This is a genomic window from Pseudoalteromonas sp. TB51 (assembly GCF_000498055.1).
Classification (GTDB): domain Bacteria; phylum Pseudomonadota; class Gammaproteobacteria; order Enterobacterales; family Alteromonadaceae; genus Pseudoalteromonas; species Pseudoalteromonas atlantica.
In genome coordinates this window covers 1-42,325 of sequence record NZ_AUTO01000049.1, presented here as the reverse complement: position 1 = coordinate 42,325, position 42,325 = coordinate 1, and the positions used below count along the sequence as shown (strand labels likewise).

Annotated in this window: 41 protein-coding genes, 1 tRNA gene and 2 pseudogenes; 38 read left to right on the top strand and 6 right to left on the bottom strand. The window is 41.0% G+C overall.

Annotation, left to right across the window (positions count from 1 at the left end; all coding sequences use genetic code 11):
* Nucleotides 1-400: enoyl-CoA hydratase-related protein (locus L650_RS0101600; protein WP_029771933.1), on the bottom strand; the 400-nt coding region annotated here is incomplete at its 3' end.
* Between the two features lie 249 nt (nucleotides 401-649).
* Between L650_RS0101600 and L650_RS0101590 the strand changes: the two genes are divergently transcribed.
* From L650_RS0101590 to L650_RS0101580, 3 genes are all read left to right on the top strand, one after another.
* The gene (locus L650_RS0101590; RefSeq protein ID WP_029771932.1) at nucleotides 650-979 is read left to right on the top strand and encodes an HI1450 family dsDNA-mimic protein; all 330 of its coding nucleotides are present in this window, start codon (nucleotides 650-652) and stop codon (nucleotides 977-979) included.
* A gap of 66 nt (nucleotides 980-1,045) precedes the next feature.
* Nucleotides 1,046-1,825 (top strand): DUF481 domain-containing protein, encoded by a 780-nt coding sequence (locus tag L650_RS0101585; protein WP_276537847.1) that lies wholly within the window; start codon nucleotides 1,046-1,048, stop codon nucleotides 1,823-1,825.
* A 16-nt stretch (nucleotides 1,826-1,841) separates the two neighbouring features.
* The gene (locus L650_RS0101580) at nucleotides 1,842-2,330 is read left to right on the top strand and encodes a hypothetical protein (RefSeq protein WP_004586216.1); all 489 of its coding nucleotides are present in this window, start codon (nucleotides 1,842-1,844) and stop codon (nucleotides 2,328-2,330) included.
* A 41-nt stretch (nucleotides 2,331-2,371) separates the two neighbouring features.
* On the opposite strand, the gene L650_RS0101575 is transcribed toward L650_RS0101580, so the two are convergent.
* Together L650_RS0101575 and L650_RS0101570 are read right to left on the bottom strand one after the other, a co-directional pair.
* Nucleotides 2,372-2,857, bottom strand: coding sequence for a peptidylprolyl isomerase (locus L650_RS0101575; RefSeq protein ID WP_004586217.1), 486 nt, complete (start codon nucleotides 2,855-2,857; stop codon nucleotides 2,372-2,374).
* Between the two features lie 12 nt (nucleotides 2,858-2,869).
* Entirely contained in the window at nucleotides 2,870-3,781 is a 912-nt protein-coding gene (locus tag L650_RS0101570; protein ID WP_004586218.1) for a YgfZ/GcvT domain-containing protein, read from the bottom strand.
* 162 nt (nucleotides 3,782-3,943) lie between these two features.
* Here L650_RS0101570 and L650_RS0101565 point away from each other — a divergent pair, with 162 nt between their 5' ends.
* Together L650_RS0101565 and L650_RS0101560 are read left to right on the top strand one after the other, a co-directional pair.
* A complete protein-coding gene (locus L650_RS0101565; protein ID WP_004586219.1) occupies nucleotides 3,944-4,195 on the top strand; it encodes a succinate dehydrogenase assembly factor 2 in 252 nt (83 codons plus the stop codon).
* Entirely contained in the window at nucleotides 4,188-4,607 is a 420-nt protein-coding gene (locus L650_RS0101560) for a hypothetical protein (protein ID WP_085065394.1), read from the top strand. Before L650_RS0101565 ends, L650_RS0101560 begins: the two co-directional genes overlap by 8 nt.
* Here L650_RS0101560 and nadB read toward each other — a convergent pair.
* The gene (gene nadB / locus L650_RS0101555; protein ID WP_024033085.1) at nucleotides 4,582-6,192 is read right to left on the bottom strand and encodes an L-aspartate oxidase; all 1,611 of its coding nucleotides are present in this window, start codon (nucleotides 6,190-6,192) and stop codon (nucleotides 4,582-4,584) included. The genes L650_RS0101560 and nadB overlap by 26 nt on opposite strands.
* A 245-nt stretch (nucleotides 6,193-6,437) precedes the next feature.
* Between nadB and rpoE the strand changes: the two genes are divergently transcribed.
* From rpoE to pdxJ, 10 genes and pseudogenes are all read left to right on the top strand, one after another.
* On the top strand, nucleotides 6,438-7,019 hold the full coding sequence (gene rpoE / locus L650_RS0101550) for an RNA polymerase sigma factor RpoE (protein ID WP_004586222.1): 582 nt from the start codon (nucleotides 6,438-6,440) through the stop codon (nucleotides 7,017-7,019).
* Nucleotide 7,020: 1 nt separating this feature from the next.
* A complete protein-coding gene (locus L650_RS0101545; RefSeq protein WP_024033083.1) occupies nucleotides 7,021-7,647 on the top strand; it encodes a sigma-E factor negative regulatory protein in 627 nt (208 codons plus the stop codon).
* A gap of 4 nt (nucleotides 7,648-7,651) precedes the next feature.
* Complete coding sequence (locus L650_RS0101540) at nucleotides 7,652-8,602, top strand: MucB/RseB C-terminal domain-containing protein (protein WP_029771929.1); 951 nt, start codon at nucleotides 7,652-7,654, stop codon at nucleotides 8,600-8,602.
* A 19-nt stretch (nucleotides 8,603-8,621) separates the two neighbouring features.
* Entirely contained in the window at nucleotides 8,622-9,071 is a 450-nt protein-coding gene (locus L650_RS0101535; protein ID WP_004586225.1) for a SoxR reducing system RseC family protein, read from the top strand.
* 188 nt (nucleotides 9,072-9,259) lie between these two features.
* Nucleotides 9,260-11,047, top strand: coding sequence for a translation elongation factor 4 (lepA, locus tag L650_RS0101530; RefSeq protein ID WP_029771928.1), 1,788 nt, complete (start codon nucleotides 9,260-9,262; stop codon nucleotides 11,045-11,047).
* A 16-nt stretch (nucleotides 11,048-11,063) separates the two neighbouring features.
* The gene (lepB, locus tag L650_RS0101525; RefSeq protein WP_004586227.1) at nucleotides 11,064-11,999 is read left to right on the top strand and encodes a signal peptidase I; all 936 of its coding nucleotides are present in this window, start codon (nucleotides 11,064-11,066) and stop codon (nucleotides 11,997-11,999) included.
* 2 nt (nucleotides 12,000-12,001) lie between these two features.
* Nucleotides 12,002-12,679: a ribonuclease III gene (rnc, locus tag L650_RS0101520; protein WP_004586228.1), complete on the top strand. Its 678-nt coding sequence runs from the start codon at nucleotides 12,002-12,004 to the stop codon at nucleotides 12,677-12,679.
* A pseudogene (gene era / locus L650_RS0101515) lies at nucleotides 12,669-13,558 on the top strand (GTPase Era). The gene rnc and the pseudogene era overlap by 11 nt, the downstream one beginning before the upstream one ends.
* Nucleotides 13,559-13,578: 20 nt before the next feature.
* The gene (gene recO / locus L650_RS0101510) at nucleotides 13,579-14,271 is read left to right on the top strand and encodes a DNA repair protein RecO (protein WP_024033080.1); all 693 of its coding nucleotides are present in this window, start codon (nucleotides 13,579-13,581) and stop codon (nucleotides 14,269-14,271) included.
* A 21-nt stretch (nucleotides 14,272-14,292) separates the two neighbouring features.
* The gene (pdxJ, locus tag L650_RS0101505; RefSeq protein ID WP_029771927.1) at nucleotides 14,293-15,024 is read left to right on the top strand and encodes a pyridoxine 5'-phosphate synthase; all 732 of its coding nucleotides are present in this window, start codon (nucleotides 14,293-14,295) and stop codon (nucleotides 15,022-15,024) included.
* 104 nt (nucleotides 15,025-15,128) lie between these two features.
* Here pdxJ and barA read toward each other — a convergent pair whose 3' ends face one another.
* Complete coding sequence (gene barA / locus L650_RS0101500) at nucleotides 15,129-17,903, bottom strand: two-component sensor histidine kinase BarA (RefSeq protein WP_029771926.1); 2,775 nt, start codon at nucleotides 17,901-17,903, stop codon at nucleotides 15,129-15,131.
* A 111-nt stretch (nucleotides 17,904-18,014) separates the two neighbouring features.
* On the opposite strand from barA, the gene rlmD reads away from it, so the two are divergent.
* From rlmD to eno, 5 genes are all read left to right on the top strand, one after another.
* A complete protein-coding gene (gene rlmD / locus L650_RS0101495) occupies nucleotides 18,015-19,340 on the top strand; it encodes a 23S rRNA (uracil(1939)-C(5))-methyltransferase RlmD (protein ID WP_029771925.1) in 1,326 nt (441 codons plus the stop codon).
* Between the two features lie 8 nt (nucleotides 19,341-19,348).
* Entirely contained in the window at nucleotides 19,349-21,505 is a 2,157-nt protein-coding gene (gene relA, locus L650_RS0101490; RefSeq protein WP_029771924.1) for a GTP diphosphokinase, read from the top strand.
* A gap of 1 nt (nucleotide 21,506) precedes the next feature.
* Complete coding sequence (gene mazG, locus L650_RS0101485) at nucleotides 21,507-22,304, top strand: nucleoside triphosphate pyrophosphohydrolase (RefSeq protein WP_029771923.1); 798 nt, start codon at nucleotides 21,507-21,509, stop codon at nucleotides 22,302-22,304.
* Nucleotides 22,305-22,481: 177 nt separating this feature from the next.
* On the top strand, nucleotides 22,482-24,116 hold the full coding sequence (locus tag L650_RS0101480) for a CTP synthase (RefSeq protein ID WP_004586236.1): 1,635 nt from the start codon (nucleotides 22,482-22,484) through the stop codon (nucleotides 24,114-24,116).
* Nucleotides 24,117-24,229: 113 nt separating this feature from the next.
* Nucleotides 24,230-25,528 (top strand): phosphopyruvate hydratase, encoded by a 1,299-nt coding sequence (gene eno / locus L650_RS0101475; RefSeq protein WP_029771921.1) that lies wholly within the window; start codon nucleotides 24,230-24,232, stop codon nucleotides 25,526-25,528.
* Between the two features lie 179 nt (nucleotides 25,529-25,707).
* Here the strand turns inward: eno and mutH are convergent, their stop codons facing one another.
* Nucleotides 25,708-26,379: a DNA mismatch repair endonuclease MutH gene (mutH, locus tag L650_RS0101470; RefSeq protein WP_004586238.1), complete on the bottom strand. Its 672-nt coding sequence runs from the start codon at nucleotides 26,377-26,379 to the stop codon at nucleotides 25,708-25,710.
* 577 nt (nucleotides 26,380-26,956) lie between these two features.
* Between mutH and rppH the strand changes: the two genes are divergently transcribed.
* From rppH to L650_RS0101370, 18 genes and pseudogenes are all read left to right on the top strand, one after another.
* A complete protein-coding gene (rppH, locus tag L650_RS0101460; RefSeq protein ID WP_004586239.1) occupies nucleotides 26,957-27,475 on the top strand; it encodes an RNA pyrophosphohydrolase in 519 nt (172 codons plus the stop codon).
* Between the two features lie 29 nt (nucleotides 27,476-27,504).
* Nucleotides 27,505-29,720, top strand: a pseudogene (gene ptsP, locus L650_RS0101455) (phosphoenolpyruvate--protein phosphotransferase).
* A 72-nt stretch (nucleotides 29,721-29,792) separates the two neighbouring features.
* A complete protein-coding gene (locus L650_RS0101450; protein ID WP_029771920.1) occupies nucleotides 29,793-30,602 on the top strand; it encodes a sulfite exporter TauE/SafE family protein in 810 nt (269 codons plus the stop codon).
* A gap of 10 nt (nucleotides 30,603-30,612) precedes the next feature.
* The gene (gene lgt, locus L650_RS0101445) at nucleotides 30,613-31,416 is read left to right on the top strand and encodes a prolipoprotein diacylglyceryl transferase (RefSeq protein WP_004586242.1); all 804 of its coding nucleotides are present in this window, start codon (nucleotides 30,613-30,615) and stop codon (nucleotides 31,414-31,416) included.
* Between the two features lie 12 nt (nucleotides 31,417-31,428).
* On the top strand, nucleotides 31,429-32,280 hold the full coding sequence (locus L650_RS0101440) for a thymidylate synthase (RefSeq protein ID WP_004586243.1): 852 nt from the start codon (nucleotides 31,429-31,431) through the stop codon (nucleotides 32,278-32,280).
* 19 nt (nucleotides 32,281-32,299) lie between these two features.
* The gene (galU, locus tag L650_RS0101435; protein WP_004586244.1) at nucleotides 32,300-33,178 is read left to right on the top strand and encodes a UTP--glucose-1-phosphate uridylyltransferase GalU; all 879 of its coding nucleotides are present in this window, start codon (nucleotides 32,300-32,302) and stop codon (nucleotides 33,176-33,178) included.
* A gap of 380 nt (nucleotides 33,179-33,558) precedes the next feature.
* Nucleotides 33,559-34,257, top strand: a complete 699-nt coding sequence (locus L650_RS0101430) for an SPOR domain-containing protein (protein WP_029771919.1) — start codon at nucleotides 33,559-33,561, stop codon at nucleotides 34,255-34,257.
* Between the two features lie 209 nt (nucleotides 34,258-34,466).
* Nucleotides 34,467-35,045 (top strand): SPOR domain-containing protein, encoded by a 579-nt coding sequence (locus tag L650_RS23475; protein ID WP_085065393.1) that lies wholly within the window; start codon nucleotides 34,467-34,469, stop codon nucleotides 35,043-35,045.
* Between the two features lie 159 nt (nucleotides 35,046-35,204).
* A complete protein-coding gene (locus L650_RS0101415) occupies nucleotides 35,205-35,798 on the top strand; it encodes a FlgO family outer membrane protein (RefSeq protein ID WP_004586247.1) in 594 nt (197 codons plus the stop codon).
* Between the two features lie 13 nt (nucleotides 35,799-35,811).
* Nucleotides 35,812-36,504 carry a FlgO family outer membrane protein gene (locus tag L650_RS0101410; protein ID WP_029771917.1) on the top strand — a complete coding sequence of 231 codons (693 nt, stop codon included), beginning with the start codon at nucleotides 35,812-35,814 and terminating at the stop codon, nucleotides 36,502-36,504.
* Nucleotides 36,505-36,512: 8 nt separating this feature from the next.
* Nucleotides 36,513-37,190, top strand: a complete 678-nt coding sequence (locus L650_RS0101405) for a FlgO family outer membrane protein (protein ID WP_029771915.1) — start codon at nucleotides 36,513-36,515, stop codon at nucleotides 37,188-37,190.
* Nucleotides 37,191-37,298: 108 nt separating this feature from the next.
* Nucleotides 37,299-37,373 (top strand) — tRNA-Arg (locus L650_RS0101400).
* 259 nt (nucleotides 37,374-37,632) lie between these two features.
* Complete coding sequence (locus L650_RS0101395; RefSeq protein ID WP_029771914.1) at nucleotides 37,633-38,871, top strand: integrase domain-containing protein; 1,239 nt, start codon at nucleotides 37,633-37,635, stop codon at nucleotides 38,869-38,871.
* 13 nt (nucleotides 38,872-38,884) lie between these two features.
* Nucleotides 38,885-39,868, top strand: a complete 984-nt coding sequence (locus L650_RS0101390; RefSeq protein WP_029771913.1) for a DUF6387 family protein — start codon at nucleotides 38,885-38,887, stop codon at nucleotides 39,866-39,868.
* Nucleotides 39,869-39,989: 121 nt separating this feature from the next.
* Nucleotides 39,990-40,190, top strand: a complete 201-nt coding sequence (locus L650_RS0101385) for a helix-turn-helix transcriptional regulator (RefSeq protein WP_029771912.1) — start codon at nucleotides 39,990-39,992, stop codon at nucleotides 40,188-40,190.
* Nucleotides 40,190-40,570 (top strand): hypothetical protein, encoded by a 381-nt coding sequence (locus L650_RS0101380; protein WP_085065392.1) that lies wholly within the window; start codon nucleotides 40,190-40,192, stop codon nucleotides 40,568-40,570. Before L650_RS0101385 ends, L650_RS0101380 begins: the two co-directional genes overlap by 1 nt.
* 8 nt (nucleotides 40,571-40,578) lie before the next feature.
* On the top strand, nucleotides 40,579-41,460 hold the full coding sequence (locus L650_RS0101375) for a hypothetical protein (RefSeq protein WP_029771910.1): 882 nt from the start codon (nucleotides 40,579-40,581) through the stop codon (nucleotides 41,458-41,460).
* 336 nt (nucleotides 41,461-41,796) lie between these two features.
* Nucleotides 41,797-42,325: type I restriction endonuclease (locus tag L650_RS0101370; RefSeq protein ID WP_029771909.1), on the top strand; the 529-nt coding region annotated here is incomplete at its 3' end.

The window sequence follows — 42,325 nt, the reverse complement described above, 5'->3', positions numbered from 1 at the left end:
TGGCTAGTTTTGCGTGGGTATCAACAATTCTATAGTCGGCGCCCAATGCTATTTGTAGCCCACCCCCTAAACAATTTCCGTTTATTTGCGCAATCACAGGTACGCTTAACGATTGCCAGCCCAGTACCACTTTTTGCGCTAGGTTTTGATTGCCAGGTAGCCATTTTAGCAACAGCCTAACAATGTTTAATGGTGAGGCCATCACTGCAGCCACATCAAGCCCTGAGCAAAAATGCTCACCATCACCTTTTATTACTACGGCGCGAACACTTTTATCTTTTTTTATACGTTTAATAGTGCTGTTTAATTGCATGAACATATCAAAGCTAAGTGCATTTTGTTTTTCTGCGCGGCTTAAAATAACGTTAGCAATGCCTTGTTGTATTTCTAGTTTTATCATTGCGCTCTCCTATTATTATATGTTTGAGCTTATGATGTACGCCTTACTAAGTAAAGTAACGGTTTGTTTTATAATAAAAAATAAATTGAATTATTTTTAACTTTTTTAGTCAGAGCACTTTGAATCTTATTTAAGCTTAACCGCGCATGAGCTGGTAACAAAAAAGTCATTATTTTTAGCTGTTTTTTCTCAAAACACAGATGAGTTTTGATATTATGTGCGCACTTAAAATGCATTGAGGTTTTACCCATGTCAGGCCCACGTTTATATAGCGAAGAAGAAGTTACCCATCAAGCGTACGATATTTTTTTAGAGCTGGCGCCAAATAATCTTAGCGAACAAGATGTTGAAGACTTTAACGAATACCGAGAAGAACTTGGGTTTATTGAAGAGGGCGAGCCTGATGAGCAATGGCAAAACTTTGTTGCACTTGAAATAGAGCCGGAGTTATTTGTGCAAGTGCTAGTGGGGTTAGAGTTTGAAAACGAAGATGTGTTATTTGCAAAAATTTTAATTAGCCGTGATAAAGACGCGCCGTTTTGTCATATTTTGTGGAAAGAAACAGAGCACGCTGAGTAAGCAGTTTTGTTTGTATGTGCAAGAGAGTTTACCGTGCATAAGTATTTACTATTCGTGTTTTTAATAATGAGCAGCCGCTGTTGGGCTGTTGATCCATTTGAAGACTTTCATGAATATGGACAACTCTCTGATGAAGAAATTCACGAGCTACATAAAGGCGAAATGCTCTATGGCGATACTGAATTTGGCTTGATTTTAAGTAAGGGTAATACTAACTCTACCAGCTTTAAGTTTAGAGGAAATTTATACCAAGACTTCGAAAATTGGCGTAACCAATTTAAATTAGACACCTTGTATAAACGAGATCAAAACGAAGATACAGGGCAAACCGATGTAACGGCAGACCGTATTTTTGTCTCTGCACAGGGTAACTACAAAGTGGGGGTTAAAAACTCTTCATTTTTTATTTATGGTGACTACGAAGAAGATAAATTTAGCGGCCTAGATTACAAAAGTACAGTGGCTACGGGCTATGGTGCCAGAGTTTACCAAGGTGTAAAAAATAAAGTAGATATTGATATTGGCCCAGGCTTATATCGCTCTGTCGCTGATGATGAATCAGAGGTAAGCGAAGAAGATGAAAACAAAACTGGTTATTTAGTACGTATTGCAATGCAGTGGGAGCGTTTGGTATCAAAGCGCACGCGCTTTAATCAAGATGTGAGTATTGAGCAGTCTTTGTCGGGGTTAAATTCGCGTTTGAAGTCAGAAACCGCTTTGATTAGCCAAGTTATAGGTGCGGTATCGTTAAAGTTTGCCTATATGTATCGTTATAATTCAAAACCTGAAGACGATAACCTTAAATACGACTCAGAATTAAGCGCCACGTTGGTGTACAGTTTTTAATAATAAAGAGAGCGTTATGTATCAGCATAAACAATATGCGGTGTTTATATTTTTTGTTTTAGCATGGATAGGCGGCTTTGTAGCCTTAGCCTGGAACTTAATGGGCGCCGATGTGCCATTAATGGTATTTGCCGGTGTATTGGTTTTAGTCGGTTTTTTGTTTCATGGTTTAACTGTAAAAGTTGACGAGCAAACAATTAGTTGGGCTTTTGGCCCTGGCGTTGCGGGGCAACGTTTAGCACTAGCCGACATAGTAGAGGCTAAAGCGGTGCAAAACTCTTACCGCCATGGTATTGGTATTCGTATTACGCATGATGGGTGGGTGTATTCTGTATCCGGGTTTAGTGCGCTACAGTTAACCTTAAAAGACGGTACTAAGTACCGAGTGGGAACAAACGATCAACAAGGCTTATTACGTGCGCTTGAGGGTAAAATAACACCCAGTGAAACCCCTTTAGAGGAACCGGCGCCAATAAAAACCGCGACCTACAACAATATGTTATAAAAAAAGCGCCTTAGGCGCTTTTTTTATAAACGGCGGTATGATTAGTGATCGTGACCACAACCGCCTTCACCGTGCACGTGGCCGTGCGCAAGCTCTTCTTCGGTTGCTTCGCGCACCTCTAAAATTTCTACATCAAAATTAAGGGTAATACCCGAAAGCGGGTGGTTGCCATCAACTATAACGTCTTCATCTTGAATCTCGATAATCATCACAGATTGATCACCATCATCAGTTGACGCTCTAAATTGCATACCCACTTCAATCTCCATGCCATCAAACATCGACTTAGGCACCGCTTGCATTAGGTTATCGTGACGTTCGCCGTAGCCTTCTTCAGGTTCTACTTTTACATTTAATGTATCACCGGCTTGCTTGCCTTGGAGTGCATTTTCAAGCCCTGGGATTAAGTAGCCTGTGCCAATAATAAAAACCAGTGGCTCGCCATCAAAAGAGTTATCAATGGTATTGCCATCGTTATCCAGTACTGAATAATGCATTTTTACTACTGTGTTTGGTGCAACGATCATAGTCATTCCTATTTATTCATCTTCAAGAGAGTAAGGTAGAGGCAGAATGCTTAGCTCTACCTGAGGGGTGTGCTTTGCACGAAGTACGTGTGTACTTGGTGTATCGTTTGGCAGCACAACAAGGCCAAATAAGGTTTGGCTATTTTCGTTATAGCTTTGGGCAATTAGTTTACCAGCGCGGCGCCAGTTTTCGCCCACTTGGGTTTCAAGCTCAGGCTCTTCAAGTAGGCCATCGCTTTTACCTGTAACAATATACATAGCGCGTTTGTTTTTACCTAGGTACTTCATACGGGCAACCGTTTCTTGGCCGGTGTAACAGCCTTTTTTAAAACTAATGCCGTTAATCGCTTGAAGGTTTACCATTTGTGGTACGTATTCGCCAATGGCGTCACTATTTAATTGTGGCTCGCCCGCTTTTATAGCGGCTTCTTGCCATAGTGCGCAGTTATCTAATGTAGACACATCATCTGGCATACTAAATTGGCTATCAACCATTAGTAAAACGCGATTTGGCGCTAATTTAAGGGCTTTACCACTTGGGAAGTCACAGGCCGTTTGGTCATCAGAAAAACGAATATCAAGTTTTTCTAGTACTGGGGTTAAATCGTCACTGATCAACCCGATTAATCTGTTCGTAGAAACATCAATATCTACTTTGGCAAACACAGCGTATTTTTTTAGCTCACTGAGCGACTTCTCTACCTCAGGCTGTGAACCTGCTAAGTAGTAGCTATCTTGGTGAGAAAATAATTTAAATACACCCCACAACTTGCCTTTGGCACTGCAGTGACCAGCCCATAAATAATTGCTGTTAGATAGTTTATTGAGATCTTGAGTGATTTGTCCGTGAAGATAAGACAATTTATCCGCACCGGTTAGGCTAATAAGTTGGTGAGATAACGGACATGCATAAACGCTCGACATAAAAACCTTCTGTGCAATACAAATGAGTAGACATAATAACGCAGTTATAACCTAGGGTACAGCAACGAAGGCGGGCAGTTTTTTATTATTTGAACACAGATTAATAGCTGCTAATTAGGCGGGTATTTGTTAAACTCGGGACAATTAAGTATGAGGTTTAAAATGACTGAAATTCATAGTAAAGCACGTATACGCTGGGCTTGTCGCCGCGGCATGTTAGAGTTAGATGTTTTGTTTATGCCATTTGTAGAGCAGGCGTATGATTCGTTAAATGCACAGCAACAGGCTGTATTTCAGCGTTTGCTAACCCAAGAAGACCCTGATTTATTTGCATGGTTTATGGGCCATGAAGAGTGTAAAGATGCTGAGCTTAATACCATGGTATCGCTAATTTTAGACCGAGTTCGTGTATAGGTTTACAGTAGTAAATAATAAAGCAGAACAGCGGCCAGTGGTGCTGTTTTTCTGCTTATTAAGTGTGGTATTGGGGCTTTATTTAAGCTCTTTTTTTAGCATTGTTGTTTGTATAACTGTAAATGCAATTGCGCTATGCTGGGTATGGCAAAAAATAGTGGCCATTCACCCTGAAAGTGGCGTTATTATTTTAGAGCCTAAGCAAATACGCTTCGAAAACGAAAGTTTAAAAGTTCAGGGGCAAATAACCCCTAAAACAAAAATATTAAATACCAGTGTGTGGTTACACATTAAAGGTTTTAATAAACGCCAATGGCTTATTATTTCAGCTAATGGCGTAAATAAGCAAAGCTACGCACGTTTAAAGCGCGCAGCATTGATTGCCATTAATGGCGAGGTGGAATCAAAATAGTGGGTGTTGGGTTTTCATTTTGCTCAGGGTAGTCAATTGTATAGTGAAGGCCACGGCTTTCTTTACGCTGCATTGCACTTCTAATTATCAGCTCGGCTACTTGCACTAAATTACGAAGCTCCAATAAGTTATTACTTACTCTAAAGTTTGCGTAATAATCATGTATTTCTTGTTGTAATAACTCAACACGGTGCAGTGCTCGTTCTAGGCGTTTAGTTGAGCGCACAATGCCTACATAATCCCACATAAATAACCGCAGTTCGTGCCAGTTATGGGTAATAACAATTTCTTCATCAGAATTACTGACTCGGCTTTCATCCCAGCTTGGCAGCGCAAGTGGTGCTGGCGCATGCTCAAGTTTACTTAAAATATCTTTAGCGGCAGCGTGAGCAAACACAATGCACTCTAATAATGAATTGCTCGCCATACGGTTAGCGCCGTGCAAACCTGTGTAGGCTACTTCGCCTACAGCGTATAAGTTGTCTAAATCGGTTTTACCGTTAAAGTCGCTCATTACACCGCCACACGTATAATGCGCGGCAGGAACAACCGGGATGGCTTCTTTGGTTATATCAAGCCCTACACTTAAACACTTTGCGTAAATAGTAGGGAAGTGCTCAATAATAAAGTCTTTATCTTTGTGGCTAATATCTAGGTATACACAATTTGCACCTAAACGCTTCATTTCAAAGTCGATAGCACGGGCTACTATGTCGCGCGGTGCCAGCTCTTCTCTATCGTCAAAGTCTTTCATAAAGCGAGTGCCGTCGGGGCGCTTTAAATACGCTCCTTCACCGCGCATAGCTTCGGTAATTAAGAAGTTTTGTAGCTCTGGATGATAAAGGCTAGTGGGGTGAAATTGGTTAAATTCCATATTGGCTACCCTACAGCCTGCACGCCACGCCATGGCAATACCGTCACCGCTAGATACATCAGGGTTTGAAGTGTACAAATACACCTTGCTTGCCCCCCCTGTTGCGAGCGCTACAAATTTAGCGGAAATAGTTTCTACTTTTTTTGCTTTTTTATTCCACACGTACATGCCATGAATATGCGAACCCGGCTTACCTAAGCTTTTATCACTAATCAAGTCGATGGCGTTGTATTGCTCGAGCAAGGTAATGTTTTTATGCGCTTTAACTTGGCTAATTAACGTGGTTTGTACGGCCTTACCAGTGGCATCGGCTGCATGTAAAATACGGCGATGGCTGTGTCCGCCTTCGCGGGTTAAATGAAAGCGCTCTTTTCCTTTGCTATCAAACTCCATGTCAAAAGGAACGCCTTGCTCAATGAGCCATTGTAAACACTGATGCGCATTACTTGCAGTATAATGCACAGCTTCTCGGTCACATAAACCACCGCCGGCATCAAGGGTATCTTCAACATGTGATTCTATGCTGTCGTTTTTTTTATCAAATACTGCGGCAATCCCGCCTTGTGCATACAGTGTAGAGCCTTCGGTGAGGGCACCTTTACTGATCACAGTAACATTACAATAGTTAGCTAAAGACAATGCAAGAGATAAGCCCGCCGCGCCGCTACCGATAATAGCGACATCAGCAATATGATGTTTATTTTGGTTCATGTCAGAGGTACTTTGCGGTTACAATGCTCAAATTAGAGCAATATTTGTTTTTAATAGTGTAGTTGTATCATATTTGTCATATTACTACGTAGTGATTTTAATGGCTTAGCGCCGTTATTTACGACTATTTTATAAAAAAATAATATTAAGCAGAACTTTTTATTCATAAAGAGGTCAGAGTATTTGTGAACAATGGCGACACTATGAATAACCAGCAAGAATCAAACAGAGGAGTACCGGCTCGAATGAGCGAGCAGGAATTAGATTTAGCGCTTGTAAAAAGGGTCCAGCAAGGAGATAAAAACGCCTTCAACCTATTAGTAAAGAAGTATCAGAACAAAATTGCAGGGTTAATTTCACGTTATGTGTCTAACCAAGGCGATATTGCAGATGTAGCACAAGAGGCATTTATTAAGGCCTACCGTGCACTTCCAAACTTTAGAGGTGATAGTGCCTTTTATACGTGGTTATACCGTATTGCCGTTAATTGTGCTAAAAATTATTTAGTAGCTCAGGGCCGTAAACCGCCAGCAAACGATATAGACGCTGAAGATGCCGAGTTTTATGACGGTGCGGATTCGATGCGTTCAAACGCATCGCCTGAAAATTTACTGTTAAGCGACGAAGTACGCGCTGTTATTTTTAATACGATTGATAGTTTGCCTGAAGACCTTAAAACCGCGATTACCCTAAGAGAAATCGAAGGGATGAGCTATGAAGAAATAGCCGTGGTAATGGATTGCCCTGTTGGGACAGTACGTTCGCGTATTTTTAGAGCCCGAGAAGCAATAGATAATAAATTAAACCCATTAATAGGCGAGTCTTAGTATGACAAAAGCACACGTTAACAAGTTGGATAGCGAAACGTTATCAGCATTACTTGACGGCGAACAACACCTTGCAGAGGGTAAAATTTCTGATCAGGATGTTGCTACGTTTGGTCGATATGCGCTAATTGGTGATGCGATGCGTGCTCAAAAAAATAACAACGACATACACATCGATATAAGCGATAACATCGCCTTAGCACTTGAAAGTGAGCCTGTGTATGCCGATTTCACCCAATCGACAGCAAACAAAGCTCCAGATACCGAGCACAGTGAAGCGCAGCAAGACAACAAAGTAGTGGCGTTTAATTGGCGTAAGCCGGTTGCACAACTTGCTATTGCTGCAAGCGTAGCTATGTTTGCCATTGTTGGCGTAAATACCTTGCCGCAAGGTGCGGGCGAGCAAGAAAGCGAAATTCCGCTTTTACAAACTACCCCATTAACAGGTATGGCATCGCCGGTGAGTTATTCATCAGAACCTGCTCTTGAAAACGCTGAGCAAGGTTTACGCGAATTACAGCAACAACGCATTGGCGCGTTAGTTTTAGAGCATCAACGTCAAGCACGTGTTGCACACTCTTTGCAAACAGCGCAAAATAGTGACAAAGCGCAAGAGGAAAAAAACTAATTAAATGAAAGTAATCACTTTTGTTCTGTCGTTGGTATTAAGCTTTAATGTTTTTGCTAACGACACAAATCCCGCCAAAGATTTATTACTAAACATGGCGAATGCAGTGCATACCCGTAATTTTGACGCCTCTTTTGTGGTGGTAAAGGGTAAAGCCATGGAACCTTACCGTTGGGTGCATGCAAAGCAAGGTGAAACAGAGCTTGAGCATTTAAGTTTACTTAATGGCGCGGGCTTAGAAATGGTGAGAATTAACGACCAAGTAACCTACTTTGAACCGCAATCGCAGCCATATTCTATAAATACAGACTCCATTGCTGGGCCAATACCTGAAGTATTATTTAAAGATATTGAAGCATTAAGCAGCCAATATGATTTTGTGCTAGGTGGTAAAGGCCGTATTGCAGGGCGAGCGGCGCAACTGGTGAGAATAGAATCAAAAGATGAATACAAATATAACTATTGGATTTGGCTTGATACAGAGTCATCGCTGTTATTAAAAGCCGCTTATGTTAACCACCAAGGTGAAGCATTAGAGCAGCTACAGTTAACCCATATTAGCGTAACAGAGCAACCAGCACCGATGATTTTAGAAGTGCTCAATCGTAATTTTCCAACGCCATTACCAGGTAACGCACTGAAAGGTGAAAAAAGCAATGCCACAAACTGGCGCATTGGTTGGTTACCTAATGGCTTTAAATTACTAAAGTCAGACCGCCATAAACTTGATTTAAATAACGAACTTACTGACTATTATTTATATTCTGATGGGTTTGTTGAAATTTCAGTTTTTGTACAGCGCCCCTTACCAGGTCGCCGCTTAAGCGGATCATTAACTTCTGGCGCAACGACAATTTATGTGCATAATGGCGGAAACTTTGATGTATCCGTTGTTGGTAATGTGCCAAGCCAAACCGCAAAGGCAATTGCTGAGTCAGTGACTCGCGCATTATAAACAATTCGTAAGGGTTGTTATGATTGAACAAACACTTACAGTGGTTGCCCTAGATGGCACCACTGCCCACTTAGAAGCCCAGCAAAAAAAAGCCTGCGAAGGGTGTAATGGTCGCTGTGGCTCGCAAGTCTTTGCCAAACTCTTTGGTAGCGATAAAAAAACCTTTCCATATCAATTTGATACTCCTGTAGAAGTGGGCCAAAAAGTAACGCTCTCATTAGATGATTCGCATCTAGTCAAACATGCTTTTGCTGTATACATGCTGCCTTTATTTTTAGGATTAACGCTTGCATTTATTAGTGCCGAATTACTACTTTTAGCGCAGGGATGGCAAATATTATTCGCCGCTTTGGGCGGTGTAGGTGGTTACTTTTTAGCCAAAAGCAAAGTAAAAACACTCAGGCATGATGTAAAAGTGATAAAAATTCATCCAATTAGCCTTCCTTTAACGCAAATAGATGGTGATTAAGGCCAATTAAATGTAAAATTGCCGTTTTATACCAGAGTAACTTGGAAATACAGGGTAAAAAGGCAATCAAAATTTGATTATCTAAAGCGCATTTAGCCACTTATATAGCACTTATACCCAATAAGTATTTTCAAGTCACTCAGGTGTTCGTACTTAGCCTATTAAAATAGAAGTTTAGAATCCAGTTTATGAAGCATATCCGTAATTTTTCGATCATCGCCCATATTGACCATGGTAAATCGACCCTTTCAGATCGTTTGATCCAGGTTTGTGGTGGCTTAACAGACCGCGAAATGCAAAAGCAAGTGTTAGATTCAATGGACATCGAGCGTGAGCGCGGTATTACCATTAAAGCGCAAAGTGTAACGCTTAACTACACTGCTAACGATGGCGAAACCTACCAACTTAACTTTATCGATACACCAGGGCACGTTGACTTTACTTATGAAGTTTCTCGCTCTTTAGCGGCATGTGAAGGTGCGCTTTTAGTTGTTGATGCCGGACAAGGTGTTGAAGCACAAACGCTGGCAAACTGTTATACCGCCATTGAAATGGATTTAGAAGTAATCCCTGTTTTAAATAAAATAGATTTACCGCAAGCCGATCCGCTTCGTGTAGCAGAAGAAATTGAAGACATTATTGGTATTGATGCCCTAGATGCTGTGCAATGTAGTGCAAAAACAGGTGTTGGTATTGCTGAAGTACTTGAGATGATTGTAAAGGATATCCCACCACCGGTAGGTGAAAAAGATCAACCTTTACAAGCGCTTATTATTGACTCGTGGTTTGACCCATACCAAGGTGTTGTATCACTAGTGCGTATTAAGCACGGTGAACTACGTGCCGGCGACAAAATAAAAATAATGTCGAACGAGCAAGTACATACAGCTGATCACGTGGGTATTTTTACCCCTAAACAAACCAACACGGGTATTTTACGTACCGGCGAAGTAGGGTTTGTTATTGCCGGTATTAAAGAAATACACGGCGCCCCAGTGGGCGATACGATTACGCATCAAAAAAATGCGGCACCAGTGCGTTTACCAGGCTTTCAAAAAATTAAGCCGCAAGTATATGCAGGTATGTTCCCAATTGCCTCTGATGATTATGAATCGTTCCGCGATGCGCTTAATAAACTAAGCTTAAATGATGCGTCGTTATTTTTTGAACCTGAAAATTCAACAGCACTGGGTTTTGGTTTCCGCTGTGGCTTTTTAGGTATGCTACACATGGAAATTATTCAAGAGCGTTTAGAGCGTGAATACGATATTGATTTAATTACCACGGCACCTACTGTAATCTACGAAGTAGTAACCAAAGAAGGTACGAGTCAAATTGATAACCCGTCTGACTTACCGGCGGTAAATGATATTGTTGAAATACGCGAACCAGTGGTAGAGGCAAACATACTTGTACCGCAAGAGTTTTTAGGTAGCGTTATTACTCTGTGTGTAGAAAAACGTGGTATGCAAACTAAAATGAGTTATCACGGCAAGCAAGTCGCTGTAACTTATGAGCTACCTATGGCTGAAGTGGTTATGGACTTTTTTGATAAATTAAAGTCAACCAGTCGTGGTTTTGCATCGCTTGATTACAACTTTAAGCACTTTCAAACATCAGACATGGTACGTGTTGATATACTTATCAATGGTGAACGTGTTGATGCACTCGCTATAATTGTTCACCGCGACAGTGCACAATCACGCGGCCGCCAACTTGCTGATGCGTTAAAAGAGCTTATTCCACGTCAAATGTTTGATATTGCGATTCAAGCTGCAATAGGACAACATGTTATTGCCCGTACCACGGTTAAGCAATTACGTAAAAATGTAATCGCTAAGTGTTACGGTGGTGACGTGAGTCGTAAGAAAAAGCTACTGCAAAAGCAAAAAGATGGTAAAAAACGAATGAAGCAATTGGGTAACGTAGAAGTACCGCAAGAAGCGTTTCTAGCTATTTTGAAAGTTGGTAAATAAAAACAAAGGATTATAGATGGCTGGTTATTTCTCAGTTTTATTGGTGTTATTAACGTTAGGCTCAGGTTTAATATGGTTAATTGACCACCTAATGTATGCGCCAAAAAGGCAAGAGCGTTTGGCGCTTGCCCAAACATCTGCCGGTGGCCAGCTTGATGAAGAAACAGCGGCGTTAATAGCACCTGAGCCGGCAATTACAGAAACTGCAAAATCGATTTTTCCGATGATTGCAGCTATTACTATTTTTAGGTCGTTTATTTTTGAGCCTTTTCAAATACCGTCAGGTTCAATGATGCCAACTCTGTTGGTAGGCGACTTTATTTTAGTACAAAAGTACTCGTACGGGATTAAAGACCCGGTATGGCGTAGCCAGCTTGTAGATGTAGGCGAGCCTGAACGCGGCGATATTGTTGTTTTTAAATACCCGTTAGATGAGCGAGTAGATTATATAAAACGTGCTATTGGTTTACCGGGCGATAAAATTGTTTATCGTGATAAGCGTTTATATATTCAACCTAATTGTAAAGAAGGCGAGACCCAGCAGGGTGACCTACTTTGTAATGAGTTTAATAAAATTGATTTTAAATTAATTAACGATAATGAGTTTAAACAAGGCCAAATGTCGCTTGCCCGAGTAAATGAAGATTTAACGACACTCAAGCACGACATTTTAATCAACCCACGCGCACCTGAACGTAAAGGGCGTTACTATCAGCAACCAGGGACTCCTTCGGATGAATGGACTGTACCAGCTGATCATTATTTTATGATGGGTGATAACCGCGACAACAGCCAAGATAGTCGCTTTTGGGGCTTTGTACCAAAAGAAAACTTGGTGGGTAAAGCTGTCTTTATATGGATGAGTTTTGAATTTGAGAATGGCCCAGATGATGTTTTACCAGGATGGGTTCCAACTGGTGTTCGTTTTGAACGCCTAGGTAATATTCAGTAACAATGAAAAAAAATGTAACAGAATTATATAAACGAATTGGCTACGAATTTGCTGATCAAGGTTTACTTGAGCAGGCAATGACGCACCGCAGTCATAAAGGTCAACACAACGAACGCTTAGAGTTTTTAGGCGATTCAATTTTGAGCTTTGTTATTGCCAATGCTTTGTACGACAAATTTCCAAAAGCGCGTGAAGGCGATTTAAGCCGTATGCGCTCTACGCTTGTGCGTGGCCAAACACTTGCTGAATTTGGGCTAGAGTTTGGTTTAGGTGACTACTTGCGCCTTGGGCCGGGTGAGTTAAAAAGCGGTGGTTTTCGTCGTGAATCAACATTAGCTGATGCTGTAGAAGCCATTATAGGGGCTGTGTTTTTAGACTCAAACATAGACCGCTGTGGCGAGCTAATTTTAGCGTGGTACGAATCTCGACTTGATGCTATTTCACCAGGGCTTAATCAAAAAGATCCTAAGACCTTGCTGCAAGAGTATCTACAAGCGCGTAAGTTATCTTTACCGGGCTACACCGTTGTTGATACCAAAGGTCAAGCGCACAATCAAACGTTCACGGTTGAATGTATAGTTGAAGGTATGGATAGCATTATTTCTGTTGGTAGCTCGCGCCGTAAAGCCGAACAAAAAGCTGCCGAAAAAGCATTGAAGATACTAAAAAATGAATCTTGATACCTTAATACAGCCTCATGAAGGTGATATTGATACGTTTTGTGGCATGGTTGCCATTGTTGGCCGCCCTAATGTAGGTAAATCAACATTGCTTAATGAAATCATTGAGCAAAAAGTAAGTATTACCTCGCGCAAGCCACAAACAACTCGCCACCGTATTATGGGTATTCATACAGAAGGGCAACACCAAGCTGTTTATATTGATACGCCGGGCTTACACGTTGAAGAAAAGCGCGCTATTAACCGCTTAATGAACCGTGCTGCATCGAGTTCAATTGGTGATGTCGAGCTTATTATTTTTGTTGTTGAGGGCACTCACTGGAATGCCGATGACGAAATGGTACTTAATAAAGTATCGCAAAGTGGTAAGCCTGTTTTACTTGTTATTAATAAAATAGACCAAGTAAAAGACCGCGACTTAGTATTACCGCATATGAAGATGCTTGGCGACAAGTTTGATTTTGTGGGCATTATGCCGGTATCGGCAACGCAAGGTAAAAACGTTGATTTAATTAAAGCCGAAGTAACTAAACGCTTACCACCGTGCGAATTTTACTTTCCTGATGACTATGTCACCGACCGCTCAATGCGTTTTATGGCGGNCTGCCATATTCTGTTACTGTAGAAATTGAGCAGTTTAAATGGCAAGAAAACGGTGTTTGGCATATCAACGGGTTAATTCTTGTTGAGCGTGAAACCCAAAAACGCATGGTAATAGGTAACAAAGGCGAAAAGCTTAAAGTGATTGGCCGTGAAGCCCGTAAAGACCTTGAAGAAATGCTCGATAACAAAGTGTTTTTAGAGCTTTGGGTTAAAGTTAAATCGGGTTGGGCAGATGATGAACGTGCCTTAAGAAGTTTAGGTTATGGCGAAGATTAACCTGCATTTAACCAACTAATATGGATAGCGACTTCTACACAGCGTACCTATTACATCGGCGTCCTTATAGCGACTCCCAAGTAATGCTCGATATGCTGGTAGAAGGCGTAGGCCAGCTTAGAATGCTAGCCAGAGTGAGTGGTCGCCAGGCCACTAAACACAAAGCACAATTACAGCCTTTTCAGGCACTGCTTGTTCATTACAGTGGCAAGTACGATTTAAAATACATAAATAAATTTGAGCTACATGGTAATCCTTTATATTTAACTAAGGATAAGCTTTACTGTGGCTTTTATTTAAATGAGCTGACTAACCGCATTGTGCCGGTAAACGAGCCACTTGAACAAGTGTTTGAGCTTTACAAAACTCACCTAGAGAACTTAAATAGCGATGTCGATTTACAGTCGGTGCTGCGCTCATACGAATTTCAATTATTAGAGCTGTTGGGCTATGGCGTCGACTTTAGCTTTGATGCCAGTGGTGAGCCAATTGATGAAAGACAAACGTATAGTTACTTTCCTGAGTTGGGTTTTTTGATGCAACAAGATACGCGCTCAGGGTTTAGCGGCGCGCAGCTCAAAGCGATTGCTAATCATGATTTTAGCCAAAGCGATGTACTCTATATGGCAAAACAATTAAGCCGTTATTTACTAAAACCTTTACTGGGTAATAAACCATTAAAAAGCCGTGAATTATTTATGGCCTCTCAATAAACATATTTTACAGGTAACAAAATGAAAGACATTCTTTTAGGCGTAAACGTTGATCATATTGCAACGCTTCGCCAAGCGCGTGGTACATCATACCCAGACCCAGCACATGCAGCCAGTGTGGCAGAGCACGCCGGTGCAGATGGTATTACTATTCATTTGCGTGAAGACCGTCGCCATATTCAAGACCGCGATGTATACGTAATGGCTAAAACGATTCAAACGCGTATGAATCTTGAAACAGCAGTTACAGATGAAATGATTAACATTGCCCTTGAAGTAAAGCCTGAGTACGTATGTTTAGTACCTGAAAAACGTGAAGAGCTTACGACCGAAGGCGGCCTAGATGTGGCTGGTAACGTAGATAAAATTAAATCGGCCACTAAAACACTGACTGATGCGGGTATTAAAGTGTCATTATTTATTGATGCCGATAAAGCACAGTTAGATGCAGCTAAGGCGTGTGGTGCACCGTATGTAGAAATTCATACCGGCGCGTATGCAGATGCCACTAATGATGAAGATTTACATAAAGAGCTTGAGCACATACGAGAGGGTGTAAAATACGCGGCGAGCTTAGGCTTAATTGTAAATGCAGGGCATGGCCTTCATTATCATAACGTAAAACCTATTGCTGCAATGCCTGAAATTTATGAGCTTAACATTGGCCACGCTATTATTGCGCGCGCAGCTATTGATGGCCTTGAAAAAGCAGTACGCGACATGAAACGTCTTATGATTGAGGCAAGGTTATAAATTTAACCCCATGGTGGCACCATTTCATAGAAATACTTAATTAAGTAAAATGATATTAAAACCTGTTAAAAGCGCATTTACTGCGCTTTTTTATTACGTGTTTTTTAGCGTTGATGCTCAGTAGCACTTGCATCTGCCATGAGGTTTTCCAGCTCATCCTGAAGCTCAAATAGTTCAGGCTCAACGTTACCTAGCACGCAATCACTTTTAAGTGAGGTTTCTATGGTTTCTGCCAGTGATTTAAGCTTAGGCACACCGGTATAACAGCACGCGCCATGGAATTTGTGGATAACACTTAATACCGTTTGGCAATCGTTTTGCTCAATAGCTTCGTTGAGCTGCGAGAGTGTCTCTGGCACACTTTGTAATAGCATATTGAGCATTTCCAGCGCCAGCTCACCTTTGCCCCCTGCACGTTGTAGCGCAAGCGACCAATCTAAGCAGTTACTTTCAAATGGAGCTGGGCTTTGTGACGTTACACTTTTAATTTTGTCGCGGCTTACGGGCGATTGCGGACTATGATCGCAAATAATTTGGCTCAGCATGTCCTCATCAATAGGCTTAGTTAAATAGCCTTTAAAGCCATCTTTTAATAGCTGCTCTTTTTCGCTGTGCAGTGCATGCGCGGTTACCGCAATAATAGGTGTGTCTTCGTTTAAAGAAGACTCCTTAATAAGTTTACACGCGGTAATGCCATCCATAATCGGCATTTGTATGTCCATAAATATAACATCGTACTTATGGCTTTTACTTAAACTGTAGGCTTGTGAACCATTGTAGGCCGTATCTATAAATTCAACTTGCTCTTTTAACAAGGTGCAAATAAGTTTTAAGTTTGCATCGTTGTCATCTACCACCAGTACTTTTAATGGCAATAATGTTTGATCGCTTGGCTCAATATTTAAGGTTGGATGATCAAGGCGATAAGGCGCAGCCAGTACTTCACATAATTTACGATGATTAAGCGGCTTACTTAAGCACGCATCGGCGCCGCTGCCAATAAACGCTTCGCGCATATTATGCGAAACAGTATTGAGCATAAGGTATAAATAATCGCACGACTCGCGAACCATATTTACATAGCTCTTAAGTCGCTGCATATCATCTACCGATGCCATATCACCAATAATACAAATATCGTACTTGAACATTTTATGTTTGATGGCGTCTAAAAACGCTGCTTCATTAAAACAGGCGGTTACAACCGCTTCCCACTCGTTTAATACAGAAAGCACAGAGTGGTGCGTATGCTCGTGTGGCTCTAGGTATAATATGCGTTTACCAATAAGTGATTTAGAAGGTAAGTCGTTACTAAAGGTATGATCAGGCAACCTAAACACACCATTAAAGGTAAAACAGGTGCCGCTTCCCGGGGCTGAATTTAGCGTTATTCGGCCATTCATAGCCTCTACAATGTGTTTGGTAATAATGAGACCTAAACCAGTGCCGCCAAATTTACGGGTAATGGAGGAATCTGCTTGGCCAAATGCAGTAAATAACGCATCTTGCTTATCCATTGGAATACCCACACCGGTATCGGTTACTGATACTAAAATAGAGGCGCGGTCTTCATCTAATAAGCGGTAGCTTATATCAACTTTTATAGAGCCTTTTTCAGTAAACTTAATGGCATTACTTAACAAGTTAATAAGAACTTGTTTAAGGCGAGTGGGGTCACCGGTTAAATCATCAGGCACTTGTGGGTTGATATAAATAGATAGCTCAAGTTGTTTTTCATGCGCCGAGGGAGCTAATAATGTCATAACCTCGTTTACGCTATCGCGTAGTTGAAACTGGATTGATTCAAGCTCCATTGCGCCTGCTTCAAGTTTAGAAAAATCTAAAATATCGCTAATAATCGTCAATAAACTATTGGCAGAAAGCTCTATGGTATCGAGGTAGTCTTTTTGATGTTTATTTAAAGGTGTTTTATACAATTGGCGCGTAAAGCCAATAACCCCATTAAGCGGGGTGCGTAACTCGTGACTCATTTTAGCTAAAAAGTCGGACTTAACGCGGTTAGCATCTTGCGCCTCTTTTTTGGCCATGGTTAGCTGAATATTTGAGGTTTCGTATTGCTCTAGGGTTTCGCGGTAATCACTCGTGGCCTGATCAATATTTTTCTGCATTTCGTCTTTTTGCATAACCATAGTGTGGGCTATGGTATTAAGCCCTTCACGCAAAAGTTCAAATTCGCCCATCATGGTGTCGTTTAAACCCGTGTCTCTTTTACCTTCAACTAGTTTGTCGGTGGCAAGTACTAACTTATTAAGCGGGTTCATAAACATACGGCTAAGCTTAAGCGCTAAAATAGATGCCAATATTATTGAAAATAAAATAACAATGCCGCTAATTAAAACCGCTCGTTGCTGGCCTATAATCGCTTGGTCTTTATTAAGCTGTAAAATAACGGTGCCAAGCGGGGTTTGAAAATCATTAATATCCCATTTTGATACCGGCGCAGAGTGATTAAAAATTGGAGTATAGAACGTGATTAACTCTTCTGATTTATTAATTTTTGTTGTGTGAAGATTTTCAATTTGTTCTTTTTGAGTTAGTTCATCAAACGAGCGATGATAGTTACTGGTCATAATAAGCTGATTGCTGGTATCAAAAATAGCAATCGATTTAATGGTTGGGGAGTGCTTATTGTGTGTGTAACTAATCAGACGGTTGAGCAGCTTTTTATTTTTTTCAAGTAAAGGCTGCTCTAAAGCAATTGCTAAAGGTTCAGATATTGAGCTGCCTTGTTGATATAAAATTTCATCAAGCTCAATGTAACGATTTATTGTAAAATAGCCGCCAAGTAACAAACCAATGATCACTGTGGGAATCAAGGTTAAGGTTAAAACAGAATCACGTAAGCCTAATTTGGTCATAATGGAAGCGTTATTATCATTATTAGTATGGATCGAGTATATACGGTTCATCGGCTATTCTCAAAGCATCTGATTTGCTTATACGTAATACAAAATTTAAGGTAATGCCGCATGGCGCAAATTTTTAAAGCAAAGAAAAAACCACTTAAACAGCAAACACTCACACTTAATATTACGGCCATGGATCATCAAGGGCGGGGCGTTGCCAAACACAATAATAAAGTGTGCTTTGTAAGCGGCGCTTTAATGAATGAAAAAGTAACGGCAAGCCTAATAGAAGATAAAGCCAAATACAGTAGTGCAAAGCTGGTTAAGGTTATTAATCCAAGCGATGCACGCACGCAGCCTTTTTGTCAGCATTATAATCACTGTGGTGGTTGCCAGTTGCAGCACCTAGAAATAAATCAGCAAGTGGCTGAAAAGCAAAATGCAGTGACGCAACTGTTTCAAAAATTTGCCAAATTAAGCGACTTAAATTGGCAAGCGCCTCTTTTAAGTAAGCCCACTCATTACAGACGCAGTGCGCGTATTGCCGTAATGTATGATAAAGCCGCTAAAAAAATGCGAGTTGGGTATCGTGCGCCTAGCTCTAAAAATGTGATTAGTATTGAGCAATGTGATGTGCTTAGTAAGGCATTTACTAACGTATTTAGTATTTTTGAAAGGCTTATTAATCAATATAAAGCGCTACACAGTATAAGTCATTTACAGTTGTGCCAAAACGAGGCTGGGAACTTTATTGTTATTCGCCATACTAAAGCGATACCAGATGAAGCCAAAAGCTACATACAAGAAGCAGCAAACGCACAGCAGTGGTTAATTACCTGGCAAGACAACAGCGATGTTATAGAGCAGGCTCATTTGCCTACGCCGTATTATTTTTTAGAAAAGTTTAATTTAAAATTCGAATTTGGCCTTGGTAATTTTATTCAAGTAAATGACGAAGTTAACCAAGCTATGTTAGCTCAGTCGGTAAATTGGCTTAACTTGCAAGGAAACGAGCAAGTATTGGATTTATTTTGTGGTATTGGTAACTTTTCATTAGTGCTAGCCCAGCATGCTAAATCGGTTATTGGAGTAGAAGGGATTGCATCGGCGGTTGCAATGGCGACGCAAAATGCGCAAACTAACTCTATCACTAATGCGCACTTTCATTGTTTTGATTTAACGCAAAAAATTGAAACAGCACAATGGTTTAATAAGGCGCTAGACGTATTAGTATTAGACCCTTCTCGCACAGGTGCTATGGCTGTTTTAGAGCAACTACCTTTAAAGCAGTTTAAAACCATTTTATACGTCTCTTGCGATCCTGTTACTTTAGCCCGTGACAGTGCAATTATTTCGCAAGCAGGCTTTGAAGTTACTAAAATTGGGCTAATGAATATGTTTCCACATACAGGACACATAGAAACAATGGCGTTATTTCAACGGAGGTAAAGCGTTTTATGGTCGCTACACGTCAATCACATCAACAGGACGACACAGGTGACTTTGCTACTAGCCTAAAACAGTTAGCGTTATCGCAAGAGAAAATAACGCTACTAAACAAAGCGCAAGCATTGTGTGTTACATGTGACAACCAAGCACGGCAAAACACGGCCATAGAAATGGTCGAGATTTTAGCCGAGCTAAATTTAGATGCAGAATCTCTCGCAACCGCGTATCTCACGCATTACTACTTAAATGACTTAGTAGACCTTGAAACCGTAGAAGCACAACTTGGCAAAAATGTAGCCATGCTTTTAACTGGGGTTGCGCAAATGGCTGCTATTAGTACTTTATCGCACCAAGGTAAAGGCACTATGCAGGTAGATAACATTCGTAAAATGTTACTTACCATGGTTGAAGATGTGCGCGCTGTGGTGATTAAACTTGCTGAGCAAGTGTGCCATTTACGCAATGTAAAAAATGGCGATGAAGAAGAGCGTGTTATTGCCGCTAAAGAAACCGCCGATATTTTTGCCCCGTTAGCAAACAGGTTAGGTATAGGCCAGCTTAAGTGGGAACTAGAAGATTTATCGTTTAGGTATTTACACCCCGACACCTATAAAAGCATTGCTAAACAACTTGATGACAAACGCCTTGCTCGTGAAGCCTATATGGAAGATATGGTTACGCAAGTAAAAGCTCGCCTAAGCGAAGCCGGTATTGAGGCGCAAGTGTATGGCCGCCCTAAGCACATTTACAGCATTTATAAAAAAATGCAGCAAAAAAACTACGAGTTTGATCAGCTGTTTGATATTAGAGCAATGCGAATTGTTGTAGAGCGCCTGCAAGATTGTTACGGCGCGCTAGGTATTGTGCACACTAATTGGCGCCACCTTAATAAAGAGTTTGACGACTACGTTGCTACACCTAAACAAAATGGCTATCAATCAATTCATACCGTGGTATTTGGCCCTGAAGGGAAAACCGTTGAAATACAAATACGCACCAGCGAAATGCACCAAGATGCAGAGCTAGGCGTAGCCGCGCACTGGATGTATAAAGAAGGCGCTTTACCTGGGCGTGGCTCAGGCTATGAGCAAAAAATTAGCTGGTTGCGCAAATTACTACAATGGCAAGAAGAAGTGGTTGATGGGGGCGATTTAGCCGAAGAGCTTAAAAACCAAGTTGTAGAAGACCGCGTTTATATATTTACCCCAAGCGGTGATATTATCGATTTACCTGTTGGTGCTACACCGCTTGATTTTGCTTATTACATTCACTCAAATGTAGGGCACCGCTGTATAGGGGCTAAAGTATTTGGCAAAATAGTGCCGTTTACACATCAGCTATCAACGGGCGATCAGGTAGAAATTCTCACGCAAAAGCAGCCTAATCCAAGCCGCGATTGGTTAAATCCATCGCTTGGTTATATTAAATCGTCGCGTGCAAGGGCTAAAATCCATCATTGGTTTAAACAGCTCGACCGCGATAAAAACTTAAGCGCCGGTAAAGAGATTCTTGATAACGAACTGCAAAAGCTAGATTTAACCTACAAAGATTTAGACCCAGCTATTAAGCGCTTTAATTTTAAAGAACTAGATGACTTAATGGTTGCCATAGGTGCCGGCGATGTTCGCTTAAACCAAATGCTTAACTTTGTCAGTGATCGTACCGAAGAAGAACCCGTAATTCGTTTTAAAGCGCCAAGTAAAGTAACTGGCGATAAAAACGGCATTGTGGTGGATGGCGTGGGCAGCTTAATGAGCCACGTTGCTAAGTGTTGTCGCCCAGTACCTGGCGATAAAATAATTGGCTATATTACACAAGGCCGTGGCATTGGGGTACACCGCGAAGATTGCGATTCATTTAACAACTTAAAAGAGCTGCACCCAGAGCGTGTAATATCGGTTAGTTGGTCAGATGAAATAAACGGCTCTTATGCGCTAAGTATAAAAATAGAAGCCAGCGATCGCTCAGGTTTAATTCGCGATATTAGCTCTGTACTGGCTAACGAAAAAGTAAATGTGATCAACATGAACGTTAATACTGTTGGGGCTGATCAGTTAGCGGTATTTACTATGCAAATAGAAGTGCATGATTTATCGGGCACAAACCGGGTTTTGTCTAAACTGCATCAAATTGAAGGTGTTCACAGTGCCAAGCGAAACCAATAAAATGGCAAACAGTAACGCCCTTGAGCAACTCCTCGATATTATGGCGTTGCTTCGCGATCCTACCGACGGTTGCCCGTGGGATCGCAAGCAAAACTTTAAATCGATTGTACCGCACACACTAGAAGAAGCCTTTGAAGTGGCCGATTGCATAGAGTCGGGTAATTTAAACGAGCTTAAAAATGAGCTGGGTGATTTACTGTTTCAAATCGTTTTTTACGCACAACTTGCCAAAGAGCAGGACATGTTTGATTTTAACGACGTGGTTAGTGAGCTAAATAGTAAACTTACCCGCCGTCACCCTCATGTTTTTAACACTAAGCAAGCATTAACCGACGAGCAATTAGCAAAGCAATGGCAAGCAATTAAAGCACAAGAGCGTGCAGCAAAAGTACAGCCAAGCCAAGCCTCACTTTGGCAAGATATACCCACCAATATGCCAAGCCTAACTAAAGCTAAAAAAATTCAGCAGCGTGTTGCCGCACTTGGTTTTGATTGGCCGAGTTACCACGGGGCACTTGATAAATTAAGTGAAGAAGTACTTGAAGTAAAAGAAGCGCTTGAGCACGACCCTTCATCCGATCATACAGCAGAAGAAATAGGCGACTTATTATTTGCCACAGTAAATGTGGCTCGCCATGTTAAACGCGACCCAGAGCAACTACTCAGACAAGCCAACGATAAGTTCTCGGCGCGCTTTGAAAAAGTGCAAGGTTATTTAATTGCAAAAGGTAAAAGTTTAGAGCGCGCAACGCTTGACGAAATGGAAGAAGCATGGGAAGCCATTAAAAAAGCGAAATAAGATTAGCCCAGCACAACCTAATGTTAATCAACGAACATTTTTTGTGCGCGTAAACGCTATTTTTAGCTGGATTGCTCAACGCTGTTTTGGTACAATTTCGCCCCGTCTTGATGATATACCCAGAGTCTCTTTCTCGGGTGTTATATTCCTTTTAATTCCTGATATTCTAGGGTTCGCATGAGTACAAAATTTATCTTCGTTACTGGCGGGGTTGTTTCTTCGTTGGGTAAAGGTATTGCAGCAGCGTCATTGGCAGCTATTTTAGAGGCCCGCGGTTTAGATGTTACCATTTTAAAGCTGGATCCTTACATAAACGTTGACCCAGGCACAATGAGCCCAATTCAACACGGTGAAGTATACGTTACAGAAGACGGCGCCGAAACGGATCTTGATTTAGGTCACTACGAGCGTTTTATTCGCACCAAAATGACCAGCCGCAACAACTTCACACAAGGGCGAGTGTACGAAGATGTACTACGTCGTGAGCGCCGTGGTGAATACTTAGGTGCAACCATTCAGGTTATTCCACACATCACAAATGACATTAAGCAACGTGTATACGACGGTGCTGAAGGTCATGATATTGCGATTGTAGAAATTGGTGGCACAGTAGGTGATATTGAATCACAACCATTTATTGAAGCAATTCGTCAGTTAGGTACAGAAATTGGCCGCGAACGCGCGCTATTTATTCACCTAACGCTAGTGCCATTCTTAGGCCCTGCAGGCGAAGTGAAAACAAAACCAACACAGCACTCAGTTAAAGAGTTACGCTCTGTAGGTATTCAGCCAGATATTCTTATTTGTCGCTCAGACCGTAAATTGCCTAACAATGAACGTGCAAAAATTGCATTGTTCACAAACGTTGAAGAAAAAGCGGTTATTTCGCTTCCTGACGTAGACAGCATTTACAAAATTCCTGCGCTATTAAAATCACAAGAGCTAGATAACTTTGTGTGTCGTCGTTTCCACCTTGACGCACCAGAAGCTGATTTAGTTGAATGGGAACAAGTACTTTATCAAGAGTCTAACCCGACTGGCGAAGTAACGATTGGTATGGTTGGTAAGTACATTGAACTACCAGATGCATACAAATCAGTTAACGAAGCACTAAAGCATGCAGGTCTTAAAAACCGTTTAACCATTAATATTGAATACGTTGACTCGCAAGACTTAGAAAGCAAAGGGGTAGAACTGCTTTCTCATCTAGACGCTATTTTAGTACCAGGTGGTTTTGGCGGCCGTGGTGTTGAAGGTAAAATTTTAGCAGCTAAGTATGCCCGTGAAAACAAAGTACCTTACCTAGGCATTTGTTTAGGTATGCAAGTAGCACTTATTGAATACGCACGTAATGTTGCAGGTTTAACCGACGCTAACTCAACTGAGTTTAATATTCACTCTAAAGCGCCAGTAGTGGGCTTAATTACAGAGTGGTTAGATGCTGAGGGTAACATTGAGATACGTGATGAAAAATCTGATTTAGGTGGCACCATGCGTTTAGGCGCACAAAAATGTCACTTAACGCCGGGTTCTAAGGTGCACGAAGTGTACGGCAATACAGAAATTATTGAACGTCACCGTCATCGCTACGAAGTAAACAACAACTTTGTAGAGCAATTAGAGCAAGCAGGCTTAAGCTTTACTGGTTTATCAGAAGATAAAAAACTAGTAGAGATCATCGAAAACAAAGATCACCCATGGTTTATTGCCGCGCAATTCCACCCGGAATTTACGTCAACACCACGTGATGGTCACCCGTTATTTGAAGGGTTTGTAGCAGCTGCTCATACTCACCAAAAAACGTCTTCGTAATTAAAAAAAGCCGTGCATATTGCACGGCTTTTTTGTCTAAAGGGCTGACTAAAAGATATAAAACGTAGTAAAGTTAGCTGAACTCACCATTTTGGGAATATAGAGGAATCAAGATGTCAGAAATCGTAAAAGTAATTGGTCGCGAAATTATGGACTCGCGTGGTAACCCTACTGTTGAAGCTGATGTATATTTAGCTGATGGTTCTTGGGGCCGCGCTGCCGCTCCTTCAGGTGCATCAACAGGTACTCGCGAAGCACTAGAGCTACGTGATGGTGACAAAGCCCGTTACTTAGGTAAAGGCGTATTAAACGCAGTTGGTTTTATTAACAACGAAATTGCGGATGCGCTAAAAGGCCAAAATGCATTAGAGCAAAGTGCTGTAGATAAAGTAATGCTAGATTTAGATGGCACCGAAAATAAAGAAAAACTAGGTGCAAATGCTATCTTAGCGGTATCACTAGCAACTGCAAAAGCCGCTGCACAATTTAAAAAAGTTGAGCTTTACGAGCACATCGCAGACCTAAACGGTACACCAGGTGTTTACTCAATGCCGTTACCTATGATGAATATCATCAACGGTGGTGAGCATGCAGATAACTCTGTAGATATTCAAGAATTTATGATCCAACCTGTTGGCGCTGAAAACTTCCGCGAAGGCCTACGTATGGGCGCTGAAGTATTCCACAGCCTTGCTAAAGTATTAAAAGCAGACGGCCACTCTACAGCGGTAGGTGATGAAGGTGGTTTTGCACCAAACCTTGCATCAAACGAAGCGGCACTTGCAGCTATTAAAACAGCTGTAGCAAACGCAGGTTATGAGCTAGGTAAAGATATTACACTGGCTATGGACTGTGCAGCCTCTGAGTTTTACGATAAAGAAGCAAACATTTACGATTTGAAAGGTGAAGGCAAAAAATTCACTTCAGAAGAGTTTAACTACTTCTTAAAAGATTTAACTGAGCAATACCCAATTGTATCTATTGAAGATGGCTTAGATGAGTCAGATTGGGATGGCTTTGCACACCAAACTAAATTAATGGGCGATAAAATCCAATTAGTTGGCGATGATTTATTCGTAACTAACACTAAGATTTTAAAACGCGGTATTGATAACGGTATTGCTAACTCAATCCTAATTAAATTTAACCAAATTGGTTCACTAACTGAAACGTTAGCAGCAATCAAAATGGCTAAAGATGCAGGCTTTACAGTTGTTATTTCACACCGTTCTGGCGAAACAGAAGATGCAACTATTGCTGATTTAGCGGTAGGTACTGCTGCAGGCCAAATTAAAACAGGTTCATTGAGCCGTTCTGATCGTGTTGCTAAGTACAACCAACTTCTTCGCATTGAAGAAGCACTAGGTTCTAAAGCACCTTACAACGGTCTTAAAGAAGTTAAAGGTCAGTAATTCTATTTTATATAGAATCTTATTTTTAATTTTAGATAATAAAATCCTCGCTAATGCGGGGATTTTTTATGCCTGATATTTTTTAAAGAGATGAGAATGCTTTGTAGGCCTTAAGCTTGCTGACGCGCGCACGCAGTGCGAAAAAGGATTTGCTTAACTCATAATATTTTCTGCACAGCTCAGAGCTGAAACTGCTGCTTTAAAATAGCCCCTGTAAAACTGGTTTTTAAATAAAAGCCACGCGGTAAGGTTTTTATTGTTTGCCCATTTGGGCCAATAGCATCGGTAACCACTTTGCTATTAGCGGCTTTTGGCCTAATTTGTATAGCATCCCCTAAATGGCCCGATATTTCATCAACTCGCCCAAGCGCTATTAACTCCATTTGTTCTTCCCAATCACGTTGTAGCAACGCATCTTGCTCAGGCGTAGGCTGCCATAAAAAACCACTGCCTATGGTTCTATCAAAAGGCGCAATATCGCGCTCACTCAATATAGGCAGCCATAAAACATGATTGAGTTTTTTACGCACAGCGCTTGTATGCCACGTCATGCCGGTTACGTTTATAAGGGGGGTAACCGACACAAAAGTGGTTTCTAAGGGTTTTCCTTTATACGAAATAGGCAGTGTTTTTAATTCAATGCCTAAATCTTCAAAGTCGGGGAGGGGTTTTGAGCCTGCAGTAGCGCCTAACACGTATTCAATAAGTTGCCCGGTCCAGCCTTTTTCACGTAATAGGTCGTCAGGGGTTTTAAAGCTGTATTGAGAGGCTAATTGCCCTAATGTTAAACCAGCAATAGCGTTTACGCGTTGCATTAAGTCATTAATTGAATGGGGTTTTGTTGGTCGCATGCTACTCATTTACCTTGAATAATTAACAGCGCCATGATAGCAAAACCCCCGTAAGGTGGATATCTTTGCTTTTGGTTGTTTTTTATACGCACTGTGTTTGGCGTAATTTTGCTCACCCCAAAAAGTCACAGTTTAACTGTAAGTGACTGACTAGCTTTAATATTTTCAATTAACTCATTCAGCTTTAATTAAGTTAGCAAATTCTATATGGGATAAATACAACTATATAAACATGTTTATCCACAGAATCTGTGGAGAAAGCGAGTTTTTAGATCTGTCATTGTGGACTTGTTTGCAAAATAGCCTTGTTTATCAAAAGTTATACACAAGCTGTGAGTAAATAGCACTAAACATAATAATCAAGGCATAGCTTAGCTTTTTTTTCTAAAAGTTGCGTCAATTAAGGGTTATTTTATCCTTGTAATTACTCAGTGCTCATTTAAGGTTAAGTCGTTATGCACAGCGTAAATAGTAAACGTGCGATTAGGGCGTGATGACTTTGGGGATAATAGTGTTTGCCGAATTGCAGCTAATGTGGAACAATCATTAAAAATCGACTTACAAATGAGGCACTAAGGTGATTGATGCCGAAGGTTTTCGTGCCAATGTCGGAATTGTAATTTGCAATAATCAGGGGCAGGTTTTTTGGGCTAGACGTTACGGTCAACATTCTTGGCAATTTCCCCAAGGCGGTGTTGATGACGGAGAAACACCCGAACAAACCATGTACCGTGAATTACACGAAGAAGTAGGTTTGCGACCAGAAGATGTAGAAATAGTTGCAAGCTCAAAACATTGGTTACGCTATAAATTACCCAAGCGATTAATTCGCCGCGACTCTAGTCCGGTGTGTATTGGGCAAAAACAAAAATGGTTTTTATTAAAACTGCGTTGCAAAGATGAAGATGTAAACTTGCTTAAAACACATCATCCCGAGTTTGATGATTGGCGCTGGGTGAGTTATTGGTACCCAGTAAGGCAAGTGGTATCGTTTAAACGCGATGTATACAGACGGGTGATGAAAGAGTTTGCACCGTTTGCAATGCCTTTTAATAAAAGAGAACATCATAAAGAACAGTGGCGACACAAAAGGTAGTAGCATAATTATAAAATAAGGAGCAGGTAATGCTGGCAACACTTAGAACTATTGCTGAGTCTGTTTCGCAACAAGCGAATTTAGACAGTGCCTTAGTGTGCTTTGTGAAAATGGTTAAAGAGGCCATGAAAACCCAGTGCTGCTCTATTTATTTTGCCGACTACAGCCAAGATAACTTTGTACTTATGGCAACCGAAGGCCTAAACCCGGATGCCGTAGGTAAGTTTAGAATTGGTTTTACCGAAGGGCTTGTAGGTTTAGTAGCCCAGCGTGAAGAGCCTATTAATATTGCTTTTGCAAAATCTCATCCGCGTTTTAAGCTCTCCCCCGAAGTAAACGAAGAAGGTTACAATGCCTTTTTGTCTGTGCCTGTGGTGCATCAAAAAAAGGTATTGGGCGTTATTGTTGTACAACAAAAAATGGCGCGGGTTTTTAGCCAAGACGAAGAGTCGTTTTTAATTACCCTTTCAGCACAGCTAGCCTCGCAACTTGCGCATGCTGAAATAAAAGAGCTTTTACGCCAAGACGAATCATCACACCAAACCTCAGTGCTCAAAGGGGTGTCGAGTGCTCCAGGTATTGGGATTGGCCAAGCCTTTGTGGTACTGCCCAAGCTTGATTTTAAATCTATAGAGCTAAAAAAAGATCCCGATAGCGCCGAGCAACGCCGTTTGTTTACACAAGCCGTTGCTGCCACCCGCAAAGAATTTAATACCCTGTCTATGACCTTGAGTGACTCAATACCGCGTGAAGCCCTCGCGGTATTTGATGTATACCAACAATTACTTGATGCGAAAAGTTTAGGCCACAATGTTGAGGTACAGTTACAAGAGGGCTGGTGCGCAAAAAGCGCCTTAAAAATTGTTATTGAGCGGCTTATTTCGCAGTTTAATGCCATGCAAGACCCCTACATTAAAGAGCGCGCAGTTGATGTAAAAGACATAGGTTTAAGGGTGTTACACCACCTTGTAAACACAGAGCACGCAGTAAAAGATTACCCACCCAATACCATATTAATTGCGAATACCTTAACGCCCGCCATGCTNCAGCCAATAGCCATGCCTCTATATTAACCCGAGCGATGGGAATACCGGCTATTTGGGGTATTGAAGATTTACCCTTATTGCAATTTGATGCTAAACCAATGATTTTAGATGCCTTTGCTGGGCGTTTATATATTTCTCCTTCGCAAGTGTTACTCGACGAATACGCACAGTTAAAGCACCAAGATAAACTACTCAACAACCGCTTTTTAGCAGAGCAAAGTGCGCAGTCGGTTACCTTAGATGGTGAGCAAATAAATTTAATGCTAAATGCAGGACTTGAGCTTAATACCGAGCAAAGCAGTGCGCATATTTGCGATGGAGTAGGGCTTTATCGTACCGAAGCATGGTTTATGCAAAAGGGGCAATTTCCATCGCAAGCTGAGCAAGAAAACTGGTATAGGGAGGTGCTAAAAAGTTACCATCCAGCGCCAGTGGTTATGCGAACCCTAGATATTGGTGGCGACAAGGTTTTAGATTACTTTAATATCACCGAAGAAAATCCCTTTTTAGGGTGGCGCGGCATACGCATAAGCCTTGACCATCCAGAGCTGTTTTTAGATCAGCTCAAAGCTATGTTAAAAGCAAACATGGGCTTAGGTAATTTAAAAATAATGCTGCCTATGATCAGCGGTACAGAAGAGGTAGACGAAGCGCTCGCGTTATTTGAACAAGCTTATTTTGAACTGGCAGAAAAACACCCAGAGCAAAACTTGGAGCGCCCAGAAGTGGGCATTATGCTTGAAGTACCCTCAAGTATATTTATGCTCGACGAGTGGGCTAAAAAAGTAGATTTTTGCTCAGTAGGCAGTAACGATTTAACGCAATACTTACTTGCTGTCGATAGAGCAAATGCGCGGGTGGCTCAGTTATTTAACCCATATCACCCCGGCGTGTTAAGGGTATTAAATAAAGTAGCGAATGAATGTAATAAACACTGTTTACCCTTTAGTTTATGTGGCGAGCTAGGCGGCGAGCCAGAGGGCGCTATTTTACTCATTGCCATGGGTTATAGGCATTTAAGTATGAACCTGTCGTCGTTAACTAAAGTAAAGTGGATTTTAAGGCGCTTAAATATTAACGATATGCAGCAATTACTCGCAGAGTGCTTAGTGCAATCGAACGCTAAACAGGTACTGCGCTTAACGCGCAATTTTATGATTGAACACCAATTAGGCGATCTGTTTTATACCGCCAAATAATGCAGCGCTTAAAGATGCTATTAACTTTATAATCCTTTAATATAGGCGCACGAAAAGGTATTTGAGAACACTATGTATGACTTAGCTTTACTCGTGGCCAGTTGTGCGCTACTTGGCTGTGTAGTTGGCTTTTTAGCTGGGCTATTAGGGATAGGCGGCGGTTTAATTATTGTGCCTGTTTTAAGTAGCTTATTACTGATGTTTGACGTTACTTCACCTGATCACGTATTAGTTATTTCTATTGCAACATCGCTAGCCTCTATTTTATTCACTTCTACTTCTTCAGTCTTGGCTCATCATAAAAATAATAATGTGCCGTGGCAAATTGCACCGTGGGTTATGTCGGGTGTAGGCTTAGGCGCGTTAATAAGTGGCTTTGCCGCAAGTTTAATACCCGAACAAGCATTACGCAGCGTGTTTGCAATAAGTGTTGTATTTATTGCAGGCAGAATGGTGTTGGCATCACGTAGTAAATCGCTTAAAGAAAAACCGCTACCAAAAGGGATTATTTTAGGGAGCATTTCTGCTCTTATGGGCGCGCTTTCTGGTTTAATAGGTATTGGTGGCGGCGCACTTATTGCCCCTATGCTTAATTACTTTTCAGTTGATATGAAAAAAGCGATAGGCTGTGCATCAGCGAGCGGCATTGTTATCGCACTATTTGGCTCTATTGGTTATATAAGCGCAGGCTGGCAGGTAACCGATTTAGCCCATGGGTTCGCAGGGTTTGTATACTTACCTGCATTATTTGGTATTGTAATAACATCGTGGTTTGTGGCGCCCTTAGGGGCTAAAGCAACTCATTATTTACCTGTTAATATAATAAAGAAAATTTTCGCGGTGTTGCTTGTGCTCATCGCACTTAAAATGGTTTTTAGCTAAAGGTTTATTTATGGCACTTGAGTTTCCTCAAATCGATCCAATAATTTTTTCTGTTGGACCGCTAAGCGTACGTTGGTACGGTTTAATGTATTTAATTGGTTTTGCATTTGCGATGTGGTTTGCTAATCGTCAAGCCGAAAAACCAAACTCTGGTTGGACTAAAGAGCAAGTTAGCGACTTGCTTTTTTACGGCATGCTAGGGGTTATTTTAGGCGGCAGAATTGGCTATGTATTGTTTTATCAGTTTAGCTACTTTTTAGAAAATCCATTATATTTATTTAGAATTGACCAAGGCGGTATGTCTTTCCACGGCGGAACATTAGGGGTTATTACCGCTATTATACTATTTGCCAAAACCCGCAAAAAATCACTATTCGCAGTGGGAGATTTTGTGGTGCCGCTGGTTCCGGTAGGCTTATTAGCAGGGCGTATTGGTAACTTTATAAATGGCGAATTATGGGGCCGCGTAAGCGATGTGCCATGGGCAATGGTATTTCCAACGGGTGGGCCGCTTGCGCGTCACCCATCGCAGTTATACGAAGCCTTTTTTGAAGGGCTAGTCCTGTTTTTAATTTTATTATGGTTTATTAAAAAGCCTCGCCCTGCAGGCAGTGTAGCCGGTGTATTTTTATTAGGGTACGGCGTATTTAGATTTTGTATTGAATATTTCCGCCAACCAGATGCGCAGCTTGGCCTATTTGCCGATTTTATCTCAATGGGTCAAATACTCTCGTTACCTATGATAATTGGTGGCCTAGGGCTATTAATTTGGGCGTACAAAAAACCGCAACCTGTAACCGCAGCAAAGGCATAGTAAGAACAGATCATGAAACAATATTTAAAATTATGTCAGCGCATCGTTGACGAAGGTGTATGGGTAGAAAACAAACGCACAGGCACGCGCTGCTTAACCGTTATTAATGCCGACTTAGAATACGATGTAGGTAATAATAAATTTCCTATGATCACCACTCGTAAAAGTTACTACAAAGCAGCTATAGCAGAGCTTTTAGGTTATTTACGAGGGTACGATAGCGCAGCGCAATTTCGCGATATAGGCTGTAAAACTTGGGATGCAAACGCAAACGACAATAACGCATGGCTAAATAACCCTAACCGCAAAGGCGAGGACGACATGGGCCGCGTTTATGGCGTGCAAGGGCGTAATTGGCAACGCCCAGATGGCTCAACGCTCGATCAGCTTGCTAAAGTAATAAATAACTTAAAAAACGGGATTGATGACAGAGGTGAAATAATTACCTTTTATAATCCTGGTGAGTTTGAGCTTGGTTGCTTGCGCCCATGTATGCACACGCATACGTTTTCGCTGCTTGGCGACACGCTGTATTTAACATCGTATCAGCGCAGTTGCGATGTGCCGCTGGGCCTTAATTTTAATCAAATTCAGTGCTTTGTATTACTGGCATTGGTTGCGCAAATTACCGGCCATAAAGCAGGTAAGGCGTATCATAAAATTGCTAACGCGCATATTTACGAAAACCAGTTACCGTTAATGCGCGATGTGCAGTTAACACGTGAGCCATTTGACTCACCGCAATTAAATATTAACCCAAACATAAAATCACTAGAAGATATAGAAACATGGGTAACACGAGACGATTTTGAAGTAGTAGGCTATCAATGCCACGAACCAATCCAATATCCGTTTTCAGTATAATAAGATTAAGGAGAACAAGATGAAAGCAGTGATCCCCGTAGCAGGCCTTGGAACGCGTATGTTACCTGCCACAAAAGCTATCCCTAAAGAGATGCTCCCTGTGGTAGACCGCCCGCTTATTCAATATGTAGTAAATGAAGCGGTAGCAGCAGGCGTTAAAGAGATTGTACTTGTAACGCACTCAAGTAAAAACTCTATCGAAAACCATTTTGATACCAGCTTTGAACTAGAAGCCACGCTTGAAAAACGCGTAAAGCGGCAATTACTTGCCGAAGTACAGGCAATTTGCCCTAAAGATGTGACCATTATTCACGTACGCCAAGGCGAAGCCAAAGGCTTAGGCCACGCAATTAACTGTGCAGCGCCAATTATTGGCAACGAACCTTTTGTGGTTATTTTGCCAGATGTAATTGTTGATGACGTAGAGAGCGACCTTAAAAAAGACAACCTAGCAGAGATGATCGCCCGTTTTGAAGAAACTAAGCACAGCCAAATTATGGTTGAGCCAGTACCAATGGACGAAGTAGACAAATTTGGTGTTGTTGATTTAGGTGACGTAGAGCTTCACCAAGGTGAAAGCTCGCCAATTATAAACATGGTAGAAAAACCGCCAGTAGATGAAGCACCTTCAAACCTATCTGTAGTAGGGCGTTATGTATTGAGCGAAAACATTTGGCCACTGCTTGCTAAAACGCCGCAAGGGGCTGGCAACGAAATTCAACTTACAGATGCAATTGCCATGCTAATGCAGCAAGAAAAAGTAGACGCGTACGCAATGAAAGGCCGCAGCCACGATTGTGGTAGTAAAATAGGCTACTTAAAAGCAACGATAGAGTTTGCTCTGCGCCGCGACGAGTTTGCAGATGATTTAAAAACATTTATTAAATCGTTAATTTAGGTTTTATTAAATTACCCACCAAGGCGCCTGTTTAGGCGCCTTTTTTAGTGCTAAATTATTAATACAAAAATAGGTATGGGTTTACTTAATTTTAACCACGCCAGTAATAAAGATGGTCTACGCTTAATTATGTTCTGAATTTGACTTGCGTTATATAGCAACATAACGTAATTTATATTGTAAAGTTTATGTTAATTGGCATCAAAGTTGTATTAAAAGCCAAACTCACGGAAGGGTCATGTTAATTTTATCTAAGCAGGTAAATTAGCGTGCGGGAGCAAAAATCGCTCATTGTTTAAATTGCTAAGTTAAACGCTTTCTTGTGAGAATGTTTAACTGAAATGTAAGTGCACAGGCACTGCTTTCAGGATAACGGGTACATGCTTAAATTAAAAAAATACTATAAACACTTTTTTGTATGCCTTTTTACGCTTACGTTTGGCACGGCGTGCTCTATTACGCCTACCGCTAAACCTGCTGTTGATAATGAAATACCTAACACCACGCCCGATTACGTATCGATAACTGCACTAGAGCTTGCGCAATTAAAAGATGCCGCAATGCAATGGCAGCAAGCACGCGCCGGTATAGAGCGTATTTTAAAGCTTGAAAAAGAAATTACTTACCTGGTTAATCACATAGATATAATAAACTCTAAAGCTATTGCACAATCTAATGCAAGCCCTGCCTACAGCAGCCGTTACACTCGCACGCCTTCGCGTACAACCAGTAATAAGCCACGTCGTCAGCAAACTTACAAAGCTGCTAACAATAACCAAAAGCAAACTATAAAGCTTAATACCCCTAAACATGTATTTGCATTACAAGTTGCCTCGGTTGATTCTAAACAGGATGTAGCCAAAGCCTGGCAAGAACTAAATACCAAAGCAGCGCCACTATTTAGAGATAAAATATTAACCAACGTAGAAACCGCAAAAATAAATGATAAAACCTTTTATCGCTTAAAGCTTGGCTCTTATAAAAACCTTAAAAATGCCAAAGCCGACTGTGAAGTATTTAAAATGTATAAGCTCGACTGCATTGTAAGTAACTACACCGATAAGCCAATTAAACTTTAATAGTGATACCAACCCGCAATAATAAATAATCATTTTACGGGGCTAATCGAGTTGCGTTCTGCGTTAATAAATCTCGTTTAGAACAACTAAATAGCAATTTTTTGCCTAGCTATCAATACGTTTTACTATCCTCATAATAGATTACTTAATTAAGCTAATTGGTATAAAAGCGCAATAGGTACTAGCACGCGTGACTTGCTAAGCGTTGATTGGCTGTTAAAATAGCGCCCACTCTTACCCATATTAACAACATACTTATGCTGCACTACAAGGATTTTTTAGCCACATTAGTTTTAGGCTTTGCATTAGCAAACAGTGCTCACGCACTAGCAACGGCCCAAAAGCAGGCGGTGCTCATTAAAAAAGATGATTTAGCCGTACTCAAAGAGTCAGCTCAGCAGTGGCAACAAACCAAGCCTCAACTAGAAAGACTGTTAAAGCTAGAAAGTGAATTACAGCGCACAGTAGATAAATTAAAACAACTTAACGCGCAGCCAAAACCGCAGCAAACTAACCACTTAGCTGTTGTGAATACAAATGCGCTGTTTGCTGTGCAAGTGGGGGCGTATAAAAATAAAGCGGTACTTGAAGCTGCTATAAAGCAATTTCAATCACCCTCAAATAAGCTTGAAGTAAATACCGAGCAAGTACTGATTGACCAGCACACCTTTTATAGATTAAAGCTTGGTGCGTTTAAAACAAAAGAAGCAGCAAAGGATGCATGTAAGTCATTAATAGACAATAATACTTGCTTTGTAACCTACTACGTCAAAACGCCTCAAAGTTAATTAACCTGAACTCTGGTTAAGAGCCTTACTAGCATATTGAACTATCTTGATACTTAAATTTATTATCTCTGGCTAGAGATAGGTTTATTATCCAGAGTTTAGGTTAATTAGGCATAATAATTGCTTTATCCTCGGTATATTTTAAAGAGGACGGCAACTATGCGCCTTTTATTGCCTTTAGTATTGTTAAATTTAACTGCTTGCAACTTGGTTCCGCCCCCAGAGCCGAGTGTGCCTACTGACGCGCCAAAAGCAGCAATGGCACCCTATACCGTTAACGAGTATGTAGCAAATCTAACCTCGCAGCTTAACCATGTAAATGGCGCTTTAAATGCCAATGCGCGCATTGGTGTGAGTAGCTTTTTTTATGCCGATGCTTTAGATACTAAGCTAGTAGCAGGGCAGGCCTCGGGTTTGAGCTTACAAATTCAAGAAAGCTTATTAACGCAATTTACCCAGCTTGGCTATCATACCGTTGAGTACCGCCTTGGCAATAACCTTATATTAGCGCAAAACGCAGACAGCATATTAAGCCGCGACTTAAGTAAATTACGCAATCGCCAAAATATTGACTTAGTCATCACCGGCACTGTAACGCGCCAACAGCATGCTTACATAGTTAATGCACGACTCGTTAATATTGAAAACAAGCAAGTATTGTCGGCAGGCAGCACAGAGATCCCTATAAATGTAATGTGGGGAAACGAAAAAATTCAGCAGCGTGACGGCTCTTTGTACCGCAGCGAATATTAATCAGGAGCACACCATGAGAAACCTATTAATTACCCTATGTTTGCCATTAGGCTTTGGCTGTTCGCAAATGTTAAATTCGCTACATTCAGAGCCGGAGAAAGTTGAGCAAGATAATGCAGCCCAGCTTGTTTCAGAGCAACGTGCGGTAAAAGCACCTGCACCAAATGAAGCGTTATTTCAGTCTAATTTAAACAAGCAAAGTAACTACACCAAAAGTGCCCCTGCAAAACGCAAAAATATAAACCATTATGTGCGCGGTATAATGCAAGACATGGTCGAAAACCTGCAATACGTAAACGACAAAACGCCACTTGCCGTTTCTAGCTTTGTATTTTTAGATGATGACTACAGCGATGGAAGCCTGTTAGGTAACCAAATAGCCGAAAGCTTTATGCACGAGCTGCATAGTTTTGGAGTACCGGTTATCGATTTTAAAACCACCGATTATATGCGAGTAACCCCCGCAGGCGACTTTGTATTTAGCCGCGACTACCTAGAGCTAAACCAAGATCAAAACTTTAATTACGTATTAGCAGGAACTCTTGTGAGCCACCAAGGTGGCGTAATGGTAAATGCACGAATAGTGGGCATTAAAAGTAAAGCGGTAGTGGGCAGTGCGCAAGGGTTTATCCCTCAATCAGTGGTTGATGCGCTAAACAGTAGCTATCGCACCGACGGAATTATGCTTAAACAAGCCAGCGAGTGAGGTTAACCATGTTTTACAAACTATCTGCTATAGCGGGGCTAACGGCAACGTTAGTATTAACTGGCTGTTCAATAACGCAAAATAATGAGCATAACGAAAGCATAAACACACGCTCAGACTACACCGTGGTAACGCAAAGTAGCCAACCAACGCCAGTGTATGCCAACCAATCTGTGCAGCAGCAAAGTGAGTACGACACAGCAAGGCAGTTTACACCGCTTAAACACCACAAAACGCTGGCAAACTATGTAGAGCAAATGGCGCTGGATTTAGTCGATACGCTTGAAGCCGAAGCGCCCGATAACAACAGCATCAACATAGCGGTTACCACCATTGTAGATTTAGACGCATCGCTTAATAAAAGTAATCAGTTGGGTAATCAACTAGCAGAGACGTTTATTCATCAGCTGCAAAAATTTGGCTACGGCGTGGTAGATTTTAAAACCATGGACAACATTGATGTATCAAACAGAGGCGACTTCGTGTTATCGCGCGATATAGAAAAGCTAAGCGAAAGCAGCATGGCTAACTATGTATTAGCAGGTACGTTAATTTACCGCCCAAATGGCGTAGCAGTAAACACCCGCGTTATAAATGTTCACAGCAAACATATTGTAGCAAGCAGCCGAAAACTCATACCGCTGTACGTGTTAAACAAAGAAGATATATATTTATCAAGCAATTAAGTTAATTTTAGCTTGATATGAAAAACAAGATGCCGTTATAATTTTTGTAAGCTGTAAGCTGTAAGCTGTAAGCTGTAAGCTGTAAGCTGTAAGCTGTAAGCTCGGTGTGGCCTCTTAGTTAAATGGATATAACGGCCCCCTCCTAAGGGGCAGTTGCAGGTTCGATTCCTGCAGGGGCTACCAATAACTCGTTTCATTGTAATTCATCGCAATTCAAAAAAACTATCAAGCGCCATTTTTAAAGGCCTCTAGGCTTTCACCTTGTTTCAAGGGGTATCGCCACAGCGCATTTTTTTAGTTACACTGGATGTTACACCGAACCAACGATGACTTGTTGGTGTAACATAAATATGTAACCAGATGAAATTTAAAGAAAGAAAAGAAATTTTAGGTTTTTCTTACTTTCTAAGCGCTGGTTGCCCGTTCGACAGTGGAGCGTTAAATGCCTAAATTAGTTACCCCATTAAATGATACGCAAATCAAAAAAGCTAAACCAAAAGATAAAGAATATCTTATGGCAGATGGCAAAGGCCTTGCTCTACGAGTTAAGCCAAATGGCTCAAAAATGTGGTTATTTACTTACTCTAAGCCTTACACCAAAAAAAGAGCTCAAATTAGTTTTGGTATGTACCCTGATGTAACCTTATCTGATGCTCGCACAAGCAGAGCTGAGGCCAGATCCTTATTAGCAAAGGACATAGATCCTAAAGAGCATAAAGAGGCATTTGCTAACGATAAAGCTGCTGAGGCAAAAAGTACATTTGAAGCAGTTGTTAGAGAGTGGATAGACTTAAAAGAGCCAAAAGTAAGCGCGCGATATGCTTTTAATTTACGGAGAGGTTTTGAGCTTCACTTATTTCCCTATTTAGGAAAAGTGCCTATTAGCAAGTTATCGGCACAACAAGCAATTGAGGCCTTAAAGCCTCTAGCCGCAGCTGATAAGCTCGATATTCTTGGGCGTATTTGTCGCAGAGTAAATGAGGTTATGGAGTTTGCTATTAACACTGGTCGAATACAAACAAATAACTTAAGTGGTATAAGTAAAGCGTTTGATTCTGCCAAGCATGAAAGCATGGCTAGCTTCACACCCCAGGAGCTTCCTAAACTTATTAGCATAGTGAATAGCGCTAATATCAAGTTAATGACTCGATGTTTATTTGAATGGCAACTACATACCATGGTTCGCCCTGGTGAAGCTGCCGGCGCTGCTTGGCATGAAATAGACTTTGAAAATAAACTATGGAATATACCTGCTAAGCGGATGAAAAAACGCAAAGCTCATTCAGTTCCTTTATCACCGCAGGCATTATCTATACTCGAGTACCTAAAACCTATCAGTGCGCATCGAGAGTTTATTTTCCCTGCTGATAAAGACCCTAGAGCGCATGCTAGCCGAGAAACTCTGGGCGCAGCGCTTAGGCGCATGGGTTTAATAGGCAAGCAAACAGCTCATGGGTTAAGAGCGCTTGCTAGCACCACATTAAACGAGCAAGGTTTTGATGCTGATGTTATTGAAGCAGCTTTAGCACATGTAGATAAGAATAAAGTTCGCGCTGCCTACAACCGAACTGATTACTTAGAACGCAGAAGAAAAATGATGTGCTGGTGGTCAGATCATATTGAAGATGCTAGCAAGGGTAATTACTCTGTTACTGGTAGCCAGCATTTAAAAATAGTTTAAAAGGATGGAGAGCATGAGCAAGAAGTATATCAACAATATAAATGACAGGGATATTGCTTGGTTTAACCTCGACAATTATCAATATATTGAAGAACAGTCAGAGCAAGAGGTGGTCATTGAGTTTGATGTTCGAAAGAGGGTTTTTCAAGATGATCTTTCAGGTATCGCTGCTTGCTGGGCTAGCAATCTAAAGCTAGCTGCTGGAGTTGATGATTCAGACCTTTTAAGGATGTTTATTAATAAAGTTATTGCTGGAAATCCGAGCTTTTTATCTCATGTAACAGAGCTAAATTTTTATGATGATACAGCGAAAGAGCATTTAAAAAACTTGTTCCCAGAAAAAGCCTCTAAGCCAGTGTTATCTTTACTTGATGATATATCAGACTTTGGCTCGAGAAGGCCATATAAAATCTGGCCTGCAAGTATAGCGGAGGTTATTGGCAGTTATGAACTTCTTGAAAGTACAGGTGTGACTGAGAGAGGGGCGAGTGACACTGAGGATGTTTGGCAGGAATTTAATGGTAGAAGTTTTGATTCAAAGGAGGCTGAACTAGAGGCTTTACGGGAAGTTATATTCAAGCAAGTTGAGTTTACGAAAAAGCAACGTGATGGTGTGAAGGTTTATTTTTCTGAGATTTCTAAAAATGACCATATGCTTTGCAATGTTGATTTAGCTGGCTTTAGCGATGCCGAGCTGGTTGCGCACTTTCAAAAGTCGCTCGTTGAATGGAGAAAGATTTTAGGCGTGACTGAGCCTGAAAGGAAAGTATCCACCCCTAGCACAATACAAAAGCTAAAAGCATTCAGGATCATTCCCTTGTTAGATTTGCTGATCTGGGAGCTTGATAATAATGTGAAAATTAAGAAAAGTATTTTAGCTGGATTGTTGTTTCATGATTTTGAAAACGGTAATGCTGAGCTAGAAAGTGGTAAGGGTAAAATAATGAGGTTTCTAAATAAAGTTATGGCTCCAAACTTTGACTTTAAAGATGAATAAATTTGGGGCAATTTTTATTTTATTTTTTGCGGGGTAAAAAAAGCTTTTAAAACCGCCCTTTGCTAGTTTTTCTCAACCTCTAACATTCGCCTTGAACAATGAAACAACAAGGCGAATTTCCATGAACAACAAAATTTTACGTTTTCAAGAAGTAACAGAACTCACCGGTTTGAGTCGTTCAACTATTTGGCGCAAAGAGCGATTAGGTTTATTTCCAAAAAGAAAACAGCTAGGTTTAAACTCAGTTGGCTGGCTTGCTAGTGATATTCAGCAATGGCTAGAAAACCTACCAAGTAGCAACACCCATAAAGGAGCAGCATAATGAATGCTGTGAGCGGTAACCAAGCCGCAAACCCAGCCCCTAAAAAACCGCAACCTAAAACAGAGCGAGCTAACTTATATATTCTTGCTCATCCTGAAGGTGCGACAGAATTAGATATTTTACGTAATGCCGGTTTATCGAGTGGCAGAAATTACTTTACAGATCTTGAGCGTGACTATGGTTTTACATTTACTCGTGAAAAAATACCAAATTCAGATGGTATCGGTGCCCATTTTAAGTATAGCTATAGCTCATTAGAGATTGCTGAAATCATCATAAAAGCTATAAATAAAAGCCGCATTCATCGTAAATTAGCTGAGTTCACATCAGAGCAAACCACTGAACTTTTAAAGCCAATAAAGCGCCTCCTAGGGAAATAGGAGGCTATATGGTTAAGCTTAATGACTTAATTAACCGTGGCGATGTAATTAGTATTACTAACGGCAAATTACATATTACTCCAAAAAGTGGAAAGCCGGTTCCTAGTGACTGGCTCCACATCCATCAAAACACATTACTAAGCCAGTTAAGCTGTGTGATCGCACAGCCTATATATCAATTCACACAGTTTAAAGTAGGGCGTTATTCTAATCGATTTGATGGTCTTACCATGAGTTTTACTGATTTAAAATATAACTCAGATTATTACACAATTTTTAACGTTTCATTGGATCGTAAAAAGGGAGGCGGACGCTTAAAAGGCAAGCTTTTTAATCCACCAGCTCAAGGAGCATTACTTAAATTTTGGAGCCGTTCTAATTTACCTAAACCAAGAAGGCCAAGTGAGCTTTATAAAAAAATAAACATGATGAAAAACTATCTTTGGCAAGCACAAGTGAGTGAGAAGAGTAAAATTGAAACGCAAAGCCTTAGGTTAGCAAACATTACTCATCAGCAAATTTTAGATGGTATAGGTGGTGGCGTATCGGCGGCACATAAGAGGCACAATAGTGGCGTTATAGTGTCATCTAACAGTGGCGCTTTATCGGGGCAAAATAAAGAGGCATTTATTGGTGGCAACGAATTGCCTAACAACCATATATACCAAGGTGTTGAAAGTAGTTTAACTACGTGTGTTAATAGTCACGGGTACAATAAACTACGGATATCAACTTCTACGGGGGCCAATAACCACGGTATAAGTAAACAAGGTAGTGCGGTAGTAAGTTCCCCTATACCCCTTCCTATAAAGCAATATAAGGGAGGTAATACACGAAGGCCACAGAATCAAACTGTAGATGAATGGCTAGATGATTACGATAATGCTTAGCAGTTATTAGATACTTTAATATTACAAAAATACCACTTGTTTATCTGCGTTAAAAACGGAACAACGCGGAACAAATGGCGGAACAATTATGTTTTTAAATGACTGATATAAATGTGCTTTGTTGTTTTATTGGAACATAAAAAGCGGCAAATAAACGATTTGTCCTCTTCTCTATTTTGTATAGAAGTTACAATTTTATTTTCTAATCTCATCATTTTGTTTACCTTTTATTTTGCTTATTAACCGTATTTTATATAGCATCACTAAATAGCATGAAACGCGTTGAATCAACGAGTTGTGCGCACTCATAGCGCAGTATTTAGGACGGTTTAAATTATGGATAAAAGAAAGCTAAGCGAAACCGATATAATCAGTAAGTTTATTCTACCCGCAGTTAAAACCGCAGGGTGGAATGACATAACTCAAATACGCCAAGAGGTTAAATTACGAGACGGTAAAGTAATCGTACGTGGGCAACTTGGTGTACGTAAAACGGTTAAATCGGCTGACATAGTGCTTTACCATAAACCCAGTATGCCGCTTGCTGTCATTGAAGCTAAAGCCAATAAGCACGAAGTAGGTAAAGGGCTACAACAAGGCTTAGATTACGCCAGGCTGCTCGATGTGCCATTTATATTCGCCTCTAATGGTGATGGCTTTATATTTCACGATAAAACCAAGCTCGGCACACCTGATGCGCATAACCTTGAAACTGAAATACGCTTAGAAGACTTCCCATCACCGCAAGAGCTTTGGGCTAAGTATTGTGCCTACAAGGGCTATACACAATCGCAATTGCCTATAATTAACCAAGCCTACTACGATGATGGTAGTGGCAAACACCCGCGTTACTATCAGCTCCAAG

Excerpts from the sequence above, each read along its gene's own strand:
- L650_RS0101590 (WP_029771932.1), top strand. The coding sequence starts at position 650 with ATGTCAGGCCCACGTTTATATAGCGAAGAAGAAGTTACCCATCAAGCG.
- L650_RS0101585 (WP_276537847.1), top strand. The coding sequence starts at position 1,046 with ATGAGCAGCCGCTGTTGGGCTGTTGATCCATTTGAAGACTTTCATGAA.
- L650_RS0101580 (WP_004586216.1), top strand. The coding sequence starts at position 1,842 with ATGTATCAGCATAAACAATATGCGGTGTTTATATTTTTTGTTTTAGCA.
- L650_RS0101575 (WP_004586217.1), bottom strand. The coding sequence starts at position 2,857 with ATGATCGTTGCACCAAACACAGTAGTAAAAATGCATTATTCAGTACTG.
- L650_RS0101570 (WP_004586218.1), bottom strand. The coding sequence starts at position 3,781 with ATGTCGAGCGTTTATGCATGTCCGTTATCTCACCAACTTATTAGCCTA.
- L650_RS0101565 (WP_004586219.1), top strand. The coding sequence starts at position 3,944 with ATGACTGAAATTCATAGTAAAGCACGTATACGCTGGGCTTGTCGCCGC.
- nadB (WP_024033085.1), bottom strand. The coding sequence starts at position 6,192 with ATGAACCAAAATAAACATCATATTGCTGATGTCGCTATTATCGGTAGC.
- rpoE (WP_004586222.1), top strand. The coding sequence starts at position 6,438 with ATGAGCGAGCAGGAATTAGATTTAGCGCTTGTAAAAAGGGTCCAGCAA.
- L650_RS0101545 (WP_024033083.1), top strand. The coding sequence starts at position 7,021 with ATGACAAAAGCACACGTTAACAAGTTGGATAGCGAAACGTTATCAGCA.
- L650_RS0101540 (WP_029771929.1), top strand. The coding sequence starts at position 7,652 with ATGAAAGTAATCACTTTTGTTCTGTCGTTGGTATTAAGCTTTAATGTT.
- L650_RS0101535 (WP_004586225.1), top strand. The coding sequence starts at position 8,622 with ATGATTGAACAAACACTTACAGTGGTTGCCCTAGATGGCACCACTGCC.
- lepA (WP_029771928.1), top strand. The coding sequence starts at position 9,260 with ATGAAGCATATCCGTAATTTTTCGATCATCGCCCATATTGACCATGGT.
- lepB (WP_004586227.1), top strand. The coding sequence starts at position 11,064 with ATGGCTGGTTATTTCTCAGTTTTATTGGTGTTATTAACGTTAGGCTCA.
- rnc (WP_004586228.1), top strand. The coding sequence starts at position 12,002 with ATGAAAAAAAATGTAACAGAATTATATAAACGAATTGGCTACGAATTT.
- recO (WP_024033080.1), top strand. The coding sequence starts at position 13,579 with ATGGATAGCGACTTCTACACAGCGTACCTATTACATCGGCGTCCTTAT.
- pdxJ (WP_029771927.1), top strand. The coding sequence starts at position 14,293 with ATGAAAGACATTCTTTTAGGCGTAAACGTTGATCATATTGCAACGCTT.
- barA (WP_029771926.1), bottom strand. The coding sequence starts at position 17,903 with ATGACCAAATTAGGCTTACGTGATTCTGTTTTAACCTTAACCTTGATT.
- rlmD (WP_029771925.1), top strand. The coding sequence starts at position 18,015 with ATGGCGCAAATTTTTAAAGCAAAGAAAAAACCACTTAAACAGCAAACA.
- relA (WP_029771924.1), top strand. The coding sequence starts at position 19,349 with ATGGTCGCTACACGTCAATCACATCAACAGGACGACACAGGTGACTTT.
- mazG (WP_029771923.1), top strand. The coding sequence starts at position 21,507 with ATGGCAAACAGTAACGCCCTTGAGCAACTCCTCGATATTATGGCGTTG.
- L650_RS0101480 (WP_004586236.1), top strand. The coding sequence starts at position 22,482 with ATGAGTACAAAATTTATCTTCGTTACTGGCGGGGTTGTTTCTTCGTTG.
- eno (WP_029771921.1), top strand. The coding sequence starts at position 24,230 with ATGTCAGAAATCGTAAAAGTAATTGGTCGCGAAATTATGGACTCGCGT.
- mutH (WP_004586238.1), bottom strand. The coding sequence starts at position 26,379 with ATGCGACCAACAAAACCCCATTCAATTAATGACTTAATGCAACGCGTA.
- L650_RS0101450 (WP_029771920.1), top strand. The coding sequence starts at position 29,793 with ATGTATGACTTAGCTTTACTCGTGGCCAGTTGTGCGCTACTTGGCTGT.
- lgt (WP_004586242.1), top strand. The coding sequence starts at position 30,613 with ATGGCACTTGAGTTTCCTCAAATCGATCCAATAATTTTTTCTGTTGGA.
- L650_RS0101440 (WP_004586243.1), top strand. The coding sequence starts at position 31,429 with ATGAAACAATATTTAAAATTATGTCAGCGCATCGTTGACGAAGGTGTA.
- galU (WP_004586244.1), top strand. The coding sequence starts at position 32,300 with ATGAAAGCAGTGATCCCCGTAGCAGGCCTTGGAACGCGTATGTTACCT.
- L650_RS0101430 (WP_029771919.1), top strand. The coding sequence starts at position 33,559 with ATGCTTAAATTAAAAAAATACTATAAACACTTTTTTGTATGCCTTTTT.
- L650_RS0101415 (WP_004586247.1), top strand. The coding sequence starts at position 35,205 with ATGCGCCTTTTATTGCCTTTAGTATTGTTAAATTTAACTGCTTGCAAC.
- L650_RS0101410 (WP_029771917.1), top strand. The coding sequence starts at position 35,812 with ATGAGAAACCTATTAATTACCCTATGTTTGCCATTAGGCTTTGGCTGT.
- L650_RS0101405 (WP_029771915.1), top strand. The coding sequence starts at position 36,513 with ATGTTTTACAAACTATCTGCTATAGCGGGGCTAACGGCAACGTTAGTA.
- L650_RS0101395 (WP_029771914.1), top strand. The coding sequence starts at position 37,633 with ATGCCTAAATTAGTTACCCCATTAAATGATACGCAAATCAAAAAAGCT.
- L650_RS0101390 (WP_029771913.1), top strand. The coding sequence starts at position 38,885 with ATGAGCAAGAAGTATATCAACAATATAAATGACAGGGATATTGCTTGG.
- L650_RS0101385 (WP_029771912.1), top strand. The coding sequence starts at position 39,990 with ATGAACAACAAAATTTTACGTTTTCAAGAAGTAACAGAACTCACCGGT.
- L650_RS0101380 (WP_085065392.1), top strand. The coding sequence starts at position 40,190 with ATGAATGCTGTGAGCGGTAACCAAGCCGCAAACCCAGCCCCTAAAAAA.
- L650_RS0101375 (WP_029771910.1), top strand. The coding sequence starts at position 40,579 with ATGGTTAAGCTTAATGACTTAATTAACCGTGGCGATGTAATTAGTATT.